Genomic DNA, 56946 nt, shown 5'->3' with positions numbered 1-56946 from the left:
GGTCCGCGACGCCCACACGCGGGACGCGGAGTCCCTGACGGCGGAGTTCGCGCGGCTGACCGAGGCGGCGCGGGAGGGCACGCTGACGCCCGCGCAGCTCACCGGCGGCACGTTCACCCTGAACAACTACGGGGTGTTCGGCGTCGACGGGTCCACACCGATCATCAACCACCCCGAGGCCGCAATGCTGGGCGTCGGCCGCATCATCCCCAAACCGTGGGTGCACGAGGGCGAGCTGGCGGTCCGGCAGGTCGTGCAGCTCTCGCTCACCTTCGACCACCGGGTGTGCGACGGAGGCACGGCGGGCGGGTTCCTGCGGTACGTGGCCGACTGCGTGGAACAGCCGGCGGTGCTGCTGCGGACGCTCTGACCGCCACCGCCCCGCCTCACCCGCCCCCGGGCCGGCCGGTCGCCCTTTCCCGCGTGCCCCTGCGTTCCCTGTGATCGCGGGGGCACGCATACTCGGGGGGTGACCGAGAACCAGCCACCCGCCGCCGCGTACGACGCCGTCGTGCTCGCCGGCGGTGCGGCCCGGCGGCTGGGCGGCGCCGACAAGCCGGCCGTGCGGGTCGGCGGGCGGCCCCTGCTCGACCGGGTGCTCGCCGCCTGCGCCGACGCCCGCGCCACGGTGGTCGTGGCCGTTCCCCGCCCCACCGCGCGTCCCGTGACCTGGGCCCGCGAGGACCCTCCGGGCGGCGGTCCCCTCGCCGCGCTCGAGGCCGGACTGCGGCACGTCACCGCCGAGCACGTCGTGCTGCTCTCCGCCGATCTGCCCTTCCTCGACGGCCGCACGGTCGCCGCGCTGTTGGACACCCTGCGCCGGGGCACGGCCGACGGTGTGCTGCTGACCGACTCCGACGGCCGGGACCAGCCGCTGGTGGCCGCGTACCGCGCGCCGTCCCTGCGCCGTGAGCTGGCCGCGCTCTCCGGCGCGCACGGCGGTACCACCGGGCTCCCCCTGCGCCGGCTCACCGGTGCCCTCGACCTTCTCCGTATCTCCGGCCCGGTGGCGTCCTTCGACTGCGACACCTGGGACGACATCGCCACTGCCAGGGCACGCATCAGGGAGCATGGACACGTGTTGGACGAATGGATCTCCGCAGTCAAGGACGAGCTGGGCATCGACCTGGACGTCGACACCGGCGTGCTGCTCGACCTCGCCCGTGACGCCGCCCACGGGGTGGCACGGCCGGCCGCCCCGCTGACCACCTTCCTGGTCGGCTTCGCCGCCGCGCGGGCGGGCGGTGACGCCGACGCCGTGGCCGAGGCGGCCCGCAAGGCCGTCGCGCTGGCCAACCGCTGGGCCGAGGAGGACACCCAGGACGCGACGTCCGCTCCCTCCGGCGGCTCGGAGCCCGGAACCCGCACGGACGCCGGATGACCCCGCGCACGCCCCGGGCCGGTGAGGACGCCGACGACCTCGATGTCGAGGAGGCGCTCGCTCTTGTGAACGACGCCCACGCGCCCGGCGACCGGGCTTCCGGCGACCGCACGCGAGGCAACGACGGCACCCACGGCGCCCACGGCGCCCACGGCAACGACGGCCCGCACGGTCGCGGCCCGCACGGCACCCCAGCCTCCGGCGCCCCCCTGCACCGCGACGGCACCGACTGGGCGGAGGCCCGCGCGACCGCCGAGCGCGCCCCCCGCCTGCGCGGCGGCCACCGCGGCGGACACCTCGCGCCCGCCCCGGTCCCACTGTCCTCCGCGCTCGGCCTCACCCTGGCCGCCCCGCTGATCGCGCTGACCGACCTGCCGTCTTTCGACACCTCCGCCATGGACGGCTGGGCCGTGTCCGGTCCCGGCCCGTGGGACGTGCGGGAGGAGGGCGTCCTCGCCGGGCACACCGCGCACGCGCCGCTGACCGACGGGGAGGCCGTCAGGATCGCCACCGGTGCCCGCATCCCGCCGGACACCACGGCCGTGCTCCGCAGCGAGCACGGCCGTACCGACGACAACGGCCGGCTGCACGCCACGGCCGCAACCCGGGCGCCGCACACCGTTTCGCACGGTCAGGACATCCGTCCCCGGGGCCAGGAGTGCCGCAACGGCGACCAGTTGCTGCCCGTGGGCACGCTGGTGACTCCGCCGGTGCTGGGCATGGCCGCGGCGGCCGGGTACGACACGCTCACCGTCGTCCCCCGGCCCCGCGCCGCCGTGTTCGTGCTCGGTGACGAGCTCCTCGGGGAAGGGCTGCCGCACGACGGTCTGATCCGGGACGCGCTGGGCCCCCTCCTGCCGCCGTGGCTGCGTGCGCTCGGCGCCGACGTGGTCGACGTACGGCGGGTCGGGGACGACGAGGACGCCCTGCACCAGGCGCTGACGGCCTGTGAGGCCGACATCGTGGTCACCACGGGCGGCACGGCCGCAGGCCCGGTCGACCATGTGCACCCCACGTTGCGGCGCCTCGGCGCGGAGCTGCTGGTGGACGGGGTCGCGGTGCGCCCCGGACACCCGATGCTGCTGGCCCGTATCGCGGAGAAGCGGTACCTCGTCGGTCTGCCGGGGAACCCGCTCGCCGCCGTGTCCGGCCTGGTCACGCTCGCGGAGCCGCTGCTGCGGACCCTGGCGGCCCGGCCCGCCCCGGAGGGGTACACGCTGCCGCTCAGGGACGCGGTGCAGGGACATCCGCACGACACGCGGCTGGTGCCGGTCGCCCTGCGGGGTGACAGGGCACTGCCGTTGCTCTACAACGGGCCGGCGATGTTGCGCGGGATCGCCGCGGCGGACGCGCTGGCCGTCGTACCGCCCGGGGGCGCGAAGCCCGGGTACGAGGCGGAACTGCTGGACCTGCCCTGGGCGTCCGGAGGAATCGGGGTGTGTTTCACGTGAAACTTCCGGGCCAGGACGCCATCGCCCGTCAGGCCGACGAACATCTGGTCACGTATCGGGTCAAGCTGCCGCGCAAACTGGTGGAACACCCGATCCGCCAGGTCGCCAAGCGACTGTCGACGGCCCTGCTGGTGCTCGTGGTGACGGCGTTCGTGGTGTACGCCGACCGGGACGGGTACACGGACAACTCGGACGGTACCGTCGACCTGCTCGACGCGTTCTACTACGCGACCGTCACCCTCTCCACCACGGGCTACGGCGACATCACGCCGGTGACGGACGCGGCCCGGCTCACCAACATCTTCGTCATCACGCCGCTGCGGGTGATGTTCCTGATCATCCTGGTCGGCACCACCCTCGAGGCCCTCACCGAACGCACCCGGGAGGAATGGCGACTGAACCGCTGGAGGTCCACGTTGCGCGATCACACCGTAGTCGTCGGGTTCGGGACCAAGGGCAGGTCCGCGATCAGGACGGTCTGTGCGACGGGGCTCCGCAAGGAGCAGGTCGTGGTGGTCGACCCCAGCGCCAAGGCGATCGAGGCGGCCACGGCGGACGGGTACGCGGGCGTCATAGGGGACGCGACGCGCAGCGAGGTCCTGAAGCGGGCCGAGCTTCAGCGGGCCCGCCAGGTCATCATCGCCACCCAGCGCGACGACACCGCGGTCCTGGTGACGCTGACGGCGCGCCAGCTCAATCGGAACGCCAAGATCGTCGCCGCGGTCCGTGAGGAGGAGAACGCGCCGCTGCTCAAGCAGTCGGGTGCCGACGCGGTCATCACCAGCGCCAGTGCGGCCGGACGGCTGCTGGGCCTCTCCGTGCTGAGCCCGGCGGCGGGCATGGTCATGGAGGACCTGATCCAGCAGGGCACCGGTCTCGACGTCGTGGAACGGCCGGTCATAAAGGCCGAGGTGGGCAAGACCCCGCGGGAGCTGGACGACCTGGTGGTGAGCGTGGTGCGCGGGCACCGGGTGCTCGGCTACGACGACCGGGACGTCGGAACGCTGGAGCTGACGGACCGGCTGATCACGATCGTGCGGGCCACCCCGGTCACACAGATCGCGCCCGACGTCCGCCCGTTGCGCAGCTGAGCGCGTCGTCCCGGCCGAGCGCGTCGTCCCGGGGGAGCGCGCCGTCCCGGGGGAGCGCGCCGTCCCGGCCGGGAACGCCGTCCGGCTGATCACGTCGTTTCGGCGATGAGACACGACAACGGCCCCGAGGATCCGGTCCCCAGGGCCGTCGCCGTGCCACGCGCCGTCTACTTGCGGTTGTACAGCCGCATCGTCACCGGTCCGAAGACGAGCACGAACAGGACCGACCAGCCCAGCGTCCACATGATGTCCGCGGCCGGCCAGTCACCGGCCATCAGGCCGCGGACCGCCGATGCCAGGTGGGTCACCGGGCTGTTGTTGACGAAGGCCTGGAGCCAGCCGGGCATGGTGCGCGGGTCGACGAAGACGTTGGACAGGAAGGTGAGCGGGAAGATCACCATCATGCTGACGCTCATCACCGACTTCTCGGTGCGCAGCAGCAGCCCGAACATCGTCCAGATCCACGAGAAGGCGAACGAGAACAACAGCAGCAGCGCGATGCCCGCGACCACCCCGGGGAAGCCGCCGTCGGCCCGGTAGCCGAGCAGCAGTCCCACGGTCAGCATGATCACGGACGCGATGGTGTAGCGCAGGGCGTCGCCCAGGAGATAGCCGACCATCGCCGAGGGCCGCCAGATCGGCAGCGAGCGGAAGCGGTCGAAGACGCCCTTCTCGATGTCGATGTTCACCGAGACGCCGGTGTACATCGTGATCATGACGACCGACATCACGAGGATGCCCGGCAGGACGAACTGGATGTAGTCCGTCGGCGACCCCGCCAGCGCACCGCCGAAGAGGTACGTGAACATCAGCAGGTTCATGATCGGGAAGGCGGTGACGTCGAACAGCTGCTCAGGCACGTGCTTGATCTTCAGCATCGCGCGCCAGCCGAACGTCAGGGACGTGGACAGCGAGCTGGGCCGCTGCGGCCGTTCCTTGGCGACCAGCAGGGCCGCCAGGGACTCGGTGCTGACGGGTGCGAGTTCCTTGGTCTCCGTGCCCGTGGCCGTGCTCATGCCGCCACCTCGTCCTTCGTGTCGCCGGCGGCGTCGTCCGCGCCGGTGTCGTGGCCGGTCAGCGCGAGGAAGACCTCGTCGAGGCTCGGCTGGCCGAGGGAGAAGTTGTCGACGGTGACGCCGGCCCGGGACAGCTCGGTGAGCGCCCGTGCCGCCTGGTCGGCCGCGCTGTCGCTGGTCGCCGCGTTGAGCCGGGCGGTGAGTGCCACGGGATCCGGTTCCAGCTGCACCTCCGCGAGCAGCAGGTCGCGCAGCAGCCGGGCGGCGTCGGCGCGCCGCTCGGGGGCGCGCAGCCGCAGATGGACGGATCCGGCGCCCACGGACGCCTTGAGCTCGCCCTTCGTGCCCTCGGCGATCACCCGGCCCTTGTCGATCACCGCGATCCGGGAGGCGAGCTGGTCGGCCTCGTCCAGGTACTGCGTGGTCAGCAGCACGGTGGTGCCCTGGGCGACGACCGCGCGCACGATGTCCCACACCTGGTTGCGGCTGCGCGGGTCGAGTCCGGTGGTGGGCTCGTCGAGGAACAGCAGGTCGGGGGTGTTGAGGATGGACGCGGCGATGTCGATGCGGCGCCGCATGCCGCCCGAGTACTGCTTGACCTGCTTGCCGGCCGCCTCGGTGAGACCGAACGCCTCCAGCAACTGGGCGGCGCGCTCGCGGGCCGCGGCCTTGCGGTGGCCGAGCAGCCGGGCCAGCAGGATCAGGTTCTCCGTGCCGGTGAGGTCCTCGTCGACCGACGCGTACTGGCCGGTGAGGCTCACCCGGGAGCGGACCGCGTCGGCGTCGCGCACGACGTCGTGACCGAAGACGCGGGCCTCGCCGCCGTCCGGGCGCAGCAGGGTGGCGAGCATCTTCACGGTGGTGGTCTTGCCGGCGCCGTTCGGGCCGAGGACGCCGTAGACCGTGCCGGTGGGCACGGTGAGGTCGACGCCGTCGACGGCCCGTGTCTCACCGAAGGTCTTGACCAGGCCCGCGGTCTCGATCGCCGGGCCGGACGTCTGCGTGCTCATGCTTCGGGTCCTTCCGCGTGCTTGGGCTACGCATGGAGAGACCTTTACCGTCGCGCAAACTCATCGGTACCGCACGCGGATTTTTTGCGCTGCGCGCGGGTGTGGGGGTGTTTTCAGGGGTTGCCGTCCCTGGGGGCGGGGGTTTGCGCAGTTCCCCGCGCCCCTTGCATGGCTTCCGGCGCCGTGGGGTGCGGGGTTTCGGGGGCTCCGCCCCCGGACCCCCGTTGCGCAGTTCCCCGCGCCCCTGGGGTGTGCGGCCTCCCGCGTCCTTGGGGTGTGCCGTTCCCCGTGTCCTGTGTCCTGGAAGGGCCGTTGCCCGGGTGGGGCGGGGTGCGGGGCGTCCCCGGCGTGGGGGTGGGGGGCGGAGTAGCGTCCCCCTCATGTATGCGATCACGATTCCCGAACCCGGTGGGCCCGAGGCGTTGAAGTGGGGGGAGGTGGACGATCCGGTGGTCGGTGAGGGGGAGGTCCTCGTCGACGTGGTGGCCACTGCCGTCAACCGGGCCGACATCCTGCAGCGGCAGGGCTTCTACGAGCCGCCGCCCGGCACGTCCCCCTACCCCGGTCTTGAGTGCTCCGGCCGGGTCGCGCAGGTCGGGCCGGGGGTGAGCGGCTGGGCCGTCGGCGACGAGGTCTGCGCGCTGCTCTCCGGCGGCGGTTACGCCGAGAAGGTGGCCGTGCCCGCCGGGCAGCTGCTGCCCGTCCCCGAGGGGATCACCGTCGACCGGGCCGCCGCGCTGCCCGAGGTGGTCTGCACGGTCTGGTCGAACGTCTTCATGGTCGCCCATCTGCGCCCCGGCGAGACGTTCCTCGTGCACGGCGGCTCCAGCGGCATCGGCACCATGGCCATCCAGCTCGCCAAGGCGGTCGGGGCGAAGGTCGCCGTGACCGCGGGCACCCGGGAGAAGCTGGAGCGCTGTGCCGACCTGGGCGCGGACATCCTGATCAACTACCGGGAGCAGGACTTCGTCGCCGAGCTGCGGGAGGCCACCGACGGCAAGGGCGCGGACGTCATCCTCGACAACATGGGCGCCAAGTACCTGGACCGCAACGTCCAGGCCCTCGCCGTGAACGGCCGTCTGGTCATCATCGGTATGCAGGGCGGGGTGAAGGGCGAGCTGAACATCGGCGCCCTGCTCGCCAAGCGCGCCGCGATCACCGCCACCACGCTGCGCGCGCGGCCGGTGGAGGAGAAGGCCGCGATCGTGGCGGCCGTACGGGAGCACGTGTGGCCGCTGGTGTCCGGTGGTCACGTCCGTCCGGTGATCGACCGGGAGATCCCCATGCCGGACGCCGCCGAGGCGCACCGGGTCGTGGAGGACAGTTCCCACATCGGCAAGGTTCTGCTGGTCACGCCCAGTTGAGGCCTGCGCCGCGCAACGGTCAGCGTGTGCCGCGCTCCTGACGCATCCGCAGCCCCAGGAAGGCGAGGGCGAACCCGAGGCCCATGAGGACCAGGCCGCTGCCCAGCGGCAGGATCCGCAGCACGGGCCCCACGGTGGTGCCGGCGGCGGCGCCCGGCTCGGCGGCCCGCGAGGACGTGGCGGGCGCCGGGGCCGCCGCCGAGGACGCGGGGCCCGAGGGCGCCACGCTGCCGGAGCCGGCCGGAAGCTCCTCGGCCGTGTCGTCCTCCGCCTGCGTGGACGTGTCGAGCCGGGCGTCCGGCCGCCGCACCCCGTCGCCGTCCGGGCGTCCGGCCGCCTCGCGGGGGCGGCCCGTGCCCTCCTCCTCGGTGCGGTCCCGCCGGGGCGGCGCGGTGTCCCGGGACTCGTCCCGCGCGGTCTCCTGCCGCCCGGGCCTCCCCCGCCCCTCGCCCGGACCGTCCCCGGACCGGGTCGCGGAGGGGGAGGCCGAGCGTGCGGGAGGGGCCGGGGCGGAGGGGGAGCGGGACGCCGTGCGGGTCCGGTCGCTCGTGTCGGGGCCCGGAGTCCGCTCCGCCCCGTACGCCGTGCCGGACGCACCCGGCGGGCCCGGGAACGGACCGTACGGCAGCAGCACGGCCCCCGCCCCCAGAACGAGTGTCGCCCCCAGTGTGCGCAGCCACGGAGTCACGGCCGGGACCTCCCGAGCCGGCCGGTGCTCGGCCGCACCGTCGGCAAGTTGGGACGGATGGACGCCCAACAGCCTCGCACCGGGTGACGGGAGCGGCATGTCGGCCAGGGCCGTACGGAGGACCCGCCGCGGAGGCCACTCCCGGGGGCGCACCGCGCAGTGGAGGGGGTGTGCGCGACAATGGTCGAATGGAGATGCCGAGGAACGAACGGTCGCCGGACAATCCGCAGATCCTGGTCGTCGGCCAGGACGGTATGGCGCTGAGCGGCGGCAACGGGGACGACGACTCCCGTGAGACCCCGGTGACGGAGCAGGTGGAGCAGCCGGCGAAGGTCATGCGCATCGGCAGCATGATCAAGCAGCTGCTGGAGGAGGTGCGGGCCGCCCCTCTCGACGAGGCCAGCCGCAACCGCCTCAAGGAGATCCACGCCAGTTCGGTGAAGGAGCTCGAGGACGGCCTGGCGCCGGAACTCGTCGAGGAGCTGGAGCGGCTATCCCTGCCCTTCACGGACGAGGGCACCCCCAGCGACGCGGAGCTGCGTATCGCGCAGGCCCAGCTGGTGGGCTGGCTGGAGGGGCTCTTCCACGGGATCCAGACGACGCTCTTCGCCCAGCAGATGGCTGCGCGGGCCCAGCTGGAGCAGATGCGCCGCGCTCTGCCGCCGGGTGCCGCCGAGGGGGCCGAGGACTCCCACCAGGCGGGCGGTCGCTCAGGCGGTCCCTACCTGTAGGACGCCTCACGGAACGGGACGCCTTCCCGCCCCGCGACACAGGAAGGGGCCCGGCACGGATGCCGGGCCCCTTCCGTATGTTCCGGGGGCGTCAGGAGGTGGGCGGGTTGCCCGTGGAGACCTTGAGTGTGATCTCCGGCATGTCCTCCGGGTCGACGTCGGTGCCGGCCGGCGGGAACTGCTCGCGGATCGATCCCTCGCCGTACGTGTTCTCGTCGACCTTGACGATCTTGAGGTTGTTGCCCCAGCCGGCCGCCTGGAAGCACGCCTTGACCGAGGCGATGTGCTTGAACTTGAAGTTCGGCAGCCGCACCAGCTCGGGGTCGTTGTACGACTCCTTCGGCTCCTCGCACTCCTCCGGGTCGATCGTCTTGGACGTGTCGGGACCGCGGTAGCCCTCGGGCTTGGCCGTGGCGGAGGCGCTGCCACCGCCCGCCGTGGGGTCCTTGTCGTCACCGTTGTTCAGGGCGATCGCCGTGATCAGACCACCGACGGCCAGCACCGCGACCAGCACGGACGCGACGATCACCGGGGTGTTCCGGCCGCGAGCCCGACCGCCGCCGCCGGAGCCCTGAGGGGAGATCGTGTACGGCGCGGGCGTCGAGGGGCCCTGCGGGGCGTACGGGCTCGGCGTCGGGTAGCCGCCCTGCTGCGGGTAGCCGTACGAGGGGGCGGGGGTCGCCGGGGCCGGGGTGCCGTACGGGTTCGGCGGGGGCGTCGGCTGGTACGGCGTCTGCACGCTGCCGGCGGGCGTCTGCCCGGACTGGTCGACCGGCGGGAACACCGCGGAGCCGACACCGGCGCCGCTGGGCGTCTGGCTGCCGGGCACGATGCTCGGCGGGGCCGCCTGGAAGGACTGCGCCACCCGCAGGCACTCCCCGCGCATGGCCTCCGCGCTGGGGAACCGCTCGTTGGGGTTCTTCTTCAGGGCGCGGGTGATCAGCGCGTCCACGGCCGGCGGCAGCGAGCGGTTGATCGAGGAGGCGACCGGCGGCTCCTCCTGCACGTGCGCGTAGGCGATGGCGAGCGGCGAGTCCGCGTCGAACGGCAGCCTGCCGGTGACCAGCTGGAACAGCATGATGCCGACCGAGTACAGGTCGGAGCGGGCGTCGACGCCCCGGCCGAGCGCCTGCTCCGGGGAGAGGTACTGCGGGGTGCCGACGACCATGCCGGTCTGCGTCATCGACGTGACGCCGGACTGCATGGCGCGGGCGATGCCGAAGTCCATCACCTTGACCACGCCGCGCTTGGTCATCATCACGTTGCCCGGCTTGATGTCGCGGTGGACCAGGCCCATCTCGTGGCTGATCTCCAGCGCCGCCAGCACGTCGGCGGTGATCTTCAGTGCCTTGTCGGCGGGCATCGCGCCGTGCTGCCGTACGTCCTCGTCGAGCACGGAGCCGAGCGGGCGGCCCTCCACGTACTCCATGACGATGTACGGCGTGGGCATGCCGTCGCCCGCGGCGGAGCCGTCGATCGGCAGCGTGTCCTCGCCGGTGTCGAACACCGAGACGATGTTGGTGTGCGTGAGCTTCGCCACGGACTGGGCCTCGCGGCGGAAGCGCTCACGGAAGGCCTGTTCCCGGCCGAGTTCCGTGTGCAACGTCTTGATGGCGACCTGGCGGTCCAGCACCGTGTCGTAGGCGAGATGCACCGAGGCCATGCCACCCTGGCCGAGCAGGTCCCGCAGTTGGTAGCGTCCGCCCGCGAGCGCCCGCCCCGTGTGCCGGCCCTGTGCGCCGTCCTGGCTCATGTTCCGCGTCCCCCGTAGCCTCTCCGGCGTCCGGCGCCGCCGTCGGTGACCTGTCTCGTCGTGACTTGTCGTTGTCGTAGATCGAAAGTGCTATTCCCGGCCAAGTCTGCCCCAGGGCACCGACACGTCAAGCGCGGTGCCCGTTCCGTGACCGTACGCGAAAGAAGCGTCGCGGAAGCGTTACAGCGGTCGTACGGCCGGTACACGGAATTTGCACGACGGTACGGCCAGCGGGTTTGATGACCGGTCCGTCGCGTGCCGGATCCGGCAGCCCGTCCCGGGCCGGAGGCCCCGGCAAAGGCTGTAGCGTGGCCGACGGAGACCGTAACAACACCGCGCGCACCGCGGGCAGAAACGACGGCGAGGACTGATGGCACAGCAGCAGCGCGCTCAGGGCCCGTCCGACCCCGAGGCGACTGGCGGCGGCATGTCGGACGCGCCGGACAACTGGGGCAACGGCGGGCTGGTCGGCGACGGCCGGTACCGGCTCACGCACCGGCTCGGCCGGGGCGGCATGGCCGAGGTGTTCGCCGCGGAGGACGTACGCCTGGGGCGCACCGTCGCCGTGAAGCTGCTGCGCTCCGACCTGGCCGAGGACCCGGTGTCCAAGGCGCGCTTCACGCGCGAGGCCCAGTCCGTGGCCGGGCTCAACCACCACGCGATCGTCGCCGTGTACGACTCCGGCGAGGACACGGTCGGCGGCCAGTCCGTGCCGTACATCGTGATGGAGCTGGTCGAGGGCCGCACCATCCGCGACCTGCTGATGAACGCGGAGGCGCCGGGCCCGGAGCAGGCGCTGATCATCGTCTCGGGCGTCCTGGAGGCCCTGGCCTACTCGCACCAGCACAACATCGTGCACCGCGACATCAAGCCGGCCAACGTCATCATCACCAACAACGGCGCCGTGAAGGTGATGGACTTCGGCATCGCGCGCGCCATGCACGGCGCGTCGACGACGATGACGCAGACCGGCATGGTCATGGGCACCCCGCAGTACCTCTCCCCGGAGCAGGCGCTCGGCAAGGCCGTCGACCACCGCTCCGACCTGTACGCGACCGGCTGCCTGATGTACGAACTGCTGGCGCTGCGTCCGCCGTTCACCGGCGAGACGCCCCTGTCGGTGGTCTACCAGCACGTCCAGGACATCCCCACGCCTCCCTCCGAGGCCTCGGACGCCTGCCCGCCCGAGCTCGACGGGCTCGTGATGCGCTCGCTCGCCAAGGACCCGGACGACCGGTTCCAGACGGCCGAGGAGATGCGCGGTCTCGTCCAGTACGCGCTGCAGATGCTCTACGAGCAGGGCGGTCACACCGGCACCTGGAACACCGGCCCGGTCGACATGCACGAGGGCCCGCGCACGCCCGCGGGCGGGTACGCCGGCACCGCGGCCATGCCGCACCCGGAGCAGTCCGGCACCACGGCCATCCCGCAGCCGATCCTGCCGGGCGGGTACGGCGGCGGTGACGACGGAGGCTTCGAGGGCCACGGCAACCGGGGCAGCGGCCGCGGCAAGCTGTGGATCCTCGCGGTGCTCGCGGTGATCGCCGTCGCGGGCGGCGTCGCCCTCGCGCTGAACAACGGCGGGGGCGGGGGCGAGGGCGGCAAGACCGACACCTCGCCGTCCGTCTCGCAGAGCACGAAGGACGAGTCGCCGAGCGAGTCGCCGACCGACCAGGAGACCGAGGACACCACCGGTCCCGACACCGACCCGGGCTCCGGCTCCGGCGGCAACGGCGGCTGGACCCCGAGCTACGAGCCGTCGTGGACCCCGAGCCAGCCGGACACGGACGAGCCGACCGGCGACCCGACGGGTGAGCCGACGGAGGGCCAGACGACTCCCACGGACCCGGAGACCGAGGAGCCGCCGCCCACCAACACGGCGCCGCCGCCCACCGGCGGAACCGAGGGCAACGGTGGTGGCGGCAACGGCGACGACCCGCCGGAGGGCGGCCAGTAACCGGCACCTGAGCGGGGGTGCGAAGCGTGCGCTTCGCACCCCCGCTCGTTTTGTCCGGCCCGGGACACCGGGCCGGACCGGCACCCCGTGACTTCCCCGGCGGCACCCCGTGCCGCCGGGGAAGTCTGCTCTTCCCGTGCCCGGCTCGGCCGGGATAACGTGCCGTTGCTCCGGCCTCCTGCAAGGCTGTGACCAGCGCGCCTTCCGGGCCTACCCCGATTTACTTGGATATCCAAGCAAAATCGCAGGTCAGATGGGGTTTCACAGAAATGTGGAGCACTGGGTAACGTGCAGTGTGCAGGGCGCTCGCCGGGGCACCTGTCACGCCTGTTCCCGGCCGAGTGGCACCCACCCCGTGCCCGGTGGTCGGAACAGGTGAGCCGCACTGGCCTACCGGCAACCCCGGGGGCCGGACCGACGGAGGAGCACACGTGACCGTGGAGAGCACTGCCGCGCGCACACCGCGACGCAGCGCCGGAAACAAGGCCGGCACCACCGGCACCAAGCGCACCACCAGCACCAAGAAGGCCGCAGGCGCAGGGAAGAGCGCCGAGCCCGCCCTCGTCCAGCTGCTGACGCCCGAGGGCAAGCGCGTCAAGAACGCCGAGTTCGACAAGTACGTCGCCGACATCACGGCCGAGGATCTGCGCGGGCTGTACCGCGACATGGTGCTCACCCGTCGCTTCGACGCCGAGGCCACCGCGCTCCAGCGCCAGGGCGAGCTGGGCCTGTGGGCCTCGCTGCTGGGGCAGGAGGCGGCGCAGATCGGCTCCGGCCGGGCGCTGCGCGACGACGACTACGTCTTCCCCACCTACCGTGAACACGGCGTCGCCTGGTGCCGCGGGGTGGACCCGACGAACCTGCTCGGCATGTTCCGCGGCGTCAACAACGGCGGCTGGGACCCGAACGGCAACAACTTCCACCTGTACACGATCGTCATCGGCTCCCAGACGCTGCACGCCACGGGTTACGCGATGGGCATCACCAAGGACGGCGCCGACAGCGCGGTCATCGCGTACTTCGGCGACGGCGCCTCCAGCCAGGGCGACGTGGCCGAGGCCTTCACCTTCTCCGCGGTCTACAACGCGCCCGTGGTGTTCTTCTGCCAGAACAACCAGTGGGCGATCTCCGAGCCGACCGAGAAGCAGTCCCGCGTGCCGCTGTACCAGCGCGCGCAGGGCTACGGCTTCCCGGGCGTGCGCGTGGACGGCAACGACGTCCTGGCGAACCTGGCCGTCACCAAGTGGGCCCTGGAGCGGGCCCGCGCCGGCGAGGGCCCGACGCTCGTCGAGGCGTTCACGTACCGCATGGGCGCGCACACCACCTCCGACGACCCGACCCGCTACCGCACGGACGACGAGCGGCTGGCCTGGGAGGCGAAGGACCCGATCCTGCGCCTGCGCCGCTACCTCGAGGCCGCAAACCACGCGGACGAGGGATTCTTCGCGGAACTGGAGACCGAGTCCGAGGCGTTGGGCAAACGGGTGCGCGAAGCGGTCCGTGCCATGCCGGACCCGGACCACTTCGCCATCTTCGAGAACGTGTACGCGGACGGTCATGCGCTGGTGGACGAGGAGCGGGCGCAGTTCGCCGCCTACCAGGACTCGTTCGCGGACGAAGACGGGGGTAAGTGACATGGCTGAGAAGATGGCTCTGGCCAAGGCGATCAACGAGTCGCTGCGGCGTGCCCTGGACGCGGACCCGAAGGTCGTCGTCATGGGTGAGGACGTCGGCAAGCTGGGCGGCGTGTTCCGGGTGACGGACGGCCTGCAGAAGGACTTCGGCGAGAGCCGCGTCATCGACACCCCGCTCGCCGAGTCGGGCATCGTCGGCACGGCGATCGGCCTGGCCCTGCGCGGCTACCGCCCGGTGGTGGAGATCCAGTTCGACGGCTTCGTCTTCCCCGCGTACGACCAGATCGTCACGCAGCTCGCGAAGATGCACGCCCGCGCGCTGGGCAAGGTCAAGATGCCCGTCGTCGTGCGCATCCCGTACGGCGGCGGCATCGGCGCGGTGGAGCACCACTCCGAGTCGCCCGAGGCGCTGTTCGCGCACGTGGCCGGTCTGAAGATCGTGTCGCCGTCGAACGCGTCGGACGCGTACTGGATGATGCAGCAGGCCATCCAGAGCGACGACCCGGTGATCTTCTTCGAGCCGAAGCGCCGCTACTGGGACAAGGGCGAGGTCGACACCGAGGCGATCCCCGGCCCGCTGCACAAGGCGCGCGTGGTCCGCGAGGGCACGGACCTGACCCTCGCCGCGTACGGCCCGATGGTGAAGCTCTGCCAGGAGGTCGCGGACGCGGCGGCCGAGGAGGGGCGCAACCTGGAGGTCCTCGACCTGCGCTCGGTCTCCCCGATCGACTTCGACGCGGTACAGGCGTCGGTGGAGAAGACGCGCCGTCTGGTCGTCGTGCACGAGGCGCCGGTGTTCTTCGGCTCCGGCGCGGAGATCGCCGCCCGGATCACGGAGCGCTGCTTCTACCACCTGGAGGCCCCGGTGCTGCGGGTGGGCGGCTACCACGCGCCGTACCCGCCGGCCCGTCTGGAGGAGTCCTACCTCCCCGACCTGGACCGGGTGCTCGATGCCGTCGACCGCTCGCTGGCGTACTGAGGAGAGGGTCGTGACGACGATGACGAACGCGTCCGTACGCGAGTTCAAGATGCCGGACGTGGGCGAGGGCCTCACCGAGGCCGAGATCCTCAAGTGGTTCGTCCAGCCCGGTGACACCGTCACCGACGGCCAGGCGGTCTGCGAGGTCGAGACGGCCAAGGCCGCCGTCGAGCTGCCCATCCCCTACGACGGTGTGGTGCGCGCCCTGCACTTCCCCGAGGGCACCACGGTCGACGTGGGCACGTCCATCATCGCGGTGGAGGTGGCGGGCGGCGCGGCCCCGGCGCAGGAGGAGGCCCCCGCGGCCCCCGCCCCCGCCGCGGAGCCGGAGCAGCCCGCCGAGCAGCCCGCGGCCCGTCAGCCGGTGCTGGTCGGCTACGGCGTCGCCACGTCCTCCACCCGCCGCCGCCCGCGCAAGCAGGCGCAGGACCCGGCGGCCCGGCAAGCGGCCTCGGCGGTTCAGGCCGAGCTGAACGGCCACGGGGCGGCTCCGGCGGCCCCCGCAGTACCGGCCGCCCCCGCGGCTCCCGCTCAGCGTCCGCTGGCGAAGCCGCCGGTGCGCAAGCTGGCCAAGGACCTGGGCGTCGACCTGGCGACGGTCGTCCCGACCGGCCCGGACGGCGTCGTCACCCGCGAGGACGTCCACGCGGCCGTCGCCGCGGCCCAGGCACCGCAGCAGACGGCTCCCGCGGCCCAGCAGGCCGCCCCGGCCGCCCCCGCCCCGGCGGACCGGCCCGCGGCCCCGGCGTCGTACGACTCCGGCCGCGAGACGCGCATCCCCGTCAAGGGCGTCCGCAAGGCGACGGCGGCGGCGATGGTCGGCTCCGCGTTCACCGCGCCGCACGTCACGGAGTTCGTGACGGTCGACGTGACCCGGACGATGAAGCTGGTCGAGGAGCTGAAGCAGGACAAGGAGTTCGCGGGCCTGCGCGTGAACCCCCTGCTGCTGATCGCCAAGGCGCTGCTGGTCGCGATCAGGCGGAACCCCGACATCAACGCCTCGTGGGACGAGGCGGCGCAGGAGATCGTGGTCAAGCACTACGTGAACCTGGGCATCGCGGCGGCCACCCCGCGCGGTCTGATCGTGCCGAACATCAAGGACGCCCACGCCAGGACGCTGCCCGAACTGGCCGCGTCCCTGGGCGAACTGGTGTCCACGGCCCGGGAGGGCAAGACCTCCCCGTCCGCCATGCAGGGCGGCACGGTGACGATCACCAACGTCGGCGTCTTCGGCGTCGACACGGGCACGCCCATCCTCAACCCGGGCGAGTCCGCGATCCTCGCGGTCGGTGCGATCAAGCCGCAGCCGTGGGTCCACAAGGGCAAGGTCAAGCCGCGCCAGGTCACCACCCTGGCCCTGTCCTTCGACCACCGCCTGGTCGACGGCGAGCTCGGCTCCAAGGTCCTCGCCGACGTGGCGGCGATCCTGGAGCAGCCGAAGCGGCTGATCACCTGGGCCTGACGGCCGGTCGTACGACGGGAGGGGCGCCGCACACCAGGTGTGCGGCGCCCCTCCGCGCGTCCGGGGGGACCCGGACAGGTCAGATCTTGCTGAACGCGTAGTTCATGAGGGCCTTCGCGTCCTTCTCGCGCTGGGCGGCGGAGGAGGAGGCGAGGACGGTGCCGACGACCGTCTTGCCCTTGCGGGTCGCGGCGAAGACCAGGCAGTACTTGGCCGTCGGGCCCGAGCCGGTCTTCACGCCGAGGGTGCCGCTGTAGCTGTTGAGCAGGGTGTTGGTGTTGACCCACGGCGCCATGGTGCGGGTGCCGCCCGTCTTGGTCTTCGTCTTCGCGGTGTACTTCTTCGTCTTCACGATCGAGCGGAAGGTCGCGTTCTTCATGGCGCCGCTCGCGATCTTCGTCAGGTCGCGCGGCGTCGAGTAGTTCTTGCCGTTGCCGATGCCGTCGAACGAGTCGAAGTGGGTGTTCTTCAGGCCCAGCTTCTTCGCATCGGCGTTCATCTTGCCGATGAAGGACTTCACGCGGGCCGCGCGGGTCTTGCCGGTGCCGAACTTGTCGGCCAGCGCGTACGCGGCGTCGCAGCCGGACGGGAGCATCAGACCGTAGAGCAGCTGGCGGACGGTGACCTTGTCGCCGACGATCAGCCGCGCGGAGGAGGCGTTCTTCGACACGATGTAGTCGCTGTAGGCCTTCTGGATCGTGACCGTGGCGTTCAGGTTCAGGTTCTTCTGGGCGAGCACGACCTTCGCGGTCATGATCTTCGTGGTGGAGCCGGTGGCGCGGCGGGTGTCCCCGAGCTTCGTGTACAGCGTCTTGCCGTTCGCGTTGTTGATCACGAAGCCGCCCTTGGCGACGACGGAGGGAACGGGGGCGGCGGCCTGCGCCGGCGCCGCGTAGAGGGCACCGGAGGCGAGCACGGCGCCGGTGGTCACGACGACGCCGGCGGCTCTGCGGAAGCGGATGCCCTGGATGGCGATATTCAAGTCAGATACCCCGATTTACCGTGAATGGCCGTGCTGCGCGGCCGGGTTGAGGAGCGGCCGCACGGAAAGGGCCGCACGAGTCTGACCCGTACGCCGAAGGGATGGTTGTACGGGAGAAGGGCGCATTTTCCCGGCACGCGGTGTTTCGCATCGTGGACGGATGCTTCCATGCGTACCTGTTGTATCTATGGTGTCCGCATGAGTGTGTCCGCCCCCGCGAAGCGTCCCCCCGCAGCCGACCGTGTCTACGCCCACGTCAAGCAGGGCGTGCTCGAGCGCACGTACGAGGGCGGGACGCTGCTCACGGAGGGGGAGCTGGCCGAGGCCGTGGGCGTCTCCCGCACGCCCGTGCGCGAGGCCCTGCTGCGGCTCGAGGCGGAAGGGCTGATCAAGCTCTACCCGAAGAAGGGCGCGCTCGTGCTGCCCGTCTCCGCGCAGGAGATCGCCGACGTCGTCGAGACCCGGCTGCTCGTGGAGGAGCACGCGGCGCGCAAGGCCGTGCCTGCGCCCCCCGGTCTCATCGCGCGCCTGGAAGAGCTGCTCGCGCGTCAGAAGGAGGAGGCGGCCGCCGGCGACTTCGCCGCGGCCTCCGTCACCGACCGGTGCTTCCACGCCGAGATCGTCCGCAGCGGCGGCAACGAGATCCTCTCCCGCCTCTACGACCAGCTGCGCGACCGTCAGCTGCGCATGGGCCAGGCCGTGATGCACTCCCACCCCGACCGCATCGCCAAGACCCTCGCCGAGCACGAGGAGATCCTCGGCGCGCTGCGCTCCGGTGACGCGGACGCGGCCGTGGCCGTCGTCCACCGGCACGTCGGGTGGTTCTCCCACCTGGCGCGGGGAGAGGTGCGATGAGCGGCACCACCACGCGCGTCGCCGGCACCCTGCCCGGCGACCCGCCCGGAGGGCGGCGCGCGCTCGCCGTCTGGGGGATCGGCGTCTCCGTCTACTTCGTCGCCGTCATCTTCCGCACGTCCCTGGGCGTGGCCGGGCTCGACGCGGCCGAGCGCTTCGACGTGGGCGCCTCCGCCCTGTCGACGTTCTCCATCCTCCAGCTGTTGGTCTACGCGGGCATGCAGATACCCGTCGGCCTGCTGGTGGACCGCCTCGGCACCAAGAAGGTGCTGAGCCTGGGCGCGGTGCTGTTCACCCTGGGACAGCTCGGCTTCGCCCTCTCCCCGTCGTACGGCATGGCGCTCGCCGCCCGCGCGCTGCTCGGCTGCGGCGACGCGATGACGTTCATCAGCGTGCTGCGGCTGGGCACGCGGTGGTTCCCCGCGCGGCGCGGGCCGCTGGTCGGGCAGATGGCCGGACTGATCGGCATGGCCGGCAACCTCGTCTCCACGCTGGTCCTGGCCCGGCTGCTGCACGGCATCGGCTGGACGGCGGCCTTCGCGGGCAGCTCGCTCGCCGGGGTCGTGGTCCTCGTCCTGGTGCTGCTGTTCCTCAAGGACCACCCCGAGGGCCACGAGCCGGAGCCGGTCTCCCACCGGGGCGCCGCCTACGTCCGCCGGCAGATCGCCGCGTCCTGGCGGGAGCCGGGAACCCGGCTGGGTCTGTGGGTGCACTTCACGACGCAGTTCCCGGCGATGGTGTTCCTGCTGCTGTGGGGCATGCCGTTCCTGGTCGAGGCGCAGGGGCTGTCCCGCGCGGTGGCCGGTGAACTGCTCACCCTCGTGGTGCTGGCCAACATGGCCGTCGGCCTCGTCTACGGCCAGGTCGTCGCCCGGCACCACGGGGCGCGGCTGCCGCTGGCGCTCGGCACGGTGGGCTCGACGGCCCTGCTGTGGGCCGTCACGCTGGCCTGGCCGGGGGACAGGGCGCCGATGTGGCTGCTGATCGTGCTGTGCGCGGTGCTGGGGGCCTGCGGCCCGGCGTCGATGATCGGCTTCGACTTCGCCCGCCCGGCCAACCCGCCGGAGCGGCAGGGTACGGCGTCCGGCATCACCAACATGGGCGGGTTCGTCGCCTCGATGACGACGCTGTTCGCGATCGGCGTGCTGCTGGACGCCACGGGTGACGACTACGCGGTCGCCTTCTCGGCGGTCTTCGTCCTCCAGGCGCTGGGCGTCACGCAGATCCTCCGCCTCCGCAGGAGGGCTGCCCGCCGGGAGCGGGAGCGGCTGGTCGCCAGCAGGGTGTCGACGGTCCACGTCCCGGCTTGACGGCCCGGAGGCCGCCGGCCGGACGCGGACGGTTCGCGGGGCCCTGCCACCCTTTCCGAGGGACCGGGCTGCTCACTGCCGTGTCGGCCCGGGTCGCCGAGGGCTGGAGCGTCGGTGCCTGGCCGGGTCCCCTCGGGGGTGCCGCCTGCGCCCACCCTCCCCCACTCTCGGCTTCGCTCGAGCGGGAGGTACCCCCATCGCCCCGGCGGCACGAGTGCCCGCAGGCTGCGGTTGGCCGCGGCAGGTGCCGACCGCGCCTGCCTGGGCGGCACGACTGCCCGCGGGCTGCGGTTGGCCGTGTCGGGTGCGCGGGCCGCCCGGGCCGGGGTCCGGCGGGGTGAAGGGTTCGCCCCCTGTTACGGCGTGACCGCGAAGTGGCGGAGGATCGCCGCGGCCAGGTCCTGGTCGCCCTCCGTCTTGATGCGGTCCGCGACCGAGTCCACCGTCACGCGGCCGCAGGCCAGGCGGACGTAGGTCTCCCAGTCGAGGGCGAGCGCGGCGGCCGGGCCGAGTGCGGGGGCGGTTTCGAGGGTGCCGCGGCCCTGGATGTCGACGCGGACCGTGCGCAGGAACTCCACCGGGCCGTGGACGTCCACGACCACCGCGGAGCTGCGCGGCGCCTGCGCCAGGTCGGCGACGACGCGCGGAAGTTCGTCGAGCAGGACGTCGCGGGCGACCAGCGCACCGGGGGAGTCGAGGTTGCCGGGGCGGCCGAGAGCCGTGCGGAGGTCCTGCTCGTGCGCCCACACGTCGAAGGCGTGCCGGCGCATCGACTGCTCCAGCGTCAGCTCCGTGCCCAACGGCCCGCGCACCTTGGCGCCGGGGTCGCGGGACTCGTTCCGCAGCTGGCGGTTGCGCCGGATGATCATCAGCTCCAGCTCGGAGGTCATCTCCGGCGCCGTGTGGTGGCGGCGCACGTCGACCTGCATCTCCATGTACCGCTGGTGGTCGTTGGTGACGTGGAACAGGTCGCGCGGCAGCGTGTGGATCGGCCGGGGGTCGCCGTACATCTCGGAGTCGAGGCCGATGACGTGGGAGACCACGTCACGGACCGACCAGCCCGGGCAGGGCGTGCGCCGGTTCCAGTCGGCCTCCGGCAGCGGCTGCACCAGCTCGGATATCGCCTCGATGGAGTGGGACCAGGCGTCGGCGTAGGGCTGGAGGGCGGGATGCAGACTCACGGAACGGGACCCCTCGGCGGTCGGTACACGGGCAGGTTGTGGCGGCGGTGCCAGTGGGCGATGGCTGCACTGCGCGGGTGTCTCGGGTCTCCTCCGGTTCTCGGCTTCGCTCGAACCGGCGGGACCCCCAAGTTACGCTGCTGGCAGGCACCCCGGCAGTGCTTTCGTGTGACGATCGTAGGCCCGTGGACGCGGGTCGAATGCCAGGACGGTGGTAGTGTGCGCGCTTCCTTGCTGCAAGTCGCCGTGAACGAGGACGAATCGGTCGATTCGCGTCGGCGCCGGGTGGCCGCCCTGGTGCGTGATCAGGCCGGGGCGGATCTCGTCGTCCTCCCCGAGCTGTGGACCACGGGCGCCTTCGCCTACGAGGGGTTCGGCACCGAGGCGGAACCACTGGAGGGGCCGACGTACGAGGCGATGGCCAAGGCGGCGAGCGAGGCCGGCGTCTGGCTGCACGCGGGGTCCGTCCCGGAGCGGGACCCCGACGGCACCCTGTACAACACCTCCTTGGTCTTCTCCCCCTCGGGCGAACTCGCCGCGTCCTACCGGAAGATCCACCGCTTCGGCTTCGACAAGGGCGAGGCCGTGCTGATGGGGGCGGGCGAGGCGCTGGTGACGGTCCGTCTGCCGGACACCGTCGTCGGCGTGGCGACCTGTTACGACCTGCGCTTCCCCGAGCTCTTCCGCGGTCTGGTCGACGCCGGCGCGGAGACCTTCGTCGTCCCGGCGGGCTGGCCCGAACGGCGCCGCGCGCACTGGACGCTGCTGGCGCGGGCGCGCGCCGTGGAGAACCAGGCGTTCGTCCTCGCGTGCGGAACGGCCGGGACGCACGCGGGGGTTCCGCAGGCGGGCCACTCGGTCGTGGTGGACCCGTGGGGTGAGGTCCTCGCCGAGGCGGGCCCCGGCGAGGAGGTCCTGACGGTCGACTTCGACCCGGCGACGGTGGCGGGCACCCGGGACCGCTTCCCGGCGCTCAAGGACCGCGTCCTGGGCCTGGACGGCCCTCGCCGCTGACCTGGACGGCCCGCGCCGGTCCGGCGGGGGGCGGCGCTACTCCTCCCGTTCCTTCTCCGCCAGGTGGATCACGCACACCGCCACCGCGATCAGCAGCGCCGGGTCGGCGTCGTCGCGCACGATGTCGACGCCGTAGGTGTCGCGGAGGGTCAGCATCCGGCGGGAGATCACCGCGAGGAGTTCGCCGTCGTACTCGACGGCGAACTCCCGGTCGAGGATCCGCCCGCTGACGTCCAGCTCGGTGCTGCCGTCCGCCAGGGACACCCGGTAGTGGTTGCGCAGCAGCGACAACCGTTTGCGCCGCACCGTCGCGAGCGGCTCGCCGTCCCGCTCGATCACCATGGTGTCCCGCAGCGCGAGCATCTTCTTGTGGATGTCGATGAGCACGTGCCCCTGGGCGTCCTTCAGCTCGAAGGTGTCCCGCAGCCGCATCGCCTTGCCGTCGACGAGGAAGACCTTGTTGCCGCGGTCGTCCTCGATCCAGTAGTCGTCCCCGATGCCGAGGATCCGGTCCCGTACGAGAAGTCTCATGCGCCGAGGGGTTCCCCGCACCGCCCCGTCCGACGCCGCCACTAGGCCGACGGGCGGAGCCCCGCCCCACCCGCGTGCGGCTCCCGCCGGTGGCACGCTGGACGTATGGAACACGCCGCCTCCGCTCCCCCCGTCCGCCGGTCCGCACGCGTGCGGGCGCCCGAGCTCGCGGGGAAGGGCGGCTGGCTCAACACGGGCGGCGCCGCGTACACCCTCGCCGGCCTGCGCGGACGTGTCGTGCTGCTCGACTTCTGGACGTTCTGCTGTGTGAACTGCCTGCACGTCGTCGACGAGCTGCGTGAGCTGGAGGAGCGGCACCGGGACACGCTCGTGGTGATCGGCGTGCACTCGCCGAAGTTCCCGCACGAGGCGGAGCACGCGGCGGTGGCGGACGCCGTGGAACGGTACGCGGTCGCGCATCCCGTTCTGGACGACCCCGAGCTGACGACGTGGACGCAGTACGCGGTGCGGGCCTGGCCGACGCTGGTGGTCGTCGACCCGGAAGGGTACGTCGTGGCCACGTACTCCGGTGAGGGGCACGTGCCCGAGATCGAGCGGCTGGTGACCGAGCTGGAGGCCGAGCACGCGGCGAAGGGCACGCTCCGGCGCGGCGACCTCCCGTACGCGCCGCCCGAGCCGGAGCCGACGGTGCTGCGGTTCCCCGGCAAGGTGCTGCGGCTGCCGTCGGGGACGTTCCTGGTCACGGACACCAACCGGCACCAGGTGGTGGAACTGGCCGGGGACGGGGAGACGGTCCTCAGGCGGTTCGGCAGCGGCGAGCGGGGCCTGGTGGACGGACCGGCCGCCCGGGCCCGCTTCCAGGAGCCGCAGGGGCTCGCCCTGCTCCCGGACGGCGCCGTGGTCGTCGCCGACACCGTCAACCACGCCCTGAGGCGCCTCGACCCGGAGTCGGGCGAGGTGACCACCCTCGCCGGCACCGGCTCCCCCTGGCGCCCCGGGAACCCGACGGACGGCCCGGCCCGGGAGGTGCGCATGTCCTCCCCCTGGGACGTCGTCCGGTGGCGCGACAAGGTGTGGATCGCGATGGCCGGCATCCACCAGCTCTGGTCCTACGACCCCGCCGCCGGCACGGTCGCCCGCGAGGCCGGGACCGGTGGGGAGCAGCTCGTCGACGGACCGGCGAAGGAGGCCCTGTTCGCGCAGCCCTCGGGGCTCGCGGTGACGGCGGACGGGCTGTGGGTGGCCGACTCGGAGAGCTCCGCGCTGCGCCTGCTCGGGACGGACGGACAGGTGCGTACCGCCGTCGGCGCGGGACTGTTCGCCTTCGGGTACCGGGACGGGCCCGCGGACGGGGCGCTGCTCCAGCATCCGCTGGGGGTGACCGCGCTGCCCGACGGCTCCCTGGCGATCTGCGACACCTACAACCAGGCGCTGCGCCGCTACGACCCGGCCACCGGCGAGGTGACCACCCTGGCCGGTGATCTGCGCGAGCCCAGCGGCGCCGTGGTCGTCGGTGAGGACGTCGTGGTGGTGGAGTCGGCGCGGCACCGGCTGACCAGGCTGCGGCTCCCCGCGGAGGTGCGGGGCCCTCGGACGGGCACGGAGCGGTCCGTCACCGGGATCGCCGTGGGGCCCGTGCACCTGGAGGTGGCCTTCACCCCGCCGCCCGGCCAGAAGCTGGACACGCGGGACGGCCCCGCGACCCGCCTGCTCGTGTCGGCCTCACCGCCCGAGCTGCTGCGCAGCGGAGAGGGCGCGGGGAGTGACCTCTCCCGCGCCCTCGAGACCGACCCCGCCGTGGGGCAGGGGGTGCTGCATGTCGTGGCGACGGCGGCTTCGTGCGACGCCGGCCCGGAGGTGCTCCATCCGGCCTGCCATGTGCACCGCCGTGAGTGGCGGCTGCCCGTGCGTCCCGGCGTGGGAGGCACGGACCGGCTGGTCCTGGAGCTGTCCGGTGCGGACGGCCCGGGCCCGGCGTCCGGTCAGGCGCCGTACCCGTCGCTGTAGCCGTCGCGCGTGTGGTGGTGCGGACGGGCCGGATCGTCCACCACGGGGGTGGCGGGGGGCACCACGACCCGCCGACGCCGGGCGATGCTGCTGAAGGTCGCGACGCCGATCAGTCCGACGATCATGAAGATGATGCCGACCAGGTCAAGGTTGACACCCTGCATGTCCCAGTCGGTCGCGAACGTGAGGATTGCTCCCACGGCGATGAGGATGATGCATCCGCCGAGGCCCATAGGTGTCGCCTCCCTGTCCGGTCTTTCCGGTGCGACCCGGGTACCCGGAGGGAGGGCTCCCATGCGCCTGCGGGCGCAGGGGAGTTGACCGCCGCTCAGGAAACCGCTGGTGGGAGGCGGTCCGAACTAGCCCTCCAGGAACGCCGTCAGGGCGTTCGCCAGCAGGAACGGGTCCTTGGCGCCGCAGAGTTCGCGGACGCTGTGCATCGACAGGATGGCCACGCCGATATCGACCGTCCTGATGCCGTGCCGGGCCGCGGTGATCGGGCCGATCGTGGTGCCGCACGGCATCGCGTTGTTGGAGACGAACGTCTGGAAGGGCACCCCGGCCTTCTCGCAGGCGGCGGCGAACACCGCGCGTCCCGAACCGTCAGTGGCGTAGCGGTTGTTGACGTTGACCTTGAGGATGGGGCCGCCGTCGACGCGCGGGTGGTGCGTCGGGTCGTGCCGCTCGGCGTAGTTGGGGTGCACGGCGTGACCGGTGTCGGAGGACAGGCAGACGGTCCCGGCGAAGGCGCGGGCCCGGTCCTCGTACGACCCGCCGCGCGCGAACACCGAACGCTCCAGCACACCGCCGAGCAGCGGCCCGTCGGCGCCGGTGTCGGACTGGGAGCCGTTCTCCTCGTGGTCGAAGGCGGCGAGCACGGGAATGTACGGCAGCTCCGGGCCGCGTCCGGCCGCCGCGGTGAGCGCGGCCGTGCCGGCGTGCACGGACAGCAGGTTGTCCATGCGCGGGCCCGCCACCAGCTCGCGGTCGCGGCCCAGGTAGGCGGGCGGCTCGACGGGGTGCACCATCAGGTCCCAGCCGGTGACCGAGCCCTCGGCGAGCCCCGCGGTCTCCTCCAGGAAGGCGATGAGGTCGCCGTCACGGACGTCCTCGCCCAGGCCCCACACCGGCTGCATGTGCCGCTGCTTGTCGAGCTTGAGGCCGTCGGAGTTGACGGCGCGGTCCAGGTGGATGGCGAGCTGGGGGACCCGCAGCAGCGGCCGGTCCACGTCGACCAGGCGGGTCGTGCCGTCGCGCAGGGACAGCCGCCCGGCCAGGCCCAGGTCGCGGTCGAGCCAGGAGTTGAGCAGCGGTCCGCCGTAGATCTCCACGGCGACCTGGCGCCAGCCGTGCGCCCCGCTGTCGGGCCGCGGCTTGACGCGCAGGTTCGGGGAGTCGGTGTGCGCGCCGACGATCCGGAACGGCGTGTGCGGGTCCGCCCCTTCGGGGACGTACCAGGCGACGATCGCGCCGCCGCGCAGCACGTACTTGCCGCCTGCCGTGCCGTCCCAGGCGTCCGTCTCCGCGACCTGCCTGAAGCCCGCCTTCTCCAGCCGCTCGGCGGCGTTCGCCACGGCGTGGTACGGCGTGGGGCTCGCCGCGAGGAAGGTCATGAGGTCGTCGGTGTGGCCGCGGTCGAAGCGGGGGGGTTCGCTCATGGGTTCACCTTAACGAGCGCGAGGGCCCGCTTCCCGGTGCGGGAGCGGGCCCTCGCGGGGGTCCGGCCTGGTTGCGTGCGGGTCTGTACGGGGAGATCCCGTAAGGGCCCGGAAGCGACTAGAACGCCGCCTCGTCCAGCTCCATCAGGTCCAGCTCGACGCCGTCGGCGACCTTGCGGGCCAGGGTGACGCCGGGCAGGACGTTGGCCGCGAAGAACTTCGCCGCCGCGATCTTGCCGGTGTAGAACGCCTTGTCCTTGGCGGAGGCCGTCGGGAGCTTCTCGGCGGCGATCGCGGCGTGCTTGAGCAGCAGGTAGCCGACGACGACGTCACCGGAGGCCATCAGCAGGCGGGTGGTGTTCAGGCCCACCTTGTAGATGTTCTTGGTGTCCTTCTCGGTGGCCGCGAGGTCGGTGAGCATCAGGCCGACGATGGCCTCCAGCTCGACGGCCGCCTTGGCCAGGTGCTCGCGGGCGCCCGCCAGCTCCTCGCCGCCCTCGCCGATCGCGAGGAACTTCTTGATGTCCTCGGCGAGCGAGTTCAGCGCGGCGCCCTGGTTGCGGACGATCTTCCGGAAGAAGAAGTCCTGGCCCTGGATCGCGGTGGTGCCCTCGTAGAGGGTGTCGATCTTGGCGTCCCGGATGTACTGCTCGATCGGGTACTCCTGCAGGAAGCCGGAGCCGCCGAAGGTCTGCAGCGACTGGGCGAGCTGCTCGTAGGCCTTCTCGGAGCCGTAGCCCTTGACGATCGGCAGGAGCAGGTCGTTCATCGCGTGCTCGGTGGAGGCGTCCTCGCCGTTCGCCTCCTTGAGCTGGATGGCGTCCTGGACCGACGCGGTGTACATCACCAGGGCGCGCATGCCCTCCGCGTACGCCTTCTGCGTCATGAGCGAGCGGCGCACGTCGGGGTGGTGGGTGATGGTGACCTTGGGGGCCGACTTGTCCATGAAGTTCGCCAGGTCGGGACCCTGGACGCGCTCCTTGGCGTACTCCAGGGCGTTCAGGTAGCCCGTGGACAGCGTGGAGATCGCCTTCGTGCCGACCATCATGCGGGCGAACTCGATGATGCGGAACATCTGGCGGATGCCGTCGTGCTTGTCGCCGATCAGCCAGCCCTTGGCGGGGTGCTTGTCGCCGAACGTCATCTCGCACGTGTTGGAGGCCTTCAGGCCCATCTTGTGCTCGACGTTCGTGGCGTAGACGCCGTTGCGCTCGCCCAGCTCGCCGGTCTCGAAGTCGAAGAGGTACTTCGGGACGAGGAAGAGGGACAGGCCCTTGGTGCCCGGGCCGGCGCCCTCGGGACGCGCGAGCACGTAGTGGAGGATGTTCTCCGACATGTCGTGCTCACCCGAGGTGATGAAGCGCTTCACGCCCTCGATGTGCCAGGAGCCGTCCTCCTGCTGCACGGCCTTGGTGCGGCCGGCGCCGACGTCCGAGCCGGCGTCCGGCTCGGTGAGCACCATCGTGGAGCCCCACTGCTTCTCCGTGGCGATCTTCGCGATGTGCTTCTGGACCTCGTTGCCCTCCTCGAAGAGGATGCCCGCGAAGGCGGGGCCCGAGGAGTACATCCACACGGCCGGGTTGGCGCCCAGGATCAGCTCGGCGTAGGCCCAGATGAGGGAGCGGGGCGAGGTGGTGCCGCCGATCTCCTCGGGCAGGCCGAGCCGCCAGTACTCGGAGTCCATGAAGGCCTGGTAGCTCTTCTTGAAGGACGCGGGGACCGGCGCGGTGTTGGTCTCCGGGTCGAAGACCGGCGGGTTGCGGTCGGCGTCGGCGAAGGACTCCGCGAGCTCGTTCTCGGAGAGGCGGGCCAGCTCCTCCAGGATGCTCTTCGCGGTCTCGACGTCCATCTCCTCGAACGGGCCCGTGCCGTACAGCTTGTCGCGCCCGAGTACCTCGAAGAGGTTGAACTCGATGTCGCGGAGATTCGACTTGTAGTGCCCCATGGCGACGGCTCCGTTAGAGAGGGATCGGCGAGGGACTGATTCCTCGCAACTGATTCGCATACCGACAAGTAGCTACGATGATGCTACCCGTCGGTAATAAGAAGCAACCCTGATCCGGACATCTGTGACCCAGCCCTCGCGCGAGGTCAGTAGTCTGTGCGCCATGTACGGCTACGACCAGAGTGCGGGGACCCAGCAGGGTTACGTGCCGCCGCAGCAACAGATGCCGGGCGGGTACGGGCAGCAGGCGCCGGCGTATCCCGAACCGTCCGCGCCCTCGCTCGCCGACGCCGTGCGCGCGTTCACCACGGGCCAGATGGCGGCGGAGGACTTCCAGCAGATCTTCGCGACGTCCAAGGTCTACTGCCCGCGCGGTGACAACCCCGGCTTCCTCGCCCTGCACAACACCCAGCAGCCCGTGATCCCCATGTTCACGTCGCTCAAGGAGCTGCGGCGGTACGCCGGCAAGGAGTCCAAGTACTTCGTGATCACCGGCGCCGAGGTGATCGACCTGCTGCCCACCGGCTACGGCTTCGTGCTCGACATGGAGGGCGAGCACCGGATGGTGTTCGACGCCAAGGCCGTGGAGCAGATGGTCGAGTTCGCGATGCGCCGGATGTATGGCTAGATCCGTCGTCCTCGTGCGGAGCCCGGAGGGAATTCCCTCCGGGCTTTCTCCGTTCGAGGTGGCAAGAAGTTCAACGCTCAACTAAAGTGGGCGTACCCGAGGAGGTACCGATGCCTGCAGTGACCGTCGAGAACCCGTTGACGCTGCCCCGTGTGACCACTCCCGCCGACGCCGTGGCACGACCCGTGCTGGCCGTCACGACCGCTCCCAGCGGCTTCGAGGGCGAGGGATTCCCGGTGCGCCGGGCGTTCGCGGGGATCAACTACCGCCATCTCGACCCGTTCATCATGATGGACCAGATGGGTGAGGTGGAGTACGCGCCGGGCGAGCCCAAGGGCACCCCCTGGCACCCGCACCGCGGCTTCGAGACCGTCACCTACATCATCGACGGGATCTTCGACCACCAGGACTCCAACGGCGGTGGCGGCACCATCACCAACGGCGACACCCAGTGGATGACGGCCGGCTCCGGCCTGCTCCACATCGAGGCGCCGCCGGAGCACCTGGTGATGTCCGGCGGGCTGTTCCACGGCCTCCAGCTGTGGGTGAACCTCCCCGCCAAGGACAAGATGATGGCGCCCCGCTACCAGGACATCCGCAGCCGCAGCGTCCAGCTGCTCACCTCCCCCGACGGTGGCGCGCTGCTCCGCGTCATCGCCGGCGAGCTGGACGGCCACGAGGGCCCGGGCATCACCCACACGCCGATCACGATGATCCACGCGACGCTCGCCCCCGGCGCGGAGGTCACCCTGCCCTGGCGGGAGGACTTCAACGGCCTGGCGTACGTCATGGCCGGGCGCGGCGCGGTGGGTGCCGAGCGGCGTCCGATCCACCTCGGCCAGACCGCGGTGTTCGGCGCCGGCGGTTCGCTGACCGTCCGGGCGGACGAGAAGCAGGACTCCCACACGCCGGACCTGGAGGTCGTCCTGCTCGGCGGCCGGCCCATCCGTGAGCCGATGGCGCACTACGGGCCGTTCGTGATGAACACCAAGGACGAACTGATGCAGGCCTTCGAGGACTTCCAGAAGGGCCGCCTCGGCACCGTCCCCGCCGTCCACGGCATGACGGAGAAGGGCCCGGACCAGGACTAGGTCCCGGTCCGCGCGGGCCAGGACCGAGTCCCGGTCCGCGCGCGGGATGTCGCGGCGACGGCCCCGGTCACCCGGGGCCGTCGCCGTTCTTCTGTTCGTACAGCTCGAACCAGATGCTCTTGCCGCGGCCGCGCGGGGCGACGCCCCAGGTGTGGGCGAGGAGCTCGATCAGCAGCAGGCCGCGACCCGAGGACGCCAGCTCGCCGGGGCGGCGCGGATGCGGGAGGTCGTCACCCGAGTCGGTGACCTCGACCCGGATGCGACGGCCGTCGCCGCCGTCCGTGACCTCGGCGAGCAGCAGCGCGTCGGAGTCGGTGTGCACCAGCACGTTGGTCAACACCTCCGACAGCAGCAGCACCGCCGAGTCCACCTGGTCCGGCGAGTCCCAGTCGTGCAGCAGCTCGCGCAGCTGCTGCCGGGCGACGGACACCCGCTCCGGCTCGGCCTGCGCCACCGTGAGCGCCGTGCGGCGCACCGGGGGCCGAGGCGTGTCCTCGGCGCCGCAGCCGCAGTCGGCGCCCTGCCGGGTGAGCAGCAGCAGCGCTATGTCGTCCTCGCGTCGGTCGGCCAGCGGCCCGGTGGTGTGGTGCGAGGAGGGGCCGTGCACCGCCTGCACCAGCGCGTCGGCCAGCTCCTCCTGCGTGCCGTGGTGCCGCTCGAGAATGTCCCGCAGCCGCTGCCAGCCGGTGTCCAGGTCGTGCCCGCCGGTCTCGATCAGCCCGTCCGTGCAGATCAGCAGCGTCTCACCGGGCTCCAGGATCAGCCGGGTGGTCGGGTAGTCGGCGTCCGGGTCGATGCCCAGCGGCAGCCCGCCCTCCGTCGGCCGGGTCAGCACCGTCCCGTCGGTCATCCGGATCACCGGCTCGGGATGCCCGGCGCGGGCCACCTCCAGCACCCCCGTCGCCGGGTCGACCTCGGCGTACAGACAGGTCGCGAAGCGCAGGTCGGTCGAGCCCTCGCCGATGCCGTGCAGAAAGCGGGAGGCGCGCGACAGGACGGCGTCCGGCCGGTGTCCCTCCGAGGCGTACGCCCGCAGCGCTGTCCGCAGCTGGCCCATCAGCCCGGCCGCCCGTACGTCGTGACCCTGCACGTCGCCGATGACCAGCGCGAGGCGTCCTCCCCCGGACGTCGCCCCGGAGGCGCCCCCGGGCAGCGGGATCACGTCGTACCAGTCGCCGCCCACCTGGAGGCCGCCGCCGGTCGGGACGTAGCGGGCGGTGACGTCCATGCCCGGGATGCCCGGCCCGAGCTTCGGCATCATCGTGCGCTGGAGGCCCTCGGTGAGCTCCTTCTCGGTTTCCGCCGTGCCCGCGCGGGACAGCGCCTGTGCCAGCATCCGGGCCACCGTGGTCAGCACGGACCGCTCGTCCGGGGTGAACGCGACCGGGTAGGTGAAGGCCGCCAGCCAGGCGCCCATCGTGCGGCCTGAGGCGGTCAACGGCAGGAAGGCCCAGGACTGGCGGCCGAAGCGCTGCGCGAGCGGCCAGGTGAGCGGGTAGCGGGCCTTGTACTCCTCCGGGGAGGAGAGGTAGACCGCGCGGCCGGTGCGCACCACTTCGGCGGCCGGGTAGTCGGTGTCGAGGGGCATGTAGAAAGGGCTGTCGGCGCCGGGCTCGTGACCGTGGTGGCCGATGATCGTGAGCCGGTCGCCCTCGACGCCGAACACCGCCAGGCCGTCCGGGGTGAACCCCGGCATCGAGAGATTGGCGGTGACCCGCAGCACCTCCTGGGTGGAGCGCGCCTCCGCCAGCGCGCGGCCGGCGTCCAGCAGGAACGCCTCACGGGAGCGCCTCCAGTCGCCGGTGACCGCGCTGCGCGCGGCGGCTGTGCCCGGCGCCGGCTCGGTCACCTCCTGGAGGGTCCCGGTCAGGACGTAGCTCTTGCGCTCGGCTTCGTAGGAGGGCTTGGAGCGGCTGCGGACGACGCGGATCACGTTGTTCCGGGCGTCCATGATCCGGATGCGCACCTCGGCGAGGGTGCCCTCGGCGACGGCAAGCTGGATGATCCCGGTGATCTCGTTCCAGTCGACGGGGTGGAAGCGGGACCGGACCTGGGCCTCCGTGAGGGTGGCCGGCTCGGCGGGCAGCCCGAGCAGCCCTGCTGCGACGGCATCGACCGTGACCTCTCCGGATGCGGTGTCCCAGTGCCACACGCCGGTTCCGAGGGCGGCGAGGACGTCCCCCAGGGCGGGCAGGGGCTCACCAGTGCGCATTGCACCACTTTATGAAGATGCTCCCGGAAACTTCCACCCATGCCGTTTGGCCGGCCCCCTCGGTGGCCCTGGGCCGGCCCCGGGAAAGTGCGGAGCGGCGATCTTGGCCCGGCCGGTAGGCTTGGGGGGAGTTTCACGTGAAACAACGACCCCGATCCGCGAAGACTGGATGAACGACGATGCATCGGTACAGGTCCCACACCTGCGGCGAGCTCCGCGCCTCTGACGTCGGCACCGACGTCCGGCTGAGTGGCTGGCTGCACAATCGGCGCGACCTGGGCGGCATCCTCTTCATCGATCTGCGCGATCACTACGGGATCACCCAGCTGGTGGCCCGTCCGGGCACCGAGGCGTACGAGACGCTCGACAAGCTCTCCAAGGAGACGGTGGTCCGCGTCGACGGCAAGGTCGTCTCGCGCGGTGCGGAGAACGTCAACCCCGACCTGCCGACCGGTGAGGTCGAGGTCGAGGTCTCCGCGGTCGAGGTGCTGGGCGAGGCCGCCCCGCTGCCCTTCACCATCAACACCGAGGACGGTGTCAACGAGGAACGGCGCCTGGAGTACCGCTTCCTCGACCTGCGCCGCGAGCGCATGCACCGCAACATCATGCTGCGCACTCAGGTCATCTCGGCGATCCGCCAGAAGATGACCGCCCTGGGCTTCAACGAGATGACCACGCCGATCCTGTCCGCGACCTCCCCCGAGGGCGCGCGCGACTTCGTGGTCCCGTCCCGTCTGAACCCCGGCAAGTTCTACGCGCTGCCGCAGGCGCCGCAGCAGTTCAAGCAGCTGCTGATGATCTCGGGCTTCGACCGCTACTTCCAGATCGCACCCTGCTTCCGTGACGAGGACGCCCGCGCCGACCGCTCGCCGGGCGAGTTCTACCAGCTCGACGTCGAGATGAGTTTCGTCGAGCAGGAGGACGTCTTCCAGCCGATCGAGAAGCTCATGACCGAGCTGTTCGAGGAGTTCGGCAACGGCCGCCACGTCACGTCGCCGTTCCCGCGGATCCCGTTCCGCGAGGCGATGCTGAAGTACGGCTCCGACAAGCCGGACCTGCGCGCCCAGCTCGAACTCGTCGACATCACCGACATCTTCGAGGGCTCGGAGTTCAAGGCGTTCGCCGGCAAGCACGTGCGCGCGCTGCCGGTGCCGGACGTCTCCGGCCAGCCGCGCAAGTTCTTCGACCAGCTCGGCGACTACGCGGTCTCGCAGGGCGCGAAGGGCCTGGCGTGGGTGCGCGTCGGCGAGGACGGCTCGCTGACCGGCCCGATCGCGAAGTTCCTCACCGAGGAGAACGTCGCCGAGCTGACCAAGCGGCTGTCGCTGGCCCCCGGCCACGCGGTCTTCTTCGGCGCGGGCGAGTTCGACGAGGTCTCGAAGATCATGGGCGCGGTCCGCGTCGAGGCCGCCAAGCGCGCCGGCCACTTCGAGGAGAACGTCTTCCGCTTCTGCTGGATCGTCGACTTCCCGATGTACGAGAAGGACGAGGAGACCGGCGCGATCGACTTCTCGCACAACCCCTTCTCGATGCCGCAGGGCGGCCTGGAGGCCCTGGAGACCCAGGACCCGCTGGACATCCTGGGCTGGCAGTACGACATCGTCTGCAACGGCGTCGAGCTGTCCTCGGGCGCGATCCGGAACCACGAGCCGGAGATCATGCTCAAAGCGTTCGAGATCGCGGGCTACGACCGTGAGACGGTCGAGGACAAGTTCGCGGGCATGCTGCGCGCGTTCCGCTTCGGCGCCCCGCCGCACGGCGGCATCGCCCCCGGCGTGGACCGCATCGTCATGCTCCTCGCCGACGAGCCGAACATCCGCGAGACCATCGCCTTCCCCCTCAACGGCAACGCCCAGGACCTGATGATGGGCGCGCCGACGGAGCTGGAGGAGACCCGCCTGAAGGAGCTGCACCTGTCGGTGCGGAAGCCTCAGCCGAAGTAGTCCGTGGCGTAGGTAAGGGCCCGGATCCAAGTAGGGTCCGGGCCCTTGACGTTGCCGCTGACGGGGCCTCAGGACGCAGGCGTCTCATCGGTGAGAGGTCCTCCGCCGTGGAGACGGTCAGGGAGCGGTCGAACCAGGCGGTGAGGGTGTCGAGATCGAGGCAGGCAGCGACTCGCTGCCGGACGTGGTCCGGGATGGGGCCACCTCGCACTGTCAGCACACGCAGGATGTCTTCCGCCTTGCCCTCCGCCTTCCCTTCGCTCTTACCTTCCAGGTACTTCTCTTCGAAGAGCGTTCAGTGTCCCGTGAAGTGGGTGACGACGTCCTGCATCAGCTTCCTCCAGTTGTCCCTGGCCGGAGTGGAATCCAGCTCGACTTCCACGACTTCGAAAGTCGGCTGCTGAGCGGGCGCGTTCACGCGTTCGACGAGCAAGGGAACGTTCCCTCCTGTCAGCGGGCGACGAACTGGGTGAGGATGGCCTGGACCTCGTAGATGTCGACGCCCTTCGTGAAGGTCTTCTGGATCGGGGCCGGGGAGCCGGAGATCCAGATCTTCAGTTCGGCGTCCAGGTCGAAGTGGCCGGCGGTCTCCACCGCGAAGTGGGAGATGCTGCGGTACGGGATCGAGTGGTACTCGGTCTTCTTGCCGGTGATGCCCTGCTTGTCGACCAGGATCAGGCGGCGGTCCGTGAACAGGATCGTGTCGCGTATCAGCAGGAACGCCGCGTGCACCTGCTCGCCGTGGCCCAGGAGACGGGCGTAGTCCTGCTGGGCCTTGGCCGGGTCGACGGTGTGCGCGTTGCCGAAGAGTGCCATGGTCTGTGCTCCCCCACGTGTGGTCGTCCGAGGCGGCCGGACGTTCGGGCCGCCTTGGCACGATCTTCGCAAAGGGCGCGGCCCCGGGAGAAGGGGTGTTCCCTTCCGGGGCCGCGCTGTAGCGCGCGTGTTACGCGGGACCGTGGGGCGTGAGCGACTGCGTGCCCAGGACCGACAGCAGGCGGAGCTTCTCCGCGGCCTCGCTGCCCGGTTCCGCCGAGTAGACGAGGATGCGCAGGTCGTTGCCGTCGACGCGCAGCACGTCGCAGTCCAGCGTCAGCGAACCCACGTCGGGGTGGTCGATCGTCTTGACGGAGGACTCCACGCGGCCCACGGCCCCCGAGTCCCACAACTCGCCGAACCGGTCGCTGCGCGCCCGCAGTTCGTCGATCAGTTCACGCAGCCGTGGGTCGGCCGGGTAGCGGCCGGCCACGGACCGCAGTTCCGCGACCACGCGCGTCTCGAAGTCCCGCAGTTCCTCAGGGGTGCGCCTGATCCGGCCGGGCGGGCCGAGGAAGTGGTTCCAGACCCGGTTGCGGGCGAAACCGCGCAGCCCGGACGGGTCGCCCATCAGCGCGTCGTACATCGGGTTGGCCACCAGCAGGGTCATCGCCGCGTCCAGGACGACGACCGGGGTGTCGACGAGACGGTCAAGGAGTCGCTGCACGCTGGGCGTGAGATAGCAGGGCACCGTCTCCGGTCCGGGCGGGGCGAGCCCTGCCAGCAGGAACAGGTGGGCGCGTTCGTTCGGGTCCAGCCGCAGGGCGCGGGCCAGCGCCTCGACGACCTGGGACGAGGGGCTGGTCGAGCGGCCCTGTTCGAGGCGGACGATGTAGTCGACCGAGACGCCGGCCAGCATGGCCAGCTCCTCCCGTCGCAGCCCCGCCGCCCGCCGCCGTCCGCCTTCCGGCAGACCGGCCGACCGCGGGGCGACCCGATCGCGCCAGCGGCGCAGCGCCCGTCCCAGCTCCGTCGTCGCCATGTCTCCAGTGAACCGCGCGTCGACGGCGGGTGCCTGGTACTGCGAGTCCCAGGAAAAGGAGTGTTCTGGCCGGCCCGGAGGGACAAAGCGACAGTGAAGCCATGACCACCACACTGATCACCGGGGCCAACAAGGGCCTCGGACACGAAACCGCCCGCCGTCTCGTCGAGGCGGGTCACACCGTCTGGGTCGGCTCCCGGGACGCCGAGCGGGGCCGTCGGGCCGCCGAACGCATCGGGGCCCGTTTCGTGCAGCTCGACGTCACCGACGACGCTTCGGTCGAGGCGGCCGTCAAGACCGTCGAGGCCGAGGACGGCCTCGACGTCCTCGTCAACAACGCCGGGGTCGAGCCCCGCGGCGAGGGCAACGCGATCCCCGAGGGTGAGGACACCACCGTCGAGGAGATGCGCACCGCCTTCGAGACGAACGTCTTCGGCGTCGTCCGGGTCACCCACGCGTTCCTGCCGCTGCTGCGCCGGTCCTCCGCGCCGGTCGTCGTGAACGTCAGCAGCGGCCTGGCGTCCCTGAGCCGGCTGTCCGACCCCGAGTCGTTCGCACACTTCTACCCGGCGGTCGCCTACCCGGCGTCCAAGGCCGCGGTCAACATGATCACTGTGCAGTACGCGAAGGCGCTGCCCAACTTCCGGGTCAACGCCGTGGAACCGGGTTTCACCAGGACCGATCTCAACGGCAACACCGGCACCCAGAGCGTCGAGGAGGGAGCGGAGATCATCGTCCGTATGGCGACCGTCGGCCCCGACGGGCCCACGGGCACCTTCACCGACCGCAACGGGCCCCTGCCCTGGTGACCCGAACAGCGACGCACGACGACGGAAAGGCCCGGGAACGCGAGGTCCCGGGCCTTTCCGTCGTGCCGTGCGCGGGTCAGACGGCGGGCTTCTCCTCCAGGCGGGGGAAGAGGACCGCGCCCTTGGTGACCGTGGAGCCGGACGGGAGGCGGCCCCAGGTGCCGGCCTCCTGGATCCTCTGGTCGGCGAGGGCGCCCAGGGCGGGCTCCGCGCCGAGGGAGTCCCACAGCTTCTGGGAGGTCTCCGGCATCACCGGGTTGAGCAGGACGGCCACCGCGCGGAGCGACTCCGCGGCCGTGTAGAGGATCGTCGCCAGGCGGGCCTTGCCCTCCGGCGAGTCGTCCTTCGCGACCTTCCAGGGCTCCTGCTCGGTGATGTAGCCGTTGACCTGCTTCACGAAGTCGAAGACCGCCAGGATGCCGCCCTGGAAGTCCAGCTCCTCGCCGATCTTCCGGTCCGCCTCCGTGACCGCCTTCGCCAGGCCGTCGTGGATCGCCTTCTCCGCGTCGCCGTCTGCCGTCGCGGCCGGCAGCTCACCGCCGAAGTACTTGCCGACCATCGCCGCCACGCGGGAGGCGAGGTTGCCGTAGTCGTTCGCCAGCTCGCTGGTGTAGCGGGCGGAGAAGTCCTCCCAGGAGAAGGAGCCGTCCTGGCCGAACGCGATCGCGCGCAGGAAGTACCAGCGGTACGCGTCCACGCCGAAGTGCGAGGTCAGGTCCTGCGGCTTGATGCCGGTCAGGTTGGACTTGCTCATCTTCTCGCCGCCGACCATCAGCCAGCCGTTCGCGGCGACCTTCCCGGGCAGCGGGAGGCCCTGCGCCATCAGCATGGCCGGCCAGATGATCGCGTGGAAGCGGAGGATGTCCTTGCCGACCAGGTGCACGTCGGCGGGGAAGGTCGACTCGAACTTCTCCGGGTTCTCGTTGTAGCCGACCGCCGTCGCGTAGTTCAGCAGCGCGTCGACCCACACGTAGATGACGTGCTTGTCGTCCCACGGGACCTTGACGCCCCAGTCGAACGTCGAGCGCGAGATGGAGAGGTCCTGCAGGCCCTGGCGCACGAAGTTCACGACCTCGTTGCGCGCGGACTCGGGCTGGATGAAGCCCGGGTTGGCCTCGTAGTGCGCGAGGAGCTTCTCGCTGTACTCGCTGAGCTTGAAGAAGTAGTTCTCCTCGCTGAGGATCTCCACGGGCTTCTTGTGGATCGTGCACAGCTTCAGGCCCGCGTACTCGCCCTCGCCGTCGAGCAGCTCACCGGGGAGCTTGTACTCCTCGCAGCCCACGCAGTACGGGCCCTCGTAGCCGCCCTTGTAGATCTCGCCCTTGTCGTACAGGTCCTGCACGAACTCCTGGACGCGGTCGGTGTGCCGCTTCTGCGTGGTGCGGATGAAGTCGTCGTTCGCGATGTCGAGGTGCTCCCACAGGGGCTGCCAGGCCTCCGTGACGAGCTTGTCGGCCCAGGCCTGCGGGGTGACCCCGTTCGCCTCGGCCGTGCGCATGATCTTCTGACCGTGCTCGTCCGTGCCGGTGAGGTACCACACCTTCTCGCCACGCTGGCGGTGCCAGCGGGTGAGCACGTCGCCTGCGACGGTCGTGTAGGCGTGGCCCAGGTGAGGAGCGTCGTTGACGTAGTAGATGGGGGTCGTGACGTAGTACGCCTTCGCCCCCTGCTTCTCTGATCCAGTGGCCGCCATGGTCGAAATCCTACTGGTCCCGAGGAGATCGACTCACACGCGTTTCGGGGGGCGGACGGGGGTGGACGGGGTTCCGTCCGTCCCTCCCCGTCCACCCCCCGGGGGTGGGTGAGCGCAGAGATTCCTACGGGCGCCAGTTCGCCAGTACGCCCTCGTACAGCTCCTTGTCCGTGAGCTCGCGCGGGGTGGGGCCCGCGTGGAAGAAGGCCGTGTTGTCCGTCTTGAGCTTGCGGAGGTAGTCGAACGCCTTGTTGTCGTGCTCACCGAAGGCGACGAAGGAGAAGAACACGTCGGGGTGGTTCTGCGCGGCCTCGGTGAGGGCCTTGGTGGCCGGGGTCTTCGCGTCGGGGGCGCCGTCCGTCTGGAAGACCACCAGGGCGGGGGTGCCGGCGGGCTCCTTCGCGTGCTGCTCGAGGACCGCCTCGACGGCCGCGTGGTAGCTGGTACGGCCCATCCGGCCGAGGCCCGCGTGCAGCTCGTCGATCTTGTTCTCGTGGTCGGTGAGGGTCAGCTCACCGGTGCCGTCCAGCTCGGTGGAGAAGAAGGTCACGTGGAGGGTGGCCTCGGGGTCCAGGTGCGCGGCCAGGGCGAGGGTCTGCTCGGCGAGGGCCTGGGCGGAGCCGTCCTTGTAGTACGGGCGCATGGACGCGGAGCGGTCGAGCACGAGGTGGATCTTGGCGCGGGCGCCGGTGAGGTCGTTCTTCTCGAGGACGGTGCCGGCTGCCTTGTAGGCGGTGGTGAGGGTGGTGTCGCGGAGGGCGGAGGCGGGGGTTGCGGGGCCCTGTGCTTCGGCCTCGGCTTCGCCTTCGTCCGGGTTTTCGTTCCCACCCGCACCACCCGTGCGGGTCTCGTTGTCGGGTGCGGGTGGCCCCTGGGGGGCCTGCTCGCCGTCGGCGGCCGCGGGGGTCGCCTCCGGCGCGGGTTCGGCCTCCGGCGCCTGAGCGGCGGGCTCCGCCTCCGGCGCCGGTTCCTCCTTCGCCTCCGGCTCGACGGTCGCCTCGGGCTCGGCCGCGGCCTTCGGCTCGGGCTCCGCTTCCGGCTTCGGCTCGGCGGTGGTCTCGGGCTCGGGCTCGGCCGCCGCCTCCGGTTCCGGGGCCGCTTCCGACGCGGCCTCGGCAGTCGCCACCGGCTCCGGGGTCGGCTCCGGTTTCGCCTCAGGCCCGGTCTCGGCAGCTGCTTCGGCCTTCGGCGCAGGCTCCGCCTTCGCCTCGGGCTCCGGCTCGACGGTCGCCTCGGGCTCGGCCGCGGCCTTCGCCTCGGGCTCCGCCTCCGCCTTCGCCTCGGCGGTGGCCTCGGCCTCAGGCTTGGCTTCCTGCTCGGGCTCGGGCTTGGCCTCGAGCTCGGGGGTCGGCTCGGGTTTGGCCTCGGCCTCGGCCTCGGGGGCCGGCTCGGGCTCGGCCTCGGCGTCGGCCGCCGGTTCCGGGGCTGCCTCGGGCGTCGCCTCCGGTTCGGGGGTTGCCTCAACCTCGGGCTTCTTGACCTCCGGCTCGTCGGCCTTCGGCTCCGTCACCTCCGGCGTGGTCCGCCTCTCGGCCTCGGCCGCGGGCTCCGCCGCCTCCGGCTCGGTCTTCGTCGGTGCCTTCGCCTCGGGCGTCACCTCCGGCACCGGAGGCGTCTCGGACTCGGTGTCGGAAGCCTTCGGCTTCTCCTCCGTCTCCGACGACTGCGCGGGCCGGGGGACCTCCACCTTGTCGAACGCCGACCTCACCAGGTCGTGTTCGTCGCTGTCGCGTTGTTCCGGGACCGTCGCGGTGGCGGACGGGTCGGGCGTCGTCGGGGCCGCCGCTTCCGTCGCCTCTGCGGCCGGCGCCGCACCCTCCGCTTCGGCGGACTTCGCTTTACGTGACCGGCCGAACGCGTTCCGCAGGAGAGTGAGAATGCCCATGTGCGCAACCCTTCGCGTGAGTTGATGCCCGTCAAACCCTGGCCAGGACGGACACGTAAGGTTAGCGGCCCTTGGGGGCGATCTTGGGCAGGGTGGGATCTGCGGGATCGTATCTGTCAAGGGCGTGATCCGGCCTGTGTGGGGTCGATGTTCCGCTCCGGCGTACGCCCGTGATGCCGTTCCGGGTTCACCCGCCGTTCACTCCCGCGCCCGGTCGTCGCACCCGTGGGCTCCTACGGTCGCCCTGACACCACGGGCCCGCCAAGGAGAGAACACGTGCGCAAGCTGCTGCCGTTGATCGGAACGCCGTCCGGTTCGCACCCCGGCGGCCGGTCCGCCCTGACTTGTCGTTTCCGGTGTGGTGACGCCTGTTTTCACGAGGTGCCCAACACCAGTGACAACGAGTACGTCGGTGACGTCGTCGCCGGCGCCCTCAGCCGCCGTTCGGTGATGCGGGCCGCCGCCGTGGTGACCGTCGCCGCGGCGGGGGCCGGTGCGGCCGGTGTCGCCACCGCGCCGCGGGCGGAAGCGGCTCCGGCCGCGAAAGGACGGCCAGGGCCGCAGAAGGGCGCCCGCGGCCTCCGCTTCGCCCCCGTCCCGCCCAACACCCGTGACGCCGTCAGCGTGCCGGACGGCTACCGGCAGAACGTCGTCATCCGCTGGGGCGAGCCCATCCTGCGCGGCGCGCCCGCCTTCGACCCCGAGCGGCAGAGCGCCCGCGCGCAGGCCGGACAGTTCGGGTACAACTGCGACTTCCTGGCGCTGCTGCCCCTGAAGGGCGAGCGGAACCGGCAGTTGCTGGTCGCCAACCACGAGTACACCGACGAGATCCTGATGTTCCGGGACTACGACCCGGAGAACCCGACCCGTGAGCAGGTGGAGATCGCCTGGGCCGCGCACGGTCTCGCCGTCGTCGCCGTGGAGGAGGACCGCGGGAACGGCCGGCTCACGGCCGTGAGCCGGCACCACCTCAACCGGCGGCTCACCGCCACCTCCGAGTTCCGGCTGACCGGGCCCGTCGCCGGCTCCGACCTGGTGAGGACCTCCGCCGACCCCACCGGCACACGGGTGCTCGGCACCCTCAACAACTGCTCCGGCGGCACCACCCCGTGGGGCACCACCCTGCACGGCGAGGAGAACTTCAACCAGTACTTCGCGAACGGCAGCAGCGCCACCGACAGGCGGTACGGGATCAACACCGGCGCGACCGAGCGCAAGTGGGAGCGGTTCGACGAGCGGTTCGACCTCGCCCAGGAACCGAACGAGGCGCACCGTTTCGGCTGGGTCGTAGAACTCGACCCGTACGACCCGCACTCCACGCCCCGCAAGCACACCGCGCTCGGCCGGTTCAAGCACGAGGCGGCGACCGTGCGGCTCACGCACGACGGGCGGCCGGTCGTCTACTCGGGCGACGACGAGCGGTTCGACTACTTCTACAAGTTCGTCGGCAGCAAGCGGATGCGGCACGGCAACAGCCGCGCGGCCCGTGAGCACAACCTCTCGCTGCTCGACGAGGGAACCCTCTATGTCGCGAAGCTGACCGGTGACTCGCCCGCGATCGAGATCGACGGCACGGGCAAGCTGCCGAAGGACGGCGAGTTCGACGGCAGCGGCGAGTGGATCCCGCTGGCCACCGCCACCGCGCACGGCGCCGTCTCGCACGTGGAGGGCATGACCGCCGAAGAGGTCTTCGTCTTCACGCGGCTCGCCGGCGACAAGGTGGGCGCCACCAAGATGGACCGGCCCGAGGACATCGAGCCGAACCCCGTCACCGGCAAGGTGTACGTCGCGCTCACCAACAACTCGAACCGCGGTACCGGCGCCAACCCGAAGGCGGACGAGGCCAACCCGCGCCACGCCAACAAGCACGGTCACGTCCTGGAGCTCACCGAGCGGTGGAACCGGCCGGAGAGCACCCGCTTCGCCTGGTCGCTGTTCCTCGTCGCGGGCGACCCGGAGGACCCGTCGACGTACTTCGCCGGGTTCCCGAAGGACGCCGTCAGCCCGATCTCGTGCCCGGACAACGTCACCTTCGACCCGCACGGCAACCTGTGGATCTCCACCGACGGCAGCGCCCTCGGCTCCCACGACGGCCTCTTCGGCGTCGCCACGCGGGGGGAGCGGCGTGGTGAGCTGAAGCAGTTCCTGACCGTGCCGACGGGCGCCGAGACCTGCGGCCCCGTCGTGCAGGACCGGCGGGTGCTGGTGGCCGTGCAGCACCCGGGCGAGGTCGACGGCGCGACCGTGGAGCGGCCCGCCAGCACCTGGCCCGACGGCCCCGGCACGTACGTCCGCCCGGCGGTCGTCGCGGTGTGGCGCGCGGACGGGCGGGACATCGGCGTCTGACGGCGGACCGGTACGTGCCGGGGGTGCTCACGCCCCCGGCACCAGCTCCTCCAGCCACTCCCGGTACGCGGGCGCCTGCCGGGCCACCTCCTGGTAGGCGTCCGCCAGGTGCGGGTAGACCCCCTCCAGCTCGGTGTCCGTGCGCGCCGCCAGCAGCAGCCGTACGCCCAGCGGGTCGCCGGCGATGCGGCGGACGGCCGTGTCGGGGCGGGAGGGGGAGGTCGGCTGGCAGACGGTGACGACCTCGCCGATCGCGACCAGGGACGCGGCCGTGTGGTAGTCGCCGTGCAGCACGGGCGGGTCGATGCCCGCCTCGCGCAGCATGCGCCGTACCGCGTCCCACTCGCCGTCGACCGCCGGGTCGATCATCCAGCGGTCGTGGGCCAGGTCGGAGAGGCCGACGACCGGGCGGGCCGCGGCCGGGTGGTCGGCGGGCAGGGACACGAACTGCGGTTCGCGGGCGATGAGGACGCGGGTGCGCAGCCCGTCGGGGACGCGCAGCGGGCAGCCCTCCACCTCGTGCACGAACGCCACGTCGAGCTGGCCGTCGGCGACCATGCGCAGCAGGGCGTTGGCGGAGACGTCCATGTGCAGGGTGGGTTCCTGCCAGTGCCGGCGCAGGCGGCGCAGCCAGCCGGCCAGCGCACGGCTCGCGGTGGAGCCGAGGCGCAGCTGGCGGCCGCCGAGGGCGGCGGCGCGGGCCTCGGTGACCAGGGAGCGCAGCTCGGTGACGAGCGGGCGGGCGCGGCTGAGCACCAGCCGGCCCAGTGGGGTGGGACGGCAGCCCGTGCGCGCGCGGACGAACAGGGCACCGCCCAGCTCCTGTTCGATGCGCCGCAACTGCGTGCTCAACGAGGGCTGGGCCACGCCGAGCTGGCGTGCGGCCCGGTGCAGGCTGCCCGTGTCGGCGATCGCGCACAGTGCCCTGAGGTGCCGGACCTCAAGCTCCATGTCCTGGGAGGGTAAGCGGGAAGTTCAGGTTTCACCAGACACCCAAACCCCGCCTGTGCAGGCGTAGTCGGGCGTCTGCGACACCGGATTCCCGGAGGCGTGCGGCACTTGGCCGGACCGTGGCGATAGCCCGGTCCTATCACCGGTTGCCATCATCACAGCCGTCGCACAGGCACGGACACTCACCGGTGACACGTGACTCACCCCCCACCGAAGGAGTCATCGATGCGCCTGCGCATGCCCCTGTCCGTGCTGTCCGCGGCCGGTCTGAGCCTGACCGCGCTCGGTCTGGGCGCCGCCCCGGCCGGCGCCGCCGAGGCCCCCCTCGCGTCCGCCGACACGTACGCCACGTACGCCGGCTCGTCCGAGGAGGCCGCGGCCAACCGCGCGTTCTTCGAGGCCGTGCTGAAGTCCGTCGCGGAGAAGCGGGCCGCCGACCCCACCGGCGCCGCCGCGGTCACCGTCGTCTACAACGCCTCCCAGGCGCCGACGTTCGCGAGCCAGATAGCCCGGAGCGCCCAGATCTGGAACAGCTCGGTCTCCAACGTGAGACTGCAGTCGGGCACCTCGGGCGCCGACTTCTCGTACCGCGAGGGCAACGACTCGCGCGGTTCGTACGCGTCGACCGACGGTCACGGCCGTGGCTACGTCTTCCTCGACTACGCCCAGAACCAGACCTACGACTCGACGCGGGTGACCACGCACGAGACCGGTCACGTGCTGGGTCTGCCGGACAACTACTCCGGTCCGTGCAGCGAGCTGATGTCCGGCGGCGGCCCCGGCCCGTCCTGCACCAACGCCTACCCGAACTCGGCCGAGCGGTCGCGGGTGGACCAGCTGTGGGCGAACGGGTTCGCCGCGGCGCTCGACAAGGCGGAGAAGGCGCTGGAGAAGTCCGGCCGCTGATCCGTGCGTGTCCCGTCAGGTGCGGGCCGTCCCCTCTGTGGGGGCGGCCCGCACCGCCGTGTCACCGGCCGGTGTGCAGGGTGAGGTCGACCAGGACCGCGCGGTGGTCGGTGTCACCGAGGCCGAGGAAGCGGGCGCGGTCCGCGGCGAACTCCTCGGAGACCAGGACGTGGTCGATCTGCGTGCCGAACGCCGGGGCCGTGCGGGCGGGCCAGGTCGGCGTGCGGTCGGCGCCGTCGAGCCGGGCGGCGTCGCGCAGTCCGGTGTCGAGGATGCGGCGGAACGAGGCGTGGTCCTGGGAGGCGTTGAAGTCGCCGGCGAGGACGGTCGGCAGGTCGCGTGCGGTTTGCGCCGCGTCCCGGATCCCGGCCAGCTCCCGCTGCCACGCCGGCACCTGGTCCGGCAACGGCGGCACGGGGTGCGCCAGCTGCAGGCGTACGGTGCGGCCGCCGACGTCGGCGGTGGCGCCGGGCATGCCCATCGTGCCGGGGACCGGCGGGGTCGGGGTGAGCGGGAGACGGCTGAGGATGACGGAGCCCTTGGAGCCGTCGCCCTCGACGGCGCTGCGGTGCGGGTGGGTGGCGGACAGGTCGCGCTCCAGGACGGCGCCACAGCGTCGGTCGCACTCCTGGACGAAGACGAGGTCCGGCTTCTCACGGCGTACGGCGTCGGCGAGCGGGCCGGTCGCCCTGCCGTACTCCACGTTCGCGGTCAGCACCCGCAACTGGGCGACGGGCGGTCCGGACGGGTCGTCGGTCTTCCCGTACGGCTCGATGTACCAGGCCAGCAGGCCGAGCAGGGCCACGCCCCACACGGCGCCGGTCCACCAGCGGGACCGCAGTGTGAGGAGGAGGCCGGCGGCGGTGGGGAGCAGCAGCCAGGGCAGGAAGGCGAGGAGCTGGGGCACTGGGGTGACGGCGTCGGTGTCGGCCGCGCGGCAGCCGACGACCACGCTCACGCCGGCGAACAACAGCGCCGCGAGCCAGGCGCCTGGACGCGGCGGCTGTCCGGCCCCGTCCCCCGCAGTCTCCAATGTGGCCGCCTCCTGTCGAACGGGTTCGGCTCCGATCTTGCCTCAGGGGCGAGGGGGTGGGGTGACGGGGGCAGACACCCGCCGTCTGCGGGCATTCGTGCCTCCCCCAGTGCTCTGAGGCCTGCGAGGTGCCCCCAGGGCGATGGGGAGGGTGGGTGCAGGGGCACCTGGCGGCGCCTCCGGCGCCCCCGCCGAGACCCGCGCTCCTAGCGGCTACCCGTCTGCCCGGAACCGCCGTCCGCCGACTGCAGGCCGTGGGGGGCTGGTCGCGCAGTTCCCCGCGCCCCTGAAGGGGCGCTGGTCGGGGTGGCCGGGGCCGGTGTCGCAGTGGGCGGTGAGGGCAGGGTGCCGCGCCTGCGGCGGAAGGCGGGCCGGCCCGTCAGCCAGCAGATCAGGGCCACCACCGCCCCCACGGCGAGGAGAGCCCAGGACGCCGTCCTGAGGGTGGCCGTGAGGGCGTCGAAGACCGCTCCCGCCGCCGGTCGGTGGACGTCGTCCGGGAGGTCGCCCAGGGTCAGCCGGCGGCCGGCCGCGACCGCCAGGGCGAGGAGGGCGCCACCCAGCGCGGTGCCCAGCCCGGCGGCGGTGAGGACACGGCGGCGGGAGACGGCGGCCACGACGCCGGTGACGGCGAGGGCGACGGCGGTGAGGGGCAGCCACAGGGCGGCGGCGTCCAGCAGCCGGTACCCCTGGCGCAGCCCGGCCACCTCCTCGGCGGGGACCACGGGGACCTCGGTGTGCTCGACGGGGATGCGGTGGGCGTAGGGCATGTGGTCGGCCTCTAGCCGCTGCTTGACCTGTGCGGTGACGGGGGCGAGGTCGAGGGTGACGGGTCCGGCGGAGGGCGCGTCGTCACGCAGGGCGTGCAGCACCGCGTCGTGGAGGGCGCGGTTGCCGGCCTCCCATGCGGTGCGGAATGCGTCCGTACGGGTGAACGACTCGACGGCGTCCCGTACGAACGGGCCGACGGTGGCGTCGCCGGCGGCCCGCGTCTGCAGTTCGCGTACGACCTCGTCGCCGACGGCGTCCGCTACGGCCTCGCGTACGGCGGGGTCTGTGGCGAGTGGGGCCATGGTGCGGACGTAGCGGCCGGTGTCGGCGAGGCCGAACGCGGCCCAGGTGGCGAGGATGCCGAGGGGGACGAGCAGGCAGGCGACGGCGACGCACGCCGCGCCGATCCTGTCCCGCACCCGCCGGGTGCCGCTCCACGTACTCACGCCTCCAGGCAACCCGCCTGCCCCCGGGGGCGCGAGCGGGGCACCCCCGAACGGGGCGGCGTGACCGGGGGTGTCTGGTCTGCGGGCAGTCGTGCCGCTGGGGCGCAGGCGGCACCTTTGTAGCGCGCCTCTGCCTGGTCCCGTGGCCGTGGCGGCGACCCGCGTGCCGTTGACCCGTTGTCGGCCGGCTGCAGCCCGTCGCGGGCTGGTCGCGCAGTTCCCCGCGCCCCTGGGGTGTCTGCTCTGCGGGCAGTCGTGCCGCCTGCGCCACGACCCGCACGCCGGCGGGCGTCGCACGAACCGCCTCACTCCAGGCGGTGACCCTCCGCGTCCTCCTTCGTGTAATAGCGGTAGAACAGCAGCAGGAACGTGCCTGCCATCACGCCCACACCCAGGGCGACCGAGCGGTAGATGCTGCCGTTGGACTGGCTGAAGAGGAAGCCGACCGCGATGCCGGCGAAGGCGGCCCAGGCCACGGCGTGGAGTCCGCGGTGGAGTTTCGGGGCGACCGTGAGCAGAGTGATGAGGACGACGGCGAAGACGAGTGCCGTGAGGAAGCCGAACAGCAGGTTCCAGCCGGTGATGGGGCCGCCGTAGCGCCGGTTCGCCGCGGCCCAGAAGCCGTAGACCAGCGCCGCGAGGACGGGCAGGACGATCTGGGCCATGTGATGGGTGCGGGCGTCGAAGACGTCGGTGGTGCGGCCCTGTTCGATCATGCCCCGGTTCCGGGGCGCAGCGTGCGCCATGGGAGCACTCCTTCCTCCGTCCCCCGTCCCTCCAGGGCACACCTGCCGCGCCGGGGCGGCAACTCGATCGCCCTGGGACAGTGCCCGGTGGGAGGGGATGCGGCCGTCACGGGCGCGTGTTTCGCTGGGGCCGTGAGTCCGGCCATCACAGGACACGCCCTGCCCGAGCCGTACCCGGCGGTCGGCACGGGCGACGTCATGGAGCGCCAGAAGCTGCTGCGGGTAGGAGGCCGCAGTGTCGCCTGGGCGCCTCCGCTGCTGCTGCTCGTGGCGATCGCGGTGGCCGACTACAACACCACCGGCGAGTTCCGGATCATCTCCTGGATCGTGCTGGTGCCGGGCATAGCGGCCGCGCTGTGCGGGGTGTGGGGCACAGCGGTGTTCGCGGTGCTGTCCATGGGCGCGTACACCGTCGTGGACAACGCCTGGCCGCACCAGTTCCAGGCGGGTCTGCCCGACTTCATCCTGGTCGCCCTCGGCGGGGTCCTCGCCACGCTGGCGTGCGCGGTGCGGGTGCGCGGCGAGCGGCGGGCGCTGCACATGCGGGACGTGACCGACACGGTGCGGCGTACCGTGCTGCGGCCGCTGCCGCCCGGCTGGGGCGGTCTGGAGCACGCGGGTGTCTATCTCACCGCCGACGCCCAGGCCCGGGTCGGCGGTGACTTCTACGACATCCAGCCGGGGCCGCACGGCACCCGTGTGTTCGTGGGGGACGTGCAGGGCAAGGGGCTGGGCGCGGTGGAGACGGCGGCGGTGCTGCTCGGCACGTTCCGCGAGGCGGGTTTCCACGAGGAGGACCTGGCGGTGGTCGCCGACCGGCTGGAGTCGCGGATGGTGCGCCACCGCGCGTACACGACCGCCCTCGGCCGCGCGGACGGCGACCGGTTCGCCACGGCCGTGCTGCTCTCGTTCCCCGCGGACGAGGACGACGCAGTCGACACCGTCGTCTTCGGCCATGAGCCGCCGCTGGCGGTGGGCCCGTCGGGGGTGCGGCGCCTGCCGGCGGTCGGAGGGCTGCCGCTCGGCTACCGGGACCTGGCGCCCGGCGGCCCCCCGGTGCGCCGGGTGCGTCTGCGCCTCGACGAGACGCTGCTGGTGGTGACGGACGGGGTGACGGAGGCCCGGGACCGGGAGGGTCACTTCTACCAGGTCGCGGAGGAGGTGCGGCAGGCGGTGGCAGCCGACCCGCGGCTGATGGCTCCCGGCCGGCTGGTGCTGCTCGTACGGGACGGGACGCTGCGGCACTGCCGGGGGCATCTGGCGGACGACACCACGGCGTTCGCGGTGCGCCGCAGCAGGGACACGGGGGTCGAACGCCGCGAAGGGGGACGTTCACCGCTGTGACGCCCCCGTTTGCGACCGCAGCGGTTACGGTGCTGCCGTGGGTGATCGACAGGGGGAGGGGACCATGCCCGGGACCGTGCTGCTGCTCGCGGCGTCGCCACTGGGCCGTGGGCGGCTGGTGGACGCGGCGTCCGTGCTCCCCGTGCTCGCGGCGGTGCCCCCGTCGGTGCTGTCCGGCGCGGACACCGCGAACGTCGTGGAGCTGGCCGACCCGCTGGAGCCGCAGGCGGTGCTGACCCGGCTGCGCGCGGCGGCCGCGGCGCCCGGCCCGCTGACCGTGTACGTGGCGGGGGAGCTGCGCCTGGACCGCAGGCAGGGGCTGCCGCACCTGGCGCTGGCCCGCACCACCCCGGCGACCGTGCGGTACACGGCGCTGCCCTGGCACTGGTTCCGGGACGAGCTGCGGCTGCGCCCGGCGGGCGCGACGACGCTGTTCCTCGATCTGCACGCCGACGCGGACACCTGGCGGGCGCTGTGCGAGCCGCCCGCGCCGGGCCGGCCGTTCCCGCTGGACTGCGGCCGTGACGCCGCCGTTTACGGTCGCATCGCACCTCCGCCGTCGCGGCGCGGGGTGGCGGCGCCGGCGTACATGAAGGCGTTGGCGACGCTGCTGCGCAGCGGGCGGCGGCTGCCCGACGAGGAGCTGCACCAGCGGACGCTGGCCCGGATCACGCCGGAGGGCGCGGGCCCCGGCCTGGTGCTGGCGCAGCGCGGGCCGCTGCCGGGCGACCCGCACGCGGCGGTCACGGCGGCCGTCCGCGCGGGGCGGCACGCGGAGGCGGACGCGCTGGCCGCGCGCATGGAGCAGGCGGCGGGGCTCGCGCACGGCCCGGTGTCGGAGGAGGCGCTGCACTGGACGGAGGTCCGCGCGGACCTGGCGATGCTGGCGGGCGACGCGGCGCGCAGCTGCCGTGCCTGGATGGCACTGGCGGGCACCCGGCTGGCCGCCGGGCAGTCGGCCGAGGCGCCGGCCGTGGAGGCGGCCGTGGACCGCGCCCACCACCAGTGGGGCCGGGTCGACGACCCGGTGCGGGTGCATGAACTCGGTTTGCAGTTGGTGGAGTTGAGGAGCCGGGTGCCGGGGCGCCGGGAGGGGGCCGTGGAGCACGTGCGGCGCCGGTTGCGTGTGGTGCAGGGGCGCGGGACGTTGCCCGCAGGGCATCTGCGTACGGACCCTCCCCAGGGAGCAACCGCAGTGCCATGATGGGGAGTTATGGCTGAGGGGGACGGAGTGGCCGACCAGGACATCTGCATACGGCTGGACGGGAGCGCGACGGAGGGTGACGTCACCGCCCTGCGCAACTGGCTGGAGCGGGAGAAACCGCTGGACGACCTGTTGCGGGACGGGAGGCTGCGGCTCTTCGAGAGGCCCGCCGCCGACCACGGCGGCGCACCGATGGGGACGAGTCAGGAGATCGTCATCGCCGTCACGTCGGCGGGCGCGACCGTGGTGTTCCAGGAGCTGTTGGAGCAGGTCAAGCGGGGTGTGACGGCCTGGCGGGACAACCGCCGTCAGGTCGAGGACGGCGAACCGCCGCAGGGCAGAGTCGAACCGGTGAACCGCGACGACAGGTAGGCCGGTGCAGCCTGAGGACGCGGGGGAGCCGATGGACCGTGCGCTGCTGATCGGTGTGTCCGACTACCGCTTCACGAAGGGCCCGCACGCGGTGCCGGGCAAGCTGCCGGCCGTGGAGAAGAACCTGCCCGTGCTGCGTGAGGCGCTGGTGCGTGCCGGGGTGTTCCGCGACAGGAACATCGTTCCGCTGCCGTCGCCGGACTTCGCCGAGGCGGCACGGGAGCTGCAACGGGTCGCCGGGGAGGCCCGCGGGCTGCTGCTGGTCTACTTCGCGGGGCACGGGGCGATCCCCAGCGGGGGCGACGAGCTGTATCTGCAGATGCGGGACGCCCAGGTGTTCGCCGGCGAGCACACGGTGTTCAACGCCGCCGTGTCGTTCAGCGACCTGATGGGGACGGTGCTGGCCACGAGCCGCGCGGACCGCATCGTGGTGATCCTCGACTGCTGTTTCGCGGGCAACGCGGCGCGCGTGTGGGAGCACTTCGAGGACAAGCGGCGCGTCGTGCTGCTGATGAGCGTGCAGGCCAACCACCGTATCGACGCGGGCGATCCGGACACCCCCACGCCGTACACGGAGAACTTGGCGGAGCTGCTCGGCGAGGAGGGTGGCAGGACCGTCTCCCGGCTCGCCGCCCGGCTGCGGCGGCGCATGGCCGAGCAGAAGCGCCGCACCCTGCGCAACGAGCCCTGGCAGCCGCAGCTGCGCGCCGACGCCGAGGTGACGCTGGGGAGGAGGGGCCTGCGGTTTCCGCTCCTGGACCCGGACGGGCCCGGCCCGTCGGGCTCGGACCCGTCGCCCGATCCGCCGAGCCCCTCGCCGCCTCCCCGGCGTCCTCGGCTGCCGGCGTGGGTGGTGGCGTTGTGGCGGCGCCCGCGCGCCCTGGCGGAGAAGTGGCGCCGTGCGCGGCGGCGCGAGGACTCCGGCCCGGACGGGGGCGGGCGGCCGGCCCGCCGCATCCTGCTCCGGCTCGCCGTGCCCGCGCTGCTCGCCCTCGGCATGCTCGGCGTGGGCCTCTACGGGCCGCTGGGTCTGGCCGGCGGGGACGACACCCGCTGCGCCCCGCCGCTCGAACTGCGCGTGCTCACCGACGCGGACCTGGAAGAGACCTTCCGCACGGCCGCCGACGCCTATCTCACCTCCGACGCGAACACCACCGGAGCGGGTTGCCGGCGCACCGGCATCACCGTCTACAGCGCGGGCTCCTCCGACGTGGTCGACGCACTGCGCCGGCGCACGGACGCCTGGCAGGAGCCCGAGGGCGCCGAGGTCAACCCGCAGCGGGACATCGGTCCGCAGCCCGACGTGTGGATCCCCGCCTCCCGTGCCGAGGCCGACCGGGTGCTGGAGGAGCAGGACACGGACGCCGTGGCCGAGCTGGAGCCGGGGGAGTCGCCCCTCGCCCACTCCCCCGTCGTGCTCGCCGTACCCGAGCGCCTCGCCCCCGAAGGGCTGGACGACATCACGGGACGGCCCCTGACCGAGATGATCGAAGCTCTGACCGGGCACGCCGAGGGCGTGACCGTGCGCCGCCCCGACCCCGAGTTCACCGACTCCGGACTCCTCGCCACGGTCGGCCTGTACGGCGACCCGCCCTCAGTGGCCGAGGGGGAGCGCATGGTCGGACAGCAGGGGCCGCCCTCGCCCACGGCCGGCGACCTGCTGTGCGACCTGCCCGAGGACGACGCCGTGGACGACCGCACAGCCGCCCTCGTCCCGGAGTTCCTCCTCGTCAGCGGGGTCGACTGCGAGGACAACACCCGCACCCCGCGCTGGGCCCTGTACCCCGCCGACGTGCCCGGGATGGACCCGGTGTTCGTACGGGTGCGCTGGGACGACGCCGACGGCGACGACGACGGCGGAGACGACGACATGGCCCGGGACGCGGCGGTGGCCTCCTTCCGCGACTGGCTGGCCGGTGACGGTGGCAGCGACGTGTTCGCCCGGCAGGGCTTCCGCGACCCCGACGACGGGGAACTGCTGGCCTCCGAACACAAGCCCGACGGTGTGAAGCTCGCGCCCAGCCCGCTCGACGAGTCGGCGGGCCGGAACGAGATGGAGCAGGCCCTGAGCGCCTACCAGGCGTACGGCGGTCCCGGCCGGGTGCTGTTCCTGCTGGACAGCTCCGGTTCCATGGCCGATCTGTGGCAGGGGCCGAGCGGCGGCCCCGGGCTGCTGCGGCAGACGCTGGGCGGGCTGGGCGCCGAGGACGAGTACGGCGTCTGGGCGGTCGCGGACACCGGCGACGGCCCGTACGAGACGCTGCTGGGATTCGGCAGGCACTGGCGGAAGGACGCCGAGGAGGCCGTCGACGAGCGGGCCCGGGTGCGGGACGCCTCGGCCGACCCGCACGCGGCGCTGCTCGCGGCGTTCGACGAGATGGAGGACCGGGGGGACGACGGCCGGCCCCAGATGATCGTGCACATCACCGACGGTGAGCACGGGGAGCACCTGGCGGGCGGACGGCTGCGGGAGGTGCTGGACCGGGCCGAGGCGAGCGAGGTGCCGGTGACCGTGGCCGTCCTGGGAAGCGGAGGCTGTGACGAGGGCCGCCCGGACCAGCGGATCGCCGAGGTGAGCGGCGGGCGCTGCCTGGACGCGGGGGACGACGTGGGCGCCGCCCTGCACGACGAGATCGCCCGCATCGGAACGGGGGACGACTGATGCCGCGACGGCTCACCGCGCTGCTCGCACCGCTGTTGCTGCTCGCCGCCTGCACGGGCGGCGGGGGCGGGACGCCCGAACCGGCCGCCGAGGAGAAACCAGGCACGATCGTCGTGGCCAGCGGCCGGGACGTCACCGGCAGCAACGGTGTGCGGCAGCGGCTCATCGACGCCTGGAACCGGGAACAGAGGCAGAAGGCGAAGGGCTCGGACTTCTACCAGGCGCGGCTGGTGGAGCTGCCCGGCAGCGCCGACGAGCAGCGCAGCCAGCTGCTGGGCGCCCTGCAGTCCGGCAGCGCCCGGTACGACGTGGTGAACCTGGACGTGACCTGGGTGCCGGAGTTCGCGGAGGCGGGGCTGGTGCGGGCGCTGCCGGACGACCTCGTGGACGCGGACGTGATCGGTCCGGTCGCGGAGACCGCCCGGTGGGACGGGAAGGTCTACGCGGTGCCGTTCAACAGCGACGTCGGCCTGCTCTACTACCGGACCGACCTCCTGCGGACGGCCGGTGTCGAGAAGCCGTACGTCCCTGAGGGGTTCACCTGGGAGAAGCTGCGCGGGCACATCTTCACCCTGGACGAGAAGCTCGGCACCCCCGACTACCGGAGCGGCTGGACCACCCAGCTCGCCCCGTACGAGGGCCGCACGGTCAACGCGATGGAGGCGTTCGCCACGGCGGTGCCCGATCTGAGACTGGTGGACGAGGACGGCCGTTACGCGGGGGACGTGGAGCAGCTCAGACGGGGCGTGCAGGAACTCGCCAACCGTGTCGTCCCGCTCTACATCTCCTCGAAGGCGAAGGAGCACGACGAGACCGACTCGACCAGCGAGTTCACCGAGGGGGGTACGGCCTTCCTGCGTGCCTGGCCCTCCGCCTACCCCACCCTGTACCGGGCGTTCGGGAAGCGCCTGGGAGTCGCGCCGCTGCCGGGGCGGGCGGTGCTCGGCGGGCAGAACCTGGCGGTGACCACGTCGTCGGAGCGGGCGCGGAAGGCGACCGAACTGATCCGGTTCCTCACCGGGCGGCAGAGCGAACGCTGCCTGCTGGAGGCGGGGTTCGCGGCGACCCGGGCCTCCGCCTACAACCGTGCGCTGCGGTGCCCCGCGGAGATCTCCGCCGCGCCCGCCCCCTCCCCGACGGGGGAGGCGGACGAGGTGCCGCGCGGGGACGGGGGACGTCCCGGGCTCACGGACGAGATGCTCAGGAAGGCGCTGGAGCGGGCCGTGCACCGCCCGAGGACCCCGCTCTACGGCGCCTTCACACAGACCGTCATCACGCAGCTCGGCCCGCTCGTGGAGAGCGGCTCGGCCAACCCGGACGCGCTGGCGCGACGCCTCGACGAGGCGCTGCGCAGAGCCCTGCCCGGCTGAGCTCACCTGGCGGGGGCTACCGCTCGGCGGCCTCCACCTCCACCGGTGCGGTGGTCCCGGAGTCGGCGTCCGGGCCGACGGCCTTGGCCGGGCCCGCGTTCGCCGCCAGGACCAGCGCCGCGACCGCGGCGAGAGCCGCGACGAAGCCTCGGGCGTAACGCTCGGTGGGGCGGATGCGTTGCAGCACGGCGACCTCGCAACAGCGACGGGTTAAGCAGGTTTAATTCGCGGTTTAACCTAGGGGCTGTCCGACGCGAACGGCAAGGGGCACTGGGGGAGTTGGCATGGGGGAACGGGACGAGCCGGGCACGATCGGGCGGCGGGTGCAGCAGCTGCGCGTGGCGCGCGGACTGACACAGAAACAGCTGGCGGAGCCGGTGTACACCCCCGCCTACATCTCCACCCTGGAGGCCGGCCGGGTGCGCCCTTCCGACGACGCGCTGCGGCATCTCGCCGAGCGGCTCGGAGTCGAGTTCGACGAACTGGCGACCGGGCGTTCGGCGCGCCGGGTGACCGAACTGCGGCTGCGGCTGACCGAGGCGCAGCGGGCCCTCGCCGTCGGGGAGGCGGAGACGGCGGTGGGGCAGTACACCGCGCTGCTGGCCGAGGCGGAGGCGCAGGAGCTGCCGGAGGAGCAGGCCGCCGCGCTGCTCGGACTCGGCGAGTGCGCGCTGGACACCGGCGAACTCACCGACGGGCAGAGGTACTTCGAGGAAGCAGAGGCGCGGCTGGCGGACGCCCCGCTGCCGGCGCGGGTGCCGGCGCTGCGCGGCCGGGCCGTCGCGCACTATCTCGCGGGGGAGCTGCGGTACGCGGTGTACCTGCTGGAGAGCACGATCGACGAGCTGAACCGGGGCGGGCTGCACGACCCGGACGCGCTGCTCCTGCTGTACGCGAGCGTCATCGGGCCCTACATGGACATGGGCGCGCACGCGCGGGCCGCGCAGGCGGCGGAGTTCGCGCTGACGCTGGCCCCGCAGTCCGGCGACCCGGCGCTGGTGGCGCGCATGCACCGGTCGGTGGCCCGCACGCTGCTCGCCGAGGGGCGCCTCGCGGAGGCCGACGCGTCGCTGGCCAAGGCGGCCGAGCTGTACCGGGGTCTCCAGCTGCGCACCGAGCTGGCCAACTGCCACTGGATGCGCGGCTACGTGTACGCGCAGAACGGCGAACTGGAACGGGCCGAGGCGGAGATGCGGGAGGCGCTGCACATGCTGTCCGCGGCCCGCGCGACCCTGTACAGCAGCCAGCTCACCGTCGAACTGGCCGACGTGCTGCACCGGCGCGGGCGCTCCGAGGAGGCGGCGGAGCTGCTGCGGGACGTGCTGGGCGGGCTCTCCCCCGAGCGGGGCGCGGTGCACGCGGCGGCCGCGCACCGGCTGCTCGGCATCATCGCGGAGGACGCCCGCGACACGGACCGGGCGGAGGAACACTTCGTGCGCGCGCTCAGCCTGCTGGAACGCGCGGGCGCGGCGGGCGACCTCGCCGACCTGTGCCGCCTCCTCGGCGACCTCCTGCGCCGCACGGGCCGGGTGGAAGCGGCCCTGGACGCCTACCGCACAGGCCTGGGCCACCGCACGGCCCCGGGCACGACCACCCTGGGCCCGGCGCCCGCCCAGCCCCCGGTGTGAACGGCGGGCGCGCGCGCCGGCAGGACGGTCGACGGCGCAGCGCCTCAACAGGGGGGATGCGGGTGTTCGTCCTGTGGGTACTCCAGGACCGGCCCGTTCCGGTCGGCCCGGCGCGGTACGGGACGGCTTGGGATCGACCATGACCGAGGTCCGGGTTTCGGAGTGGGGCGAGACGGGTAACCGGGGCTCACTTCCGGGGAGAACGGCTCGAAGGAGGCGGTGGGCGTGTGGCCCGGGGACGACCCGGGGGGTGAGCCGGACGACGACGAGCGGGTGCTCGCCGCGATCACCGCGCAGGTGCGCGGCGCCGGGCCGGCCGCCGTGCCCGGTCGGCTGTGCGCGGTGGCCGTGGACCTGCTGCCCGTGGACGGCGCGTCCGTGTCGCTGCGCGGCGACAGCATGCCCCTCCAGCTCGCCGCGTCCGGCGGTCGCGCCGCGCGTCTCGCGCAGCTCCAGGCCACCCTCGGTGACGGCCCCTGCCACCACGTGCTGCGCACCGGCACGCCCGTCCTCGCCCGCGACCTGGAGGACGGCTCCTGCGCCGACCGCTGGCCCGTGTTCACGCAGCAGGCGCTCGGCTCCGGCGTGCGCGCCGTGTACGCGCTGCCCCTCGGCTCCACCGCCGTGTGCGTCGGCACCCTCGACCTCTACCGCGCCTCCCCCGGCAGCCTCAGCGCGCACCAGCTGCACGTGGCGCTGCTGGTGGCCGGCGTCATGACCGTCGCGCTGACGGATCTGCCGTACGACGCGCGGGACGCCGGTGACGGCTGGCTCAGCGGGCTGGCCGCCGACCACGACCGGGTGCACCAGGCGGTCGGCATGATCATGGCCCAGCTCGGCGTGGGCGCCGACGAGGCCCTGGCACGGCTGCGCGGCGACGCGTTCGCGCACGACCTGACCGTGCTGGAGGCGGCCCTGGACGTCGTCGCCCGCCGGCGCCGTTTCGACATGCCTTGATCGCCCGGCCGTGGATTGCCCGACCGTGGTCATCAAGTGCCGTGGACGGCCTAGGCTTTGCGGCCATGGACATAGCCATCCTCTTCTGCACCTGTGTCGTGGTCCTCGGTGTCGCCTCGATCCAGAGCCAGCTGACCCGCTCGGACCGCCGCGTCGCCCGCGTGGAGCGCAAACTCGACACCGTCATGCG

49 protein-coding genes (2 of these 49 running past the window's edge) are annotated in these 56946 nt (G+C 72.3%); 28 read left to right on the top strand and 21 right to left on the bottom strand.

Annotated elements, in window-relative coordinates:
- The 4 genes from ACF1AG_RS13565 to ACF1AG_RS13550 form a co-directional block, all read left to right on the top strand.
- Nucleotides 1–370: the end of a dihydrolipoamide acetyltransferase family protein gene (locus ACF1AG_RS13565; RefSeq protein WP_391809764.1), read on the top strand. Its footprint begins 1031 nt before the window's first position; 370 of the gene's 1401 nt are visible here — the last part of the coding sequence; its start codon lies beyond the left edge, outside the window; the stop codon is at nt 368–370.
- 99 nt (nt 371–469) lie between these two features.
- A complete protein-coding gene (locus ACF1AG_RS13560) occupies nt 470–1381 on the top strand; it encodes an NTP transferase domain-containing protein (RefSeq protein WP_359602127.1) in 912 nt (303 codons plus the stop codon).
- On the top strand, nt 1378–2832 hold the full coding sequence (locus ACF1AG_RS13555; RefSeq protein ID WP_391809763.1) for a molybdopterin molybdotransferase MoeA: 1455 nt from the start codon (nt 1378–1380) through the stop codon (nt 2830–2832). The genes ACF1AG_RS13560 and ACF1AG_RS13555 overlap by 4 nt, the downstream gene beginning before the upstream one ends.
- Nucleotides 2829–3923 carry a potassium channel family protein gene (locus ACF1AG_RS13550; RefSeq protein WP_359602130.1) on the top strand — a complete coding sequence of 365 codons (1095 nt, stop codon included), beginning with the start codon at nt 2829–2831 and terminating at the stop codon, nt 3921–3923. Before ACF1AG_RS13555 ends, ACF1AG_RS13550 begins: the two co-directional genes overlap by 4 nt.
- 167 nt (nt 3924–4090) lie before the next feature.
- On the opposite strand, the gene ACF1AG_RS13545 is transcribed toward ACF1AG_RS13550, so the two are convergent.
- Complete coding sequence (locus ACF1AG_RS13545) at nt 4091–4939, bottom strand: ABC transporter permease (RefSeq protein WP_359602132.1); 849 nt, start codon at nt 4937–4939, stop codon at nt 4091–4093.
- Complete coding sequence (locus ACF1AG_RS13540) at nt 4936–5949, bottom strand: ATP-binding cassette domain-containing protein (RefSeq protein ID WP_359602134.1); 1014 nt, start codon at nt 5947–5949, stop codon at nt 4936–4938. The genes ACF1AG_RS13545 and ACF1AG_RS13540 overlap by 4 nt, the downstream gene beginning before the upstream one ends.
- A gap of 380 nt (nt 5950–6329) precedes the next feature.
- On the opposite strand from ACF1AG_RS13540, the gene ACF1AG_RS13535 reads away from it, so the two are divergent.
- Nucleotides 6330–7313 carry an NAD(P)H-quinone oxidoreductase gene (locus tag ACF1AG_RS13535; RefSeq protein WP_359602136.1) on the top strand — a complete coding sequence of 328 codons (984 nt, stop codon included), beginning with the start codon at nt 6330–6332 and terminating at the stop codon, nt 7311–7313.
- Between the two features lie 19 nt (nt 7314–7332).
- On the opposite strand, the gene ACF1AG_RS13530 is transcribed toward ACF1AG_RS13535, so the two are convergent.
- On the bottom strand, nt 7333–8001 hold the full coding sequence (locus tag ACF1AG_RS13530; RefSeq protein ID WP_391809762.1) for a hypothetical protein: 669 nt from the start codon (nt 7999–8001) through the stop codon (nt 7333–7335).
- A 188-nt stretch (nt 8002–8189) separates the two neighbouring features.
- Between ACF1AG_RS13530 and ACF1AG_RS13525 the strand changes: the two genes are divergently transcribed.
- On the top strand, nt 8190–8732 hold the full coding sequence (locus ACF1AG_RS13525) for a bacterial proteasome activator family protein (protein ID WP_359747794.1): 543 nt from the start codon (nt 8190–8192) through the stop codon (nt 8730–8732).
- A 91-nt stretch (nt 8733–8823) separates the two neighbouring features.
- Here ACF1AG_RS13525 and ACF1AG_RS13520 read toward each other — a convergent pair whose 3' ends face one another.
- Nucleotides 8824–10485 (bottom strand): protein kinase, encoded by a 1662-nt coding sequence (locus ACF1AG_RS13520; protein WP_387795987.1) that lies wholly within the window; start codon nt 10483–10485, stop codon nt 8824–8826.
- Between the two features lie 370 nt (nt 10486–10855).
- On the opposite strand from ACF1AG_RS13520, the gene ACF1AG_RS13515 reads away from it, so the two are divergent.
- The 4 genes from ACF1AG_RS13515 to ACF1AG_RS13500 all read left to right on the top strand — a co-directional run bounded on the left by ACF1AG_RS13515 (nt 10856) and on the right by ACF1AG_RS13500 (nt 16517).
- The gene (locus tag ACF1AG_RS13515; protein ID WP_359602142.1) at nt 10856–12442 is read left to right on the top strand and encodes a protein kinase; all 1587 of its coding nucleotides are present in this window, start codon (nt 10856–10858) and stop codon (nt 12440–12442) included.
- Between the two features lie 431 nt (nt 12443–12873).
- The gene (gene pdhA, locus ACF1AG_RS13510; protein WP_359607946.1) at nt 12874–14076 is read left to right on the top strand and encodes a pyruvate dehydrogenase (acetyl-transferring) E1 component subunit alpha; all 1203 of its coding nucleotides are present in this window, start codon (nt 12874–12876) and stop codon (nt 14074–14076) included.
- 1 nt (nt 14077) lies between these two features.
- Nucleotides 14078–15055, top strand: coding sequence for an alpha-ketoacid dehydrogenase subunit beta (locus tag ACF1AG_RS13505; RefSeq protein WP_359607944.1), 978 nt, complete (start codon nt 14078–14080; stop codon nt 15053–15055).
- A gap of 19 nt (nt 15056–15074) precedes the next feature.
- Nucleotides 15075–16517, top strand: coding sequence for a dihydrolipoamide acetyltransferase family protein (locus tag ACF1AG_RS13500; protein ID WP_391809796.1), 1443 nt, complete (start codon nt 15075–15077; stop codon nt 16515–16517).
- Nucleotides 16518–16596: 79 nt separating this feature from the next.
- Here ACF1AG_RS13500 and ACF1AG_RS13495 read toward each other — a convergent pair whose 3' ends face one another.
- Nucleotides 16597–17499 (bottom strand): D-alanyl-D-alanine carboxypeptidase, encoded by a 903-nt coding sequence (locus tag ACF1AG_RS13495; protein ID WP_359608041.1) that lies wholly within the window; start codon nt 17497–17499, stop codon nt 16597–16599.
- A gap of 198 nt (nt 17500–17697) precedes the next feature.
- Between ACF1AG_RS13495 and ACF1AG_RS13490 the strand changes: the two genes are divergently transcribed.
- Both ACF1AG_RS13490 and ACF1AG_RS13485 read left to right on the top strand, forming a co-directional pair.
- Nucleotides 17698–18354 (top strand): GntR family transcriptional regulator, encoded by a 657-nt coding sequence (locus tag ACF1AG_RS13490; RefSeq protein WP_387795982.1) that lies wholly within the window; start codon nt 17698–17700, stop codon nt 18352–18354.
- On the top strand, nt 18351–19664 hold the full coding sequence (locus tag ACF1AG_RS13485; RefSeq protein ID WP_387795979.1) for a nitrate/nitrite transporter: 1314 nt from the start codon (nt 18351–18353) through the stop codon (nt 19662–19664). The genes ACF1AG_RS13490 and ACF1AG_RS13485 overlap by 4 nt, the downstream gene beginning before the upstream one ends.
- Before the next feature lie 356 nt (nt 19665–20020).
- Here ACF1AG_RS13485 and ACF1AG_RS13480 read toward each other — a convergent pair whose 3' ends face one another.
- Complete coding sequence (locus ACF1AG_RS13480) at nt 20021–20845, bottom strand: maleylpyruvate isomerase family mycothiol-dependent enzyme (RefSeq protein ID WP_359608133.1); 825 nt, start codon at nt 20843–20845, stop codon at nt 20021–20023.
- Between the two features lie 219 nt (nt 20846–21064).
- Between ACF1AG_RS13480 and ACF1AG_RS13475 the strand changes: the two genes are divergently transcribed.
- Complete coding sequence (locus ACF1AG_RS13475; RefSeq protein ID WP_387795978.1) at nt 21065–21859, top strand: carbon-nitrogen family hydrolase; 795 nt, start codon at nt 21065–21067, stop codon at nt 21857–21859.
- Between the two features lie 36 nt (nt 21860–21895).
- Here the strand turns inward: ACF1AG_RS13475 and ACF1AG_RS13470 are convergent, their stop codons facing one another.
- Nucleotides 21896–22390: an LURP-one-related/scramblase family protein gene (locus tag ACF1AG_RS13470; protein WP_391809761.1), complete on the bottom strand. Its 495-nt coding sequence runs from the start codon at nt 22388–22390 to the stop codon at nt 21896–21898.
- A gap of 105 nt (nt 22391–22495) precedes the next feature.
- Here ACF1AG_RS13470 and ACF1AG_RS13465 point away from each other — a divergent pair, with 105 nt between their 5' ends.
- Nucleotides 22496–24358 (top strand): NHL domain-containing thioredoxin family protein, encoded by a 1863-nt coding sequence (locus ACF1AG_RS13465; RefSeq protein ID WP_387795973.1) that lies wholly within the window; start codon nt 22496–22498, stop codon nt 24356–24358.
- Here the strand turns inward: ACF1AG_RS13465 and ACF1AG_RS13460 are convergent.
- The 3 genes from ACF1AG_RS13460 to ACF1AG_RS13450 form a co-directional block, all read right to left on the bottom strand.
- Entirely contained in the window at nt 24334–24591 is a 258-nt protein-coding gene (locus ACF1AG_RS13460; RefSeq protein WP_102637585.1) for a DUF6458 family protein, read from the bottom strand. The genes ACF1AG_RS13465 and ACF1AG_RS13460 overlap by 25 nt on opposite strands.
- Before the next feature lie 126 nt (nt 24592–24717).
- Entirely contained in the window at nt 24718–26016 is a 1299-nt protein-coding gene (locus tag ACF1AG_RS13455; protein ID WP_359607489.1) for a M18 family aminopeptidase, read from the bottom strand.
- Between the two features lie 118 nt (nt 26017–26134).
- A complete protein-coding gene (locus tag ACF1AG_RS13450; RefSeq protein ID WP_387795972.1) occupies nt 26135–27961 on the bottom strand; it encodes an acyl-CoA dehydrogenase in 1827 nt (608 codons plus the stop codon).
- A 163-nt stretch (nt 27962–28124) separates the two neighbouring features.
- Here ACF1AG_RS13450 and ACF1AG_RS13445 point away from each other — a divergent pair, with 163 nt between their 5' ends.
- The gene (locus tag ACF1AG_RS13445) at nt 28125–28589 is read left to right on the top strand and encodes an SseB family protein (protein WP_019525905.1); all 465 of its coding nucleotides are present in this window, start codon (nt 28125–28127) and stop codon (nt 28587–28589) included.
- Nucleotides 28590–28699: 110 nt separating this feature from the next.
- Nucleotides 28700–29680, top strand: coding sequence for a pirin family protein (locus ACF1AG_RS13440; RefSeq protein ID WP_359607492.1), 981 nt, complete (start codon nt 28700–28702; stop codon nt 29678–29680).
- Between the two features lie 67 nt (nt 29681–29747).
- Here ACF1AG_RS13440 and ACF1AG_RS13435 read toward each other — a convergent pair whose 3' ends face one another.
- Nucleotides 29748–31892, bottom strand: coding sequence for a SpoIIE family protein phosphatase (locus ACF1AG_RS13435; RefSeq protein ID WP_359747813.1), 2145 nt, complete (start codon nt 31890–31892; stop codon nt 29748–29750).
- Nucleotides 31893–32071: 179 nt separating this feature from the next.
- On the opposite strand from ACF1AG_RS13435, the gene aspS reads away from it, so the two are divergent.
- Complete coding sequence (gene aspS, locus ACF1AG_RS13430) at nt 32072–33835, top strand: aspartate--tRNA ligase (RefSeq protein ID WP_359600473.1); 1764 nt, start codon at nt 32072–32074, stop codon at nt 33833–33835.
- Between the two features lie 295 nt (nt 33836–34130).
- Here the strand turns inward: aspS and ACF1AG_RS13425 are convergent, their stop codons facing one another.
- From ACF1AG_RS13425 to ACF1AG_RS13415, 3 genes are all read right to left on the bottom strand, one after another.
- Complete coding sequence (locus tag ACF1AG_RS13425) at nt 34131–34268, bottom strand: hypothetical protein (RefSeq protein WP_359600475.1); 138 nt, start codon at nt 34266–34268, stop codon at nt 34131–34133.
- A gap of 17 nt (nt 34269–34285) precedes the next feature.
- Entirely contained in the window at nt 34286–34651 is a 366-nt protein-coding gene (locus ACF1AG_RS13420) for a PH domain-containing protein (protein WP_093764358.1), read from the bottom strand.
- A gap of 130 nt (nt 34652–34781) precedes the next feature.
- Nucleotides 34782–35633 (bottom strand): helix-turn-helix transcriptional regulator, encoded by an 852-nt coding sequence (locus tag ACF1AG_RS13415; RefSeq protein WP_359600477.1) that lies wholly within the window; start codon nt 35631–35633, stop codon nt 34782–34784.
- Between the two features lie 101 nt (nt 35634–35734).
- Between ACF1AG_RS13415 and ACF1AG_RS13410 the strand changes: the two genes are divergently transcribed.
- A complete protein-coding gene (locus ACF1AG_RS13410) occupies nt 35735–36442 on the top strand; it encodes an SDR family oxidoreductase (RefSeq protein WP_359600478.1) in 708 nt (235 codons plus the stop codon).
- 76 nt (nt 36443–36518) lie between these two features.
- Here the strand turns inward: ACF1AG_RS13410 and metG are convergent, their stop codons facing one another.
- Entirely contained in the window at nt 36519–38135 is a 1617-nt protein-coding gene (gene metG, locus ACF1AG_RS13405) for a methionine--tRNA ligase (protein ID WP_359600480.1), read from the bottom strand.
- 124 nt (nt 38136–38259) lie between these two features.
- Entirely contained in the window at nt 38260–40020 is a 1761-nt protein-coding gene (locus tag ACF1AG_RS13400; RefSeq protein WP_359600482.1) for a VWA domain-containing protein, read from the bottom strand.
- A gap of 276 nt (nt 40021–40296) precedes the next feature.
- On the opposite strand from ACF1AG_RS13400, the gene ACF1AG_RS13395 reads away from it, so the two are divergent.
- Nucleotides 40297–42366: a PhoX family protein gene (locus ACF1AG_RS13395; protein ID WP_359600484.1), complete on the top strand. Its 2070-nt coding sequence runs from the start codon at nt 40297–40299 to the stop codon at nt 42364–42366.
- Nucleotides 42367–42393: 27 nt separating this feature from the next.
- On the opposite strand, the gene ACF1AG_RS13390 is transcribed toward ACF1AG_RS13395, so the two are convergent.
- Nucleotides 42394–43317, bottom strand: a complete 924-nt coding sequence (locus ACF1AG_RS13390; protein WP_359600486.1) for a LysR family transcriptional regulator — start codon at nt 43315–43317, stop codon at nt 42394–42396.
- A gap of 225 nt (nt 43318–43542) precedes the next feature.
- Between ACF1AG_RS13390 and snpA the strand changes: the two genes are divergently transcribed.
- A complete protein-coding gene (snpA, locus tag ACF1AG_RS13385; RefSeq protein WP_359600487.1) occupies nt 43543–44223 on the top strand; it encodes a snapalysin in 681 nt (226 codons plus the stop codon).
- A gap of 61 nt (nt 44224–44284) precedes the next feature.
- On the opposite strand, the gene ACF1AG_RS13380 is transcribed toward snpA, so the two are convergent.
- From ACF1AG_RS13380 to ACF1AG_RS13370, 3 genes are all read right to left on the bottom strand, one after another.
- Nucleotides 44285–45256: an endonuclease/exonuclease/phosphatase family protein gene (locus ACF1AG_RS13380; protein ID WP_391809760.1), complete on the bottom strand. Its 972-nt coding sequence runs from the start codon at nt 45254–45256 to the stop codon at nt 44285–44287.
- 206 nt (nt 45257–45462) lie between these two features.
- Nucleotides 45463–46473 (bottom strand): hypothetical protein, encoded by a 1011-nt coding sequence (locus ACF1AG_RS13375; RefSeq protein ID WP_391809759.1) that lies wholly within the window; start codon nt 46471–46473, stop codon nt 45463–45465.
- Between the two features lie 305 nt (nt 46474–46778).
- Nucleotides 46779–47219 (bottom strand): hypothetical protein, encoded by a 441-nt coding sequence (locus ACF1AG_RS13370; RefSeq protein ID WP_359600493.1) that lies wholly within the window; start codon nt 47217–47219, stop codon nt 46779–46781.
- A gap of 132 nt (nt 47220–47351) precedes the next feature.
- Between ACF1AG_RS13370 and ACF1AG_RS13365 the strand changes: the two genes are divergently transcribed.
- The 5 genes from ACF1AG_RS13365 to ACF1AG_RS13345 all read left to right on the top strand — a co-directional run bounded on the left by ACF1AG_RS13365 (nt 47352) and on the right by ACF1AG_RS13345 (nt 54171).
- Nucleotides 47352–48563, top strand: a complete 1212-nt coding sequence (locus tag ACF1AG_RS13365; RefSeq protein ID WP_387795959.1) for a PP2C family protein-serine/threonine phosphatase — start codon at nt 47352–47354, stop codon at nt 48561–48563.
- Between the two features lie 64 nt (nt 48564–48627).
- Nucleotides 48628–49767 (top strand): hypothetical protein, encoded by a 1140-nt coding sequence (locus tag ACF1AG_RS13360; RefSeq protein ID WP_391809758.1) that lies wholly within the window; start codon nt 48628–48630, stop codon nt 49765–49767.
- Between the two features lie 9 nt (nt 49768–49776).
- Nucleotides 49777–50139: a hypothetical protein gene (locus tag ACF1AG_RS13355; protein ID WP_359600499.1), complete on the top strand. Its 363-nt coding sequence runs from the start codon at nt 49777–49779 to the stop codon at nt 50137–50139.
- A 4-nt stretch (nt 50140–50143) separates the two neighbouring features.
- On the top strand, nt 50144–52801 hold the full coding sequence (locus ACF1AG_RS13350; RefSeq protein ID WP_359600501.1) for a VWA domain-containing protein: 2658 nt from the start codon (nt 50144–50146) through the stop codon (nt 52799–52801).
- Entirely contained in the window at nt 52801–54171 is a 1371-nt protein-coding gene (locus tag ACF1AG_RS13345) for an extracellular solute-binding protein (RefSeq protein ID WP_387795955.1), read from the top strand. The genes ACF1AG_RS13350 and ACF1AG_RS13345 overlap by 1 nt, the downstream gene beginning before the upstream one ends.
- Nucleotides 54172–54187: 16 nt before the next feature.
- On the opposite strand, the gene ACF1AG_RS13340 is transcribed toward ACF1AG_RS13345, so the two are convergent.
- Nucleotides 54188–54358, bottom strand: a complete 171-nt coding sequence (locus ACF1AG_RS13340) for a hypothetical protein (protein ID WP_359600505.1) — start codon at nt 54356–54358, stop codon at nt 54188–54190.
- A gap of 97 nt (nt 54359–54455) precedes the next feature.
- Between ACF1AG_RS13340 and ACF1AG_RS13335 the strand changes: the two genes are divergently transcribed.
- The 3 genes from ACF1AG_RS13335 to ACF1AG_RS13325 form a co-directional block, all read left to right on the top strand.
- Complete coding sequence (locus ACF1AG_RS13335) at nt 54456–55799, top strand: helix-turn-helix transcriptional regulator (RefSeq protein WP_359600507.1); 1344 nt, start codon at nt 54456–54458, stop codon at nt 55797–55799.
- Nucleotides 55800–56018: 219 nt separating this feature from the next.
- Nucleotides 56019–56756, top strand: a complete 738-nt coding sequence (locus ACF1AG_RS13330; RefSeq protein ID WP_359600508.1) for a GAF and ANTAR domain-containing protein — start codon at nt 56019–56021, stop codon at nt 56754–56756.
- A gap of 65 nt (nt 56757–56821) precedes the next feature.
- Nucleotides 56822–56946 carry the 5' portion of a hypothetical protein gene (locus tag ACF1AG_RS13325; protein WP_387795953.1) on the top strand. Its footprint extends 151 nt past the window's final position, so only the first 125 of its 276 coding nucleotides appear in the window; it begins with the start codon at nt 56822–56824; the stop codon falls past the right edge of the window.

The organism is Streptomyces sp. NPDC014764 (assembly GCF_043082785.1).
GTDB lineage: Bacteria > Actinomycetota > Actinomycetes > Streptomycetales > Streptomycetaceae > Streptomyces > Streptomyces althioticus.
The sequence above is the reverse complement of the archived record's forward strand: the minus strand, read 5'-3'. Positions and strand labels throughout refer to the sequence as shown.

Coding starts and splice junctions, on each gene's coding strand:
- ACF1AG_RS13555 (WP_391809763.1), top strand. CDS start 1,378: ATGACCCCGCGCACGCCCCGGGCCGGTGAGGACGCCGACGACCTCGAT.
- metG (WP_359600480.1), bottom strand. CDS start 38,135: ATGGCGGCCACTGGATCAGAGAAGCAGGGGGCGAAGGCGTACTACGTC.
- ACF1AG_RS13515 (WP_359602142.1), top strand. CDS start 10,856: ATGGCACAGCAGCAGCGCGCTCAGGGCCCGTCCGACCCCGAGGCGACT.
- ACF1AG_RS13355 (WP_359600499.1), top strand. CDS start 49,777: ATGGCTGAGGGGGACGGAGTGGCCGACCAGGACATCTGCATACGGCTG.
- ACF1AG_RS13465 (WP_387795973.1), top strand. CDS start 22,496: ATGGAACACGCCGCCTCCGCTCCCCCCGTCCGCCGGTCCGCACGCGTG.
- ACF1AG_RS13535 (WP_359602136.1), top strand. CDS start 6,330: ATGTATGCGATCACGATTCCCGAACCCGGTGGGCCCGAGGCGTTGAAG.
- ACF1AG_RS13440 (WP_359607492.1), top strand. CDS start 28,700: ATGCCTGCAGTGACCGTCGAGAACCCGTTGACGCTGCCCCGTGTGACC.
- ACF1AG_RS13500 (WP_391809796.1), top strand. CDS start 15,075: ATGACGAACGCGTCCGTACGCGAGTTCAAGATGCCGGACGTGGGCGAG.
- ACF1AG_RS13390 (WP_359600486.1), bottom strand. CDS start 43,317: ATGGAGCTTGAGGTCCGGCACCTCAGGGCACTGTGCGCGATCGCCGAC.
- ACF1AG_RS13435 (WP_359747813.1), bottom strand. CDS start 31,892: ATGCGCACTGGTGAGCCCCTGCCCGCCCTGGGGGACGTCCTCGCCGCC.
- ACF1AG_RS13470 (WP_391809761.1), bottom strand. CDS start 22,390: ATGAGACTTCTCGTACGGGACCGGATCCTCGGCATCGGGGACGACTAC.
- ACF1AG_RS13520 (WP_387795987.1), bottom strand. CDS start 10,485: ATGAGCCAGGACGGCGCACAGGGCCGGCACACGGGGCGGGCGCTCGCG.
- ACF1AG_RS13525 (WP_359747794.1), top strand. CDS start 8,190: ATGGAGATGCCGAGGAACGAACGGTCGCCGGACAATCCGCAGATCCTG.
- ACF1AG_RS13335 (WP_359600507.1), top strand. CDS start 54,456: ATGGGGGAACGGGACGAGCCGGGCACGATCGGGCGGCGGGTGCAGCAG.
- ACF1AG_RS13450 (WP_387795972.1), bottom strand. CDS start 27,961: ATGGGGCACTACAAGTCGAATCTCCGCGACATCGAGTTCAACCTCTTC.
- aspS (WP_359600473.1), top strand. CDS start 32,072: ATGCATCGGTACAGGTCCCACACCTGCGGCGAGCTCCGCGCCTCTGAC.
- ACF1AG_RS13460 (WP_102637585.1), bottom strand. CDS start 24,591: ATGGGCCTCGGCGGATGCATCATCCTCATCGCCGTGGGAGCAATCCTC.
- ACF1AG_RS13410 (WP_359600478.1), top strand. CDS start 35,735: ATGACCACCACACTGATCACCGGGGCCAACAAGGGCCTCGGACACGAA.
- ACF1AG_RS13545 (WP_359602132.1), bottom strand. CDS start 4,939: ATGAGCACGGCCACGGGCACGGAGACCAAGGAACTCGCACCCGTCAGC.
- snpA (WP_359600487.1), top strand. CDS start 43,543: ATGCGCCTGCGCATGCCCCTGTCCGTGCTGTCCGCGGCCGGTCTGAGC.
- ACF1AG_RS13400 (WP_359600482.1), bottom strand. CDS start 40,020: ATGGGCATTCTCACTCTCCTGCGGAACGCGTTCGGCCGGTCACGTAAA.
- ACF1AG_RS13415 (WP_359600477.1), bottom strand. CDS start 35,633: ATGGCGACGACGGAGCTGGGACGGGCGCTGCGCCGCTGGCGCGATCGG.
- ACF1AG_RS13445 (WP_019525905.1), top strand. CDS start 28,125: ATGTACGGCTACGACCAGAGTGCGGGGACCCAGCAGGGTTACGTGCCG.
- ACF1AG_RS13455 (WP_359607489.1), bottom strand. CDS start 26,016: ATGAGCGAACCCCCCCGCTTCGACCGCGGCCACACCGACGACCTCATG.
- ACF1AG_RS13360 (WP_391809758.1), top strand. CDS start 48,628: ATGCCCGGGACCGTGCTGCTGCTCGCGGCGTCGCCACTGGGCCGTGGG.
- ACF1AG_RS13505 (WP_359607944.1), top strand. CDS start 14,078: ATGGCTGAGAAGATGGCTCTGGCCAAGGCGATCAACGAGTCGCTGCGG.
- ACF1AG_RS13540 (WP_359602134.1), bottom strand. CDS start 5,949: ATGAGCACGCAGACGTCCGGCCCGGCGATCGAGACCGCGGGCCTGGTC.
- ACF1AG_RS13370 (WP_359600493.1), bottom strand. CDS start 47,219: ATGGCGCACGCTGCGCCCCGGAACCGGGGCATGATCGAACAGGGCCGC.
- ACF1AG_RS13420 (WP_093764358.1), bottom strand. CDS start 34,651: ATGGCACTCTTCGGCAACGCGCACACCGTCGACCCGGCCAAGGCCCAG.
- ACF1AG_RS13490 (WP_387795982.1), top strand. CDS start 17,698: ATGAGTGTGTCCGCCCCCGCGAAGCGTCCCCCCGCAGCCGACCGTGTC.
- ACF1AG_RS13345 (WP_387795955.1), top strand. CDS start 52,801: ATGCCGCGACGGCTCACCGCGCTGCTCGCACCGCTGTTGCTGCTCGCC.
- ACF1AG_RS13485 (WP_387795979.1), top strand. CDS start 18,351: ATGAGCGGCACCACCACGCGCGTCGCCGGCACCCTGCCCGGCGACCCG.